General features: G+C 71.5%; 51 protein-coding genes and 1 pseudogene (2 of these 52 running past the window's edge). 18 read left to right on the top strand and 34 right to left on the bottom strand.

Annotation, left to right across the window (positions count from 1 at the left end; all coding sequences use genetic code 11):
• From ABZ939_RS14470 to ABZ939_RS14485, 4 genes are all read left to right on the top strand, one after another.
• On the top strand, positions 1-281 hold the end of the coding sequence (locus ABZ939_RS14470; protein ID WP_361853506.1) for a 50S ribosomal protein L25/general stress protein Ctc. 316 nt of this gene lie to the left of the window's left edge; the window shows 281 of its 597 coding nt (coding positions 317-597); the start codon falls outside the window, past its left edge; its stop codon occupies positions 279-281.
• Between the two features lie 102 nt (positions 282-383).
• Positions 384-980, top strand: a complete 597-nt coding sequence (pth, locus tag ABZ939_RS14475; RefSeq protein ID WP_361853509.1) for an aminoacyl-tRNA hydrolase — start codon at positions 384-386, stop codon at positions 978-980.
• 39 nt (positions 981-1,019) lie between these two features.
• Entirely contained in the window at positions 1,020-1,463 is a 444-nt protein-coding gene (locus tag ABZ939_RS14480) for a hypothetical protein (RefSeq protein ID WP_361853512.1), read from the top strand.
• Between the two features lie 139 nt (positions 1,464-1,602).
• A complete protein-coding gene (locus tag ABZ939_RS14485; RefSeq protein WP_361853515.1) occupies positions 1,603-2,298 on the top strand; it encodes an LPXTG cell wall anchor domain-containing protein in 696 nt (231 codons plus the stop codon).
• A 76-nt stretch (positions 2,299-2,374) separates the two neighbouring features.
• Here ABZ939_RS14485 and ppc read toward each other — a convergent pair whose 3' ends face one another.
• Entirely contained in the window at positions 2,375-5,104 is a 2,730-nt protein-coding gene (gene ppc / locus ABZ939_RS14490) for a phosphoenolpyruvate carboxylase (RefSeq protein WP_361853518.1), read from the bottom strand.
• Positions 5,105-5,366: 262 nt separating this feature from the next.
• On the opposite strand from ppc, the gene ABZ939_RS14495 reads away from it, so the two are divergent.
• Positions 5,367-6,335, top strand: coding sequence for a fatty acid desaturase (locus ABZ939_RS14495; RefSeq protein WP_361853521.1), 969 nt, complete (start codon positions 5,367-5,369; stop codon positions 6,333-6,335).
• A complete protein-coding gene (locus ABZ939_RS14500; RefSeq protein ID WP_260230209.1) occupies positions 6,335-7,009 on the top strand; it encodes a TetR/AcrR family transcriptional regulator in 675 nt (224 codons plus the stop codon). The genes ABZ939_RS14495 and ABZ939_RS14500 overlap by 1 nt, the downstream gene beginning before the upstream one ends.
• 76 nt (positions 7,010-7,085) lie before the next feature.
• Here the strand turns inward: ABZ939_RS14500 and ABZ939_RS14505 are convergent, their stop codons facing one another.
• Entirely contained in the window at positions 7,086-7,928 is an 843-nt protein-coding gene (locus ABZ939_RS14505; protein WP_361853524.1) for a trans-aconitate 2-methyltransferase, read from the bottom strand.
• 131 nt (positions 7,929-8,059) lie between these two features.
• Between ABZ939_RS14505 and ABZ939_RS14510 the strand changes: the two genes are divergently transcribed.
• Positions 8,060-8,557, top strand: a complete 498-nt coding sequence (locus tag ABZ939_RS14510; RefSeq protein WP_361853527.1) for a MarR family transcriptional regulator — start codon at positions 8,060-8,062, stop codon at positions 8,555-8,557.
• Here ABZ939_RS14510 and ABZ939_RS14515 read toward each other — a convergent pair.
• The 5 genes from ABZ939_RS14515 to ABZ939_RS14535 form a co-directional block, all read right to left on the bottom strand.
• On the bottom strand, positions 8,516-9,301 hold the full coding sequence (locus tag ABZ939_RS14515; protein ID WP_361853530.1) for a response regulator transcription factor: 786 nt from the start codon (positions 9,299-9,301) through the stop codon (positions 8,516-8,518). The two genes, ABZ939_RS14510 and ABZ939_RS14515, sit on opposite strands and share 42 nt — an antisense overlap.
• A 303-nt stretch (positions 9,302-9,604) precedes the next feature.
• Entirely contained in the window at positions 9,605-10,744 is a 1,140-nt protein-coding gene (gene galK, locus ABZ939_RS14520; protein WP_361853533.1) for a galactokinase, read from the bottom strand.
• Complete coding sequence (galE, locus tag ABZ939_RS14525; RefSeq protein WP_361853536.1) at positions 10,741-11,721, bottom strand: UDP-glucose 4-epimerase GalE; 981 nt, start codon at positions 11,719-11,721, stop codon at positions 10,741-10,743. The genes galK and galE overlap by 4 nt, the downstream gene beginning before the upstream one ends.
• Positions 11,718-12,761, bottom strand: a complete 1,044-nt coding sequence (gene galT / locus ABZ939_RS14530) for a galactose-1-phosphate uridylyltransferase (protein WP_361853539.1) — start codon at positions 12,759-12,761, stop codon at positions 11,718-11,720. The genes galE and galT overlap by 4 nt, the downstream gene beginning before the upstream one ends.
• Before the next feature lie 240 nt (positions 12,762-13,001).
• Positions 13,002-13,691, bottom strand: a complete 690-nt coding sequence (locus ABZ939_RS14535; RefSeq protein ID WP_361853541.1) for a LuxR C-terminal-related transcriptional regulator — start codon at positions 13,689-13,691, stop codon at positions 13,002-13,004.
• Positions 13,692-13,911: 220 nt separating this feature from the next.
• Here ABZ939_RS14535 and ABZ939_RS14540 point away from each other — a divergent pair, with 220 nt between their 5' ends.
• Entirely contained in the window at positions 13,912-14,358 is a 447-nt protein-coding gene (locus tag ABZ939_RS14540) for a hypothetical protein (protein WP_361853544.1), read from the top strand.
• Between the two features lie 92 nt (positions 14,359-14,450).
• On the opposite strand, the gene ABZ939_RS14545 is transcribed toward ABZ939_RS14540, so the two are convergent.
• The 6 genes from ABZ939_RS14545 to ABZ939_RS14570 all read right to left on the bottom strand — a co-directional run bounded on the left by ABZ939_RS14545 (position 14,451) and on the right by ABZ939_RS14570 (position 24,998).
• Positions 14,451-16,235, bottom strand: a complete 1,785-nt coding sequence (locus ABZ939_RS14545) for a PQQ-binding-like beta-propeller repeat protein (RefSeq protein ID WP_361853547.1) — start codon at positions 16,233-16,235, stop codon at positions 14,451-14,453.
• Positions 16,236-16,280: 45 nt separating this feature from the next.
• A complete protein-coding gene (locus tag ABZ939_RS14550; protein WP_361853550.1) occupies positions 16,281-17,861 on the bottom strand; it encodes a PQQ-binding-like beta-propeller repeat protein in 1,581 nt (526 codons plus the stop codon).
• Between the two features lie 16 nt (positions 17,862-17,877).
• A complete protein-coding gene (locus ABZ939_RS14555) occupies positions 17,878-19,680 on the bottom strand; it encodes a PQQ-binding-like beta-propeller repeat protein (protein ID WP_361853553.1) in 1,803 nt (600 codons plus the stop codon).
• Between the two features lie 135 nt (positions 19,681-19,815).
• Complete coding sequence (locus ABZ939_RS14560) at positions 19,816-21,624, bottom strand: ABC-F family ATP-binding cassette domain-containing protein (protein ID WP_361853555.1); 1,809 nt, start codon at positions 21,622-21,624, stop codon at positions 19,816-19,818.
• Between the two features lie 105 nt (positions 21,625-21,729).
• The gene (locus ABZ939_RS14565) at positions 21,730-23,490 is read right to left on the bottom strand and encodes a protein kinase (protein WP_361853558.1); all 1,761 of its coding nucleotides are present in this window, start codon (positions 23,488-23,490) and stop codon (positions 21,730-21,732) included.
• 185 nt (positions 23,491-23,675) lie between these two features.
• Entirely contained in the window at positions 23,676-24,998 is a 1,323-nt protein-coding gene (locus tag ABZ939_RS14570) for an acyltransferase (protein WP_361853561.1), read from the bottom strand.
• 228 nt (positions 24,999-25,226) lie between these two features.
• Here ABZ939_RS14570 and ABZ939_RS14575 point away from each other — a divergent pair, with 228 nt between their 5' ends.
• Positions 25,227-26,243 (top strand): hypothetical protein, encoded by a 1,017-nt coding sequence (locus tag ABZ939_RS14575; protein ID WP_361853564.1) that lies wholly within the window; start codon positions 25,227-25,229, stop codon positions 26,241-26,243.
• A gap of 64 nt (positions 26,244-26,307) precedes the next feature.
• Here the strand turns inward: ABZ939_RS14575 and ABZ939_RS14580 are convergent, their stop codons facing one another.
• The 6 genes from ABZ939_RS14580 to rsmI form a co-directional block, all read right to left on the bottom strand.
• On the bottom strand, positions 26,308-27,216 hold the full coding sequence (locus tag ABZ939_RS14580) for a 4-(cytidine 5'-diphospho)-2-C-methyl-D-erythritol kinase (RefSeq protein WP_361853567.1): 909 nt from the start codon (positions 27,214-27,216) through the stop codon (positions 26,308-26,310).
• Positions 27,213-28,085, bottom strand: a complete 873-nt coding sequence (gene rsmA, locus ABZ939_RS14585; protein WP_361853569.1) for a 16S rRNA (adenine(1518)-N(6)/adenine(1519)-N(6))-dimethyltransferase RsmA — start codon at positions 28,083-28,085, stop codon at positions 27,213-27,215. The genes ABZ939_RS14580 and rsmA overlap by 4 nt, the downstream gene beginning before the upstream one ends.
• 16 nt (positions 28,086-28,101) lie before the next feature.
• Complete coding sequence (locus ABZ939_RS14590) at positions 28,102-29,358, bottom strand: ubiquitin-like domain-containing protein (protein WP_361853572.1); 1,257 nt, start codon at positions 29,356-29,358, stop codon at positions 28,102-28,104.
• A gap of 80 nt (positions 29,359-29,438) precedes the next feature.
• Positions 29,439-30,308, bottom strand: a complete 870-nt coding sequence (locus ABZ939_RS14595) for a TatD family hydrolase (protein WP_361853575.1) — start codon at positions 30,306-30,308, stop codon at positions 29,439-29,441.
• 98 nt (positions 30,309-30,406) lie between these two features.
• A complete protein-coding gene (locus tag ABZ939_RS14600) occupies positions 30,407-30,868 on the bottom strand; it encodes a hypothetical protein (protein ID WP_361853578.1) in 462 nt (153 codons plus the stop codon).
• A 138-nt stretch (positions 30,869-31,006) separates the two neighbouring features.
• On the bottom strand, positions 31,007-31,894 hold the full coding sequence (rsmI, locus tag ABZ939_RS14605; RefSeq protein WP_361853581.1) for a 16S rRNA (cytidine(1402)-2'-O)-methyltransferase: 888 nt from the start codon (positions 31,892-31,894) through the stop codon (positions 31,007-31,009).
• Between the two features lie 52 nt (positions 31,895-31,946).
• Here rsmI and ABZ939_RS14610 point away from each other — a divergent pair, with 52 nt between their 5' ends.
• From ABZ939_RS14610 to ABZ939_RS14635, 6 genes are all read left to right on the top strand, one after another.
• Complete coding sequence (locus ABZ939_RS14610) at positions 31,947-33,689, top strand: phospholipid carrier-dependent glycosyltransferase (protein ID WP_361853584.1); 1,743 nt, start codon at positions 31,947-31,949, stop codon at positions 33,687-33,689.
• Positions 33,690-33,801: 112 nt separating this feature from the next.
• A complete protein-coding gene (locus ABZ939_RS14615; protein WP_361853587.1) occupies positions 33,802-34,287 on the top strand; it encodes an SLATT domain-containing protein in 486 nt (161 codons plus the stop codon).
• A gap of 82 nt (positions 34,288-34,369) precedes the next feature.
• Positions 34,370-35,122 carry a hypothetical protein gene (locus ABZ939_RS14620; RefSeq protein ID WP_361853590.1) on the top strand — a complete coding sequence of 251 codons (753 nt, stop codon included), beginning with the start codon at positions 34,370-34,372 and terminating at the stop codon, positions 35,120-35,122.
• A 103-nt stretch (positions 35,123-35,225) separates the two neighbouring features.
• Positions 35,226-36,860 (top strand): penicillin-binding transpeptidase domain-containing protein, encoded by a 1,635-nt coding sequence (locus tag ABZ939_RS14625; RefSeq protein WP_361853592.1) that lies wholly within the window; start codon positions 35,226-35,228, stop codon positions 36,858-36,860.
• A gap of 101 nt (positions 36,861-36,961) precedes the next feature.
• Positions 36,962-37,444, top strand: coding sequence for a YbaK/EbsC family protein (locus tag ABZ939_RS14630; RefSeq protein ID WP_361853595.1), 483 nt, complete (start codon positions 36,962-36,964; stop codon positions 37,442-37,444).
• Positions 37,441-38,292 carry a DMT family transporter gene (locus ABZ939_RS14635; protein WP_361853598.1) on the top strand — a complete coding sequence of 284 codons (852 nt, stop codon included), beginning with the start codon at positions 37,441-37,443 and terminating at the stop codon, positions 38,290-38,292. Before ABZ939_RS14630 ends, ABZ939_RS14635 begins: the two co-directional genes overlap by 4 nt.
• A 42-nt stretch (positions 38,293-38,334) precedes the next feature.
• Here the strand turns inward: ABZ939_RS14635 and ABZ939_RS14640 are convergent.
• The 5 genes and pseudogenes from ABZ939_RS14640 to ABZ939_RS14660 form a co-directional block, all read right to left on the bottom strand.
• A pseudogene (locus tag ABZ939_RS14640) lies at positions 38,335-38,481 on the bottom strand (SDR family oxidoreductase); the annotation flags it as partial.
• A gap of 3 nt (positions 38,482-38,484) precedes the next feature.
• On the bottom strand, positions 38,485-39,648 hold the full coding sequence (locus tag ABZ939_RS14645; RefSeq protein WP_361853601.1) for a serine hydrolase domain-containing protein: 1,164 nt from the start codon (positions 39,646-39,648) through the stop codon (positions 38,485-38,487).
• A gap of 90 nt (positions 39,649-39,738) precedes the next feature.
• Positions 39,739-40,500, bottom strand: a complete 762-nt coding sequence (locus tag ABZ939_RS14650) for an ABC transporter ATP-binding protein (RefSeq protein WP_361853604.1) — start codon at positions 40,498-40,500, stop codon at positions 39,739-39,741.
• Positions 40,497-41,258: a cobalt ECF transporter T component CbiQ gene (cbiQ, locus tag ABZ939_RS14655; RefSeq protein WP_361853607.1), complete on the bottom strand. Its 762-nt coding sequence runs from the start codon at positions 41,256-41,258 to the stop codon at positions 40,497-40,499. Before cbiQ ends, ABZ939_RS14650 begins: the two co-directional genes overlap by 4 nt.
• Position 41,259: 1 nt before the next feature.
• Positions 41,260-42,303, bottom strand: coding sequence for an energy-coupling factor ABC transporter permease (locus ABZ939_RS14660; RefSeq protein WP_361853610.1), 1,044 nt, complete (start codon positions 42,301-42,303; stop codon positions 41,260-41,262).
• A gap of 133 nt (positions 42,304-42,436) precedes the next feature.
• On the opposite strand from ABZ939_RS14660, the gene ABZ939_RS14665 reads away from it, so the two are divergent.
• Positions 42,437-42,811: an SsgA family sporulation/cell division regulator gene (locus ABZ939_RS14665; protein ID WP_361853613.1), complete on the top strand. Its 375-nt coding sequence runs from the start codon at positions 42,437-42,439 to the stop codon at positions 42,809-42,811.
• Between the two features lie 99 nt (positions 42,812-42,910).
• Here the strand turns inward: ABZ939_RS14665 and ABZ939_RS14670 are convergent, their stop codons facing one another.
• The gene (locus tag ABZ939_RS14670) at positions 42,911-45,070 is read right to left on the bottom strand and encodes an MMPL family transporter (RefSeq protein ID WP_361853616.1); all 2,160 of its coding nucleotides are present in this window, start codon (positions 45,068-45,070) and stop codon (positions 42,911-42,913) included.
• 111 nt (positions 45,071-45,181) lie between these two features.
• Entirely contained in the window at positions 45,182-45,754 is a 573-nt protein-coding gene (locus ABZ939_RS14675) for a TetR/AcrR family transcriptional regulator (RefSeq protein ID WP_361853619.1), read from the bottom strand.
• 149 nt (positions 45,755-45,903) lie between these two features.
• Between ABZ939_RS14675 and ABZ939_RS14680 the strand changes: the two genes are divergently transcribed.
• A complete protein-coding gene (locus tag ABZ939_RS14680; RefSeq protein WP_361853622.1) occupies positions 45,904-49,176 on the top strand; it encodes a S41 family peptidase in 3,273 nt (1,090 codons plus the stop codon).
• Here ABZ939_RS14680 and ABZ939_RS14685 read toward each other — a convergent pair.
• From ABZ939_RS14685 to ABZ939_RS14705, 5 genes are all read right to left on the bottom strand, one after another.
• Positions 49,119-49,637, bottom strand: coding sequence for a GNAT family N-acetyltransferase (locus ABZ939_RS14685; RefSeq protein ID WP_361853625.1), 519 nt, complete (start codon positions 49,635-49,637; stop codon positions 49,119-49,121). The two genes, ABZ939_RS14680 and ABZ939_RS14685, sit on opposite strands and share 58 nt — an antisense overlap.
• Before the next feature lie 101 nt (positions 49,638-49,738).
• Positions 49,739-49,927: a hypothetical protein gene (locus tag ABZ939_RS14690; protein WP_361853628.1), complete on the bottom strand. Its 189-nt coding sequence runs from the start codon at positions 49,925-49,927 to the stop codon at positions 49,739-49,741.
• Positions 49,928-50,036: 109 nt separating this feature from the next.
• Positions 50,037-50,927 carry an SDR family oxidoreductase gene (locus tag ABZ939_RS14695; RefSeq protein WP_361853631.1) on the bottom strand — a complete coding sequence of 297 codons (891 nt, stop codon included), beginning with the start codon at positions 50,925-50,927 and terminating at the stop codon, positions 50,037-50,039.
• Positions 50,924-51,790 (bottom strand): alpha/beta hydrolase, encoded by an 867-nt coding sequence (locus ABZ939_RS14700; protein WP_361853912.1) that lies wholly within the window; start codon positions 51,788-51,790, stop codon positions 50,924-50,926. The genes ABZ939_RS14695 and ABZ939_RS14700 overlap by 4 nt, the downstream gene beginning before the upstream one ends.
• Before the next feature lie 89 nt (positions 51,791-51,879).
• Positions 51,880-53,409, bottom strand: coding sequence for an NAD(P)/FAD-dependent oxidoreductase (locus ABZ939_RS14705; RefSeq protein ID WP_361853633.1), 1,530 nt, complete (start codon positions 53,407-53,409; stop codon positions 51,880-51,882).
• A 178-nt stretch (positions 53,410-53,587) separates the two neighbouring features.
• Between ABZ939_RS14705 and ABZ939_RS14710 the strand changes: the two genes are divergently transcribed.
• On the top strand, positions 53,588-54,208 hold the full coding sequence (locus tag ABZ939_RS14710; RefSeq protein WP_361853915.1) for a MerR family transcriptional regulator: 621 nt from the start codon (positions 53,588-53,590) through the stop codon (positions 54,206-54,208).
• A 99-nt stretch (positions 54,209-54,307) separates the two neighbouring features.
• Here the strand turns inward: ABZ939_RS14710 and ABZ939_RS14715 are convergent, their stop codons facing one another.
• The 3 genes from ABZ939_RS14715 to ABZ939_RS14725 form a co-directional block, all read right to left on the bottom strand.
• The gene (locus ABZ939_RS14715; RefSeq protein WP_361853636.1) at positions 54,308-55,105 is read right to left on the bottom strand and encodes an exodeoxyribonuclease III; all 798 of its coding nucleotides are present in this window, start codon (positions 55,103-55,105) and stop codon (positions 54,308-54,310) included.
• Positions 55,106-55,135: 30 nt separating this feature from the next.
• Entirely contained in the window at positions 55,136-56,728 is a 1,593-nt protein-coding gene (locus ABZ939_RS14720) for a recombinase family protein (RefSeq protein ID WP_361853639.1), read from the bottom strand.
• 127 nt (positions 56,729-56,855) lie between these two features.
• A protein-coding gene (locus tag ABZ939_RS14725; protein ID WP_361853641.1) for an RNA polymerase subunit sigma-70 crosses the window boundary here: on the bottom strand, positions 56,856-56,943 show its end. 182 nt of this gene lie beyond the right edge of the window; the window shows 88 of its 270 coding nt (coding positions 183-270); the start codon falls outside the window, past its right edge; it ends in the stop codon at positions 56,856-56,858.

A 56,943-nucleotide genomic window follows, 5' to 3' on the forward strand; every position in this document is an offset into this window, starting at 1 on the left:
AGACCGAGGGTGAGCTGGCCCCGGGCAGCTTCCTGGTGGAGCACGTGCTGAACACGCTCTCCGTCGAGGCCGAGGCCACCCACATCCCCGAGTCCGTCACGGTCTCCATCGAGGGCCTGGAGGCCGGTGCCTCCATCCTCGCCAAGGACATCGCGCTGCCCAAGGGCACGACCCTGGTGACCGACGAGGACGCCGTCGCCATCCAGATCCTGGCCGCGCAGGCCGAGGAGCCGGCCGCCGAGGGCGCCGAGGGCGAGGCCGCCGAGGGCGCCGAGGCCTGAGCCGTAGGCTCTGCCTGACGTGACGGGGTGACGGGCCGTGCGGCCCGTCACCCCGTTTCTTCTGTACACATGCCGGTACGCACACGAGGAGACGAGACCCCCATGACGGACGACGCCAACGCCCCCTGGCTGATCGTCGGCCTCGGCAACCCCGGGCCGGAGTACGCGGCCAACCGCCACAACGTGGGCTTCATGGTCGTGGACCTGCTCGCGGAGCGCATCGGCGGGAAGTTCAAGCGGGCGCAGAAGGCGCAGGCGCAGGTCGTCGAGGGCCGGATGGGTCCGCCCGGGCCCGCCAACCGCCGGGTGATCCTCGCGAAGCCGATGTCGTACATGAACCTTTCGGGCGGCCCGGTCACGGCGCTGCGCGACTTCTACAAGGTGCCCACGGCGCATGTCGTGGCGATCCACGACGAACTGGACATCGACTACGGCGTGTTGCGGCTGAAGATCGGCGGCGGCGACAACGGCCACAACGGTCTGAAGTCGATGACGAAGGCGATGGGCGCCGACTACCACCGGGTGCGGTTCGGCATCGGCCGTCCGCCGGGCCGGATGCAGGTCGCCGACTTCGTCCTGAAGGACTTCTCCTCGACGGAGCGCAAGGAGCTCGACTACTTCGTGGACCGGGCGGCGGACTCCGTCGAATGCCTGGTGGCGGAGGGTCTGGAGCGCGCGCAGTCGGCGTACAACTCCTGACCGACTCGCCGAGACAGTACGACTGTACGATCGCGGACCATGACGCACGCCCGTAACGCCGCCATGGTCCTGGTCGCCCTGCTGCTCGTCGTCGCGGGCGTCTGGTCGTCCTGGGGCACGGCGCAGCACGTCCTGCTGCCCAAGGGCCGTGAGCACGGCACGCTGACGGTGACCGGCTGCAACGAGGAGACGTGCAGCGGCCGTTACGTCCCGGACGGTCCGCCTTCGCCGCACACCACCCTGACCATCGACCGCTCGGTGGCGGCCGCCAAGGGCCAGACCCTGCCGGTGGTCGTGAAGCCGGGCACGACGGAGGCCGTACGGACGGGATGGGGCGGCGGCCTGCACGCCTGGCTGCCGCTGGGCGGGGCCCTGCTGCTCGCGGCGCCGCTCGTCGGGGGCGGGCTGCGACTGACGAGGACGGCGTGGTCGCTGGCGGGGGTGGGCGGCGCGCTGCTGCTGGCGGCGTTCTTCGCGCTCTGACGAATGTTTCCGGACGCCGTGGCGCGAACGGGCGGGATTGTTATGAACCCTTGGGTTAAGGGTGGCTTAAAGGTGCGGATAGGCTGCCCCCCGCCACCTCCCACGGCAACCCTCTCATCTCTCAGATGGACGACTGCACATGCGACGATCCCTCATCCCCGCCGGCGCGCTGGTCGCGGCCATGGCGGGTTCCCTGGTGCTGGCCCCCGCCGCTTCCGCCACGGGCACGAACGGTGACAACGGCACCGTGAAGATTCACGACTCCAAGACCGGTGAGGAGCTCCGTAAGAACGAGCCCAAGGTCTGCAGCTTCTACCTCGACGCCTTCGGCTTCGACGCCGGCCAGAAGGTCAACTGGCACATCGAGGCCTGGGCGAACAACGACCAGGACAAGGGCACCACCGTCAAGTCCGGTCTCATCACGCTCGACGCCGACGGCCACGAGCGCACCGAGGACATGACCCTCCCGGACGGCCAGTACAAGCTGTTCTGGAACTGGGAGGGCGAGAACGGCCGCGCCAAGCACAAGGTCTTCAAGTCCAAGTGCAAGCCGAGCGAGACCCCTTCGGGCACCCCGTCGACCACGCCGTCCGAGACCCCCTCCGGCACCCCGAGCGAGTCGGCGTCGCCGACCACGCCGGGCGCCACGCCCTCCGCCACCGACTCCGCGTCGGCCGGTGCGACGCCGTCCGCCTCCGGCAGCAGCAACACCGGTGGTGACCTGGCCGAGACCGGCTCCAGCGCCCCCGTCGGCATCATCGCCGCCGCCGCCGTCGCCCTCGCGGGTGCGGGTGCGTTCCTGGTGACGCGCCGCCGCAAGGCCCAGCAGCACTGAGGGCCGTAGCGACAACGACCGTGCCCCCGTCGGAAGATGCTTCCGACGGGGGCACGGTCGTCCCGTGTGGCGGGTGTCAGCCGGTGTTGCGCAGGCCCGCCGCCACACCGTTCACCGTGAGCAGCAGCGCCCGTGCGAGCAGCGGGTCCGCGTCCTCGCCGCGCTCGGCGGCCGCGCGCTGGCGGGCCAGCAGGGCCACCTGGAGGTAGGAGATCGGGTCCAGGTAGGCGTCGCGGATCGCGAAGGTCTGCTGGAGCACCGGGTTGGAGTCGAGCAGCTTCTCGCCGCCCGTGATCTTCAGGACCTCCGCGACGGTGAGCGCGTGCTCCGCCTCGATGGTCTCGAAGACGTGCTTCAGCTCGTCCGGGACGAGCGTGTCGACGTAGTGGCGGGCGATCCGCAGGTCCGTCTTCGCCAGCGTCATCTCGACGTTGGAGAGGAAGTTGCGGAAGAAGTGCCAGCGCTCGTACATCTCGCCGAGGACCTCGTCGAGGCCGGCCTCGCGCAGCGCCTTGAGGCCGGAGCCGACGCCGAACCAGCCGGGGACGATCTGCCGGGACTGCGTCCAGCCGAACACCCACGGGATGGCGCGGAGTCCGTCGAGGGAGACGCCGGAGCCGGGGCGGCGCGAGGGCCGTGAGCCCAGGTGCAGGTCGGCGAGCTGGTCGACGGGGGTGGAGGCGAGGAAGTACGCCGGCAGGCCGGGGTCCTCGACGAGCTTGCGGTAGGCGGTGTGGGCGGCCTCCGAGACCGTGTCCATGGCCGCGTCCCAGCGGGCCAGGGACTCGTCGGACTGGCGCGGCGCGGTGTGCAGGGCGGATGCCTGCAGCGTGGCCGCGACGGTCAGTTCGAGGTTCTCCCGGGCGAGGGACGGGATCAGGTACTTGTCGGAGATGACCTCGCCCTGCTCGGTCACCTTGATCTCGCCCTCCAGGGTGCCCCAGGGCTGGGCGAGGATCGCGTCGTGCGAGGGGCCGCCACCGCGGCCGACGGTGCCGCCGCGGCCGTGGAAGAGGCGCAGGCGGACGCCGTAGCGGTGGGCGACGTCGCGGAGCCGGCGCTGGGCGCGGTGGATCTCCCACTGCGAGGTGGTGATGCCGCCGAACTTGGACGAGTCGGAGTAGCCGAGCATGACCTCCTGCACGTCGCCGCGGAGCGAGACGAGACGGCGGTAGGAGGGGTCGGCGAGCATGCCGTCGAGGATGACGTCGGCGGCCTTCAGCTCGTCGGTGGTCTCCAGGAGCGGCACGATGCCGATCTTGGCCCAGCCGCCGTGCAGGTCGATCAGACCGGCCTCACGGGCCAGGACGGCGGCGGCGAACACGTCGTCGGCGCCCTGGCACATCGAGATGATGTACGACTCGATGACCTCGGGGCCGAAGCGCTCGAAGGACTCCTTGATCGTATGGAACACGCCGAGGGTCTTCTGTCCGGCCGCGTCCAGCGGGGCCGGCGTGGGCGCGAGGGGGCGGCGGGAGCGCAGCTCCTTGGCGAGCAGCTTCTGCCGGTAGTCGCGCGGCATGTCGGCGTACCGCCAGGACTCCTCGCCGAGCCGGTCGAAGAGCTGGCCGAGCGCGTGGTGGTGGGCGTCGGCGTGCTCGCGGACGTCCATGGTGGCGAGCTGGAGGCCGAACGCGGACAGGGTGCGGATGGTGCGGTCCATCCGGCCGTCGGCGAACAGCGCGCCGCGGTGCTCTCGCAGCGAGGTCTGGATCAGCGCGAGGTCGTGGACCAGCTCGGAGGTGCCGAGGTAGTCGCGCCCCTCCTGGTGCTGCGTGCCCTTCGCGAGGCGCTCGCGGGTGTTGACGAGCTTCTGGCGGATGCAGGTGGCCTTGAGCCGGTACGGCTCCTCGGCGTTGAGCCGCTTGTAGCGGGGGCTGATCTCCGGCAGGTTCTCCAGGTCGCGCTGGAGAGAGGTGAGGAGTTCCTCGGTCGCTCCCGCGTAGCGGATGGAGTTGGAGAGGAAGCCGCGCAGCTCGTCGACGAGTTCGAGGGCGTCGGTGATGCCGTGCTCGTGCTGGAGGATCAGCACGTCCCAGGTGACCTGCGGGGTCACGTTGGGGTTGCCGTCGCGGTCGCCGCCGATCCAGGTGCCGAAGGTCAGCGGGCGGGTCCCGGAGGGCAGCTCGACGCCGACGCGCTCCAGCTCGGCGGCGAGGTCCTCCAGGACGTCGCCGACGGCGCCGGCGTGCAGCTCGTCGAGGTAGTAGATGGCGTTGCGGGCCTCGTCGGCGGGCTCGGGGCGGACGACCCGGAGCTCGTCGGTCTGCCAGATGAGGTCGATGTTCTCGGCGAGCCGCAGGTCGTGGCGGCGCCGGTCGGCCTCGATGACCGGCGTCTCCAGGAGGGCGGCGATCCGGCGCAGCTTGTTGAGGACCGAGCGGCGGGCGGCCTCGGTGGGGTGTGCGGTGAAGACCGGCCGTACGTTGAGGTTCCGTACCGTCTCGCGGACGTGCTGCGGGTCGCCGTCCTTGAGCATGTCGGCGGTGCGGGCGAGCAGCCCGCCCTCGGCGGCGCGCTTCTCGCGCATCTCGCGGCCGCGGTGGACCTGCTCGGTGACGTTCGCCAGATGGAAGTACGTGGAGAAGGCGCGCACCAGCTTGGTGGCGGTCTCCAGATCGGTCTCGCCCAGCAGCTCGGCGGCTGCCTCGCCGTTCTCGCGGGTGAGGCTGCGGACCTTCTCGACGAGGTCGAGAAGCTCGTGTCCCTCCTGGCGGACGAGGGTCTCGCCCAGGAGGTCGCCCAGTCGGCGGATGTCGGAACGCAGCTCGGCGCTGGCGGTGGGGGTCTGGTCGGCACTGCTCACAGGTGCGGCTCCTTGCAGTGTTTGAGCACGTCTGGAGGGGTACTGGAGGCTTGCGGACCGCGCTGTCCGACGCACACAGGATAGGTGTCCACTCCCTGGACTCCGCCTTAGCCCCTCTTGCGCCCTCTTGCCGCGCGCCACCGCGCTGCCATACTTACGTCGCCGTAGGTTACGGAACCGTAGCCACGCGCTCCTTTCGTCCCATTCCGCTCACTTTCATCCTCGCCTTCATCCCTCATCCCTTCATCCCCAGGGGACAGCCATGACCACAAGCACCGAGATGCTCGAAACCGAACAGGACCTACCCTCCGGCACGCTCGGCGGGGACAAAAAGCGATCGATCGAGCAGATCACGCTGCTGCTGTTCATCACGGTGCCCTTCATCGCCTTGGTCGCGGCCGTGCCGCTGGCCTGGAGCTGGGGCGGCGTGTCCTGGCTCGATCTGGGCCTGCTGGTCGCGATGTACTACATCGGCTGCCACGGCATCACGATCGGCTTCCACCGCTACTTCACGCACGGCTCGTTCAAGGCCAAGCGTCCGCTGCGGATCGCCCTGGCGATCATGGGCTCGCTCGCGGTGGAGGGTCCGCTGGTGCGCTGGGTGGCGGACCACCGCAAGCACCACAAGTTCTCCGACGCCGAGGGAGACCCGCACTCGCCGTGGCGCTTCGGCGAGACCGTGCCGGCCCTGATGAAGGGGCTGTGGTGGGCGCACATCGGCTGGATGTTCGACGAGGAGCGCACGCCGCAGGCCAAGTACGCGCCCGATCTGATCAAGGACCCGGCGATCCGCCGGATCTCCCGCGACTTCATCTTCTGGACGATTCTGTCCCTGATGATCCCGCCGCTGATCGGCGGTCTGGTGACGATGTCCTGGTGGGGCGCGTTCACCGCGTTCTTCTGGGGTTCGCTGGTCCGGGTCGCGCTGCTGCACCACGTCACGTGGTCGATCAACTCGATCTGTCACGCGGTCGGCAAGCGCCCCTTCAAGTCCCGTGACCGCTCGGGCAACGTGTGGTGGCTGGCCGTGCTGTCCTGCGGCGAGTCCTGGCACAACCTGCACCACGCGGACCCGACCTCGGCCCGGCACGGGGTGCTGCGCGGCCAGATCGACTCCAGCGCGCGACTGATCCGCTGGTTCGAGCAGCTGGGCTGGGCGTACGACGTGCGCTGGCCGAACGCCACCCGGATCGAAGCCCGGCGCCGGGGCGAGCCCGCCGACGCGGCATGATGGAGAACGTGGCGATCGACGGCAGTACCAGCAGCAGCGAGAACAAGCCCCGGCGTGGCCGCCGGGTGCGGATGACGGGCGCGGAGCGCCGGGAGCAGCTGCTGGACATCGGCCGGACACTCTTCGCCGCGAAGGGCTTCGAGGGCACGTCGGTGGAGGAGATCGCGGCGAAGGCCGGGGTCTCCAAGCCGGTGGTGTACGAGCACTTCGGCGGCAAGGAGGGGCTGTACGCGGTCGTGGTCGACCGGGAGATGCGCCAACTGCTCGACATGGTGACCGGGGCGCTGACGGCGGGCCATCCGCGCGAGCTCCTGGAGCAGGCGGCCTTCGCGCTGCTCGACTACATCGAGCGGTACACCGACGGTTTCCGGATCCTGGTCCGCGACTCCCCGGTGGCCCAGTCGACCGGCACGTTCGCCTCGCTCATCAGCGACATCGCCACACAGGTCGAGGACATCCTGGGTCTGGAGTTCAAGGCCCGCGGCTTCGACCCGAAGCTGGCCCCGCTGTACGCGCAGGCGCTGGTGGGCAGCGTGGCGCTGACGGGCCAGTGGTGGCTGGACGTCCGCAAGCCGAAGAAGGCGGAGGTCGCGGCGCATCTGGTGAATCTGGCGTGGCACGGCCTGGACGGTCTCGAGCAGAAGCCGCGGCTGATAGGGCACCGCAAGAGCTGACGGTCCGATCCCGCACCACCCCCGCTCCCCGCACGGGCGCCCCGCCCCGGATCTCCGGGTGCGGGGCGCCCGTGCGTCACATCGGCTTCGTCGCGACGGCGAAGATGCGGCGGAAGGGGAAGACCGTGCCGTGCGGCCCCGGCGGGTACGCCTCGCGCAGCAGGTCGCGGTACTGGGCGAGGAAGGCGTCCGTCGCCTCCTGGTCACCCTCCAGTGCGGTCAGTACGGGGCGCAGGGCCGTGCCCTTGACCCAGTCGAGGACCGGGTCCTCACCCGGCAGGAGTTGTGAGTAGGTGGTCTCCCAGGTGTCGGTCCGGCAGCCGAGGTCGGCAAGGCGGTTCAGATAGTCGGCCGCGTCGAGGACATGGACGAATCGGCGCCCCTCGCCGTCGAGGCGGTCGCGCCATTGCGGGGTGTCGCAGAGCTCGCCGAGCAGGGCGTGACTGGGCGAGGTGAAATTGCCGGGGACCTGGAAAGCGAGGGTTCCGCCCGGCTTGAGACCGGCGATCCAGGCGGCGAAGGACTCGGGGTGGTTGGGGACCCACTGGAGGGCGGCGTTGGAGACGATCAGGTCGTAGGGCTCTTCGGGGACCCAGTGGGCGGCGTCCGCGCGCCGGAAGTCGAGCCAGCCGCCGCCGGCCGTCGTGCCGGCCCAGTCCTTCTCGGCCCGTTCCAGCATGTCGGGCGAGAGGTCGAAGCCGGTGATGTGGGCATCTGGCCAGCGGTCGGCGAGGAGGACGGTCACATTGCCGGGGCCGCAGCCGAGGTCGGCGATCCTGGCCGGGCGGCCGCTGGTGGGGAGAAGCGGTATTCGGGCGAGCAGGTCGAGGAACGGGCGGGTGCGGTGGCCGGAGTGTCGGAGGTACTGCTGCGGGTCCCACGTCGGTGCGGCAGATGCAGAAGATGGTGCGGAATGCATGTTCGAGCCCCCTTGCTGGAACGAGTTGCCGAAGCGGAACAGGGTTCCGGCCCGGTCCTTCCCCATAGTCCAGCGGAATATATCTTGACGTCAAGAGACTTTATGTCAACAGACCCTCTACACTGATCGACATGGAGGACGAGGTCGACCGGCTGGTCGCTGCATGGCGCCGCGAGCGCCCGGACCTCGACGTGGAACCGCTCGAGGTCCTGAGCCGCGTCTCACGGCTCGCCCGCCACCTCGACCGCGCCCGTCGGCTCGCGTTCTCCGAGCACCAGCTGGAGCCCTGGGAGTTCGACGTCCTGACGTCGCTGCGCCGCGCCGGCGCCCCGTACCAGCTCTCCCCCGGCCAGCTCCTCACCCAGACGCTGGTCACCTCGGGCACCATGACCAACCGCATCGACCGGCTCACCAAGAAGGGCCTCGTCGAGCGACTGCCCGACCCCAGCGACCGGCGCGGGGTCCTGGTCCGCCTCACCCCCGAGGGCCGCGACCGGGCCGACCAGGCGCTCGCCGGGCTGCTCGCCCAGGAGCGGGCCATCCTGGCCCAGCTCTCCCGCGCCCAGCGGGGTGAACTGGCCGGGCTGCTACGCCAGCTGACCGCCCCGTTCGACAACATCCCCGGCTAGGGCGCCCTCCAGCTCGGCGGGTCCGACACCGGCCCGGCGTGCCAGCGCGACCGCGGCCAGCGTGGAGTGCACGCCCAGCTTCCCGAGCACGTTCTGCATATGCGTACGGACAGTGTGCGGGGAGAGGAAGAGCCGCTCGGCGACGGCCTTGCGCCCCAGGCCCGCGACCATGCAGCGCAGCACCTCCCGCTCGCGCGGGGTCAGCGACTCCACGAGCTGTTCGCTCTCGGTGCGGTGCTTGCGGGCGGCCGTCAGCTCGCGCAGAACGCCGGTGAGGAGCGCGGGCGGCAGATGCGTCTCGTCGCGCAGGACACCGCGGATCACGGCGAGCAGCCGCTGCAGCGAGCAGTCCTTGGCCACCCAGCCCGAGGCTCCGGCCTGCAGCGCGAGCGCGGCCCGGTGGGCGTCGTCCTTCTCCGCGAGCACGACCGTACGGACGGCGGGCTGGGCCGAACGGACCCCGGCGACCAGTGAGATGCCGTCGACCACACCCTCCCCGTGGTCGGGTACGACCCGGGCCACCGCGACCGACGCCGTCGGCCCGGCCACCGTGCCCAGGTCGGCGTCGACCAGCATCACGTCGTACCGGCGCCCCTCGGCGACCGCGCGGTCCAGACAGCGCAGCGCGGCGGGACCGCTGCCCGCGGCGGAGACGTCGACGTCGGGCTCGGCCGCGAGGGCGGCTGCCAGCGACTCGGCGAAGATGCGGTGGTCGTCCACCACCAGAACCCGGATACGACCCACGGACACCCCCAAGTGTCGAGGAACGGACCGGCGCGGGTACGGCGCCGGGACGAGGGTCCGTCGTTCGCACGGCCGCCGCCGTGCAGTGACTGTTACCCCGTCCCGGGCGCCGTACCCGACTGGTCTCGCCCCCTGATCAGCACCGGCCCCCACCGGCGCTGTGCATCAGAGTACGGGCGGGGCGCCGCCACGGGAGGCGATTCGCAGAACTGGCCGAACGTCTCGGGTACGCCTGTGCCGCATGTGTCCGATCGCGACAGAAGTCGACAATTCCGGGGCTTTTCCTGTGCTTCTCCAGGTGCTTCAGAGCCGTCGCGCCCCCTCCGACGGCACCGCGGGGAAGATCCTCGGAGCGGCGAACCCGGCCTCGGCGAAGGCCTTCTCCACCGCGGCGGACACGGCCGCCGCCGCCCGCTCCTCGACCAGCACGATCGCCGAACCGCCGAAGCCACCGCCCGTCATCCGCGCCCCGAGCGCGCCCGCCGCGTTCGCCGCCTCGACGGCGAGGTCCAACTCGGGGCAGGAGACCCGCAGATCGTCCCGGAGCGAGGCATGGCCCTCCGTGAGGACGGGGCCGACGGCCCGCGCGTCACCGGCGTCGAGGAGCGCGATCGTCCGTTCGACCCGGTGGTTGTCCGAAACTACGTGGGTGACATAGCGGCGAACCGATTCGTCGCTCAAACGCGCGAGGGCGTCGGGCAGATGCACGTACGGGACTTCGCGCAGCGCGCGCACGCCGAGCGCCCGCGCACCCGCTTCACACCCGGCGCGGCGCGCCGCGTACGCGCCGTCCCCGAGCGCGTGCTTCACCCGGGTGTCCACGACGAGGAGCCGCAGCCCTTGCGCGGCCAGGTCGAAGGGCACCTGGCGGTACGAGAGGTCGCGGGTGTCCAGGAAGAGCGCGTGACCCTCGGCGGCGCACGCGGACGCCATCTGGTCCATCACCCCGCAGGGGACGCCGACGAAGGCGTTCTCCGCGCGCTGGGCGACAACAGCGAGTTCGGGACGGCTCAGACCGAGCCCGAACAGGTCGTTCAGGGCGAGCGCGGTGACGACCTCCAGGGCGGCGGAGGACGAGAGCCCGGCGCCGGTCGGGACGGTGGAGGCGAGGTGGATGTCCGCCCCGGTGACCGGGTGGCCCGCCTCGCGCAGCGCCCAGACGACACCGGCCGGGTACGCGGCCCAGTCGGTGCTCGCGAGCGGTTCGAGCGCGGAGACGTCGAGTTGGACGATGCCGCCCTCGATGTCGGCGGAGTGGACCCGCAGGGTGCCGTCCGTCCGCCGGGCGACGGCCGCCACCGCCGTGTGCGGCAGGGCCAGCGGCATGACGAAGCCGTCGTTGAAATCGGTGTACTCACCGATCAGGTTGACGCGCCCGGGGGCGGCCCAGATGCCCTCCGGCTCCACCCCGTACAGCGCCTCGAACTCCGCCAGTACGCTCATGCGCTTCCCTGCTCCCTCTCTCGCGCGAACGCCCAGGCGTCGCGCACGATGTCCGCCAGGTCCGGGCGGGACGGAATCCAGCCGAGCCGCTCGCGCGCGGCCTCCGCCGAGGCGACGAGCACCGCCGGGTCGCCGGGCCGGCGCGCGGCCGTCACCTCGGGAACCGGATGCCCGGTCACCTTACGGACGGTCTCGACGACCTCGCGCACGGAGAAGCCGTTGCCGTTGCCGAGGTTGCAGATCAGATGCTCGCCGGGCGTCATGGCGCCGAGCGCGAGCAGATGGGCCTCGGCGAGGTCGGCGACGTGGATGTAGTCGCGTACGCAGGTGCCGTCCGGGGTCGGGTAGTCGTCGCCGTAGACGCTGATCGCCTCGCGCCGGCCGAGGGCGACGTCGAGGACGAGCGGGATGAGGTGCGACTCGGGCTCGTGGCGCTCGCCGCAGCCGCTGTACGCGCCCGCCACGTTGAAGTAGCGCAGCGAGACCGCGGCGAGGCCGTGGGCGGCGCACTCGCCGCCGATCATGTGGTCGACGGCCAGCTTGGACGCGCCGTAGGGGCTCGTCGGAGCGGTCGCCGCGGACTCCGTGATCGGCACGGACTCCGGCTCGCCGTAGGTGGCGGCCGTGGAGGAGAAGACCAGCCTGCGGACGCCCGCCCCGCGCATGGCGGCGAGCAGGGCCGTCGTCCCGCCGACGTTGTTCTCCCAGTACTTCTCGGGCTTGGCGACCGACTCGCCGACCTGGGAGAACGCGGCGAAGTGCAGGACGCCGTCGTACGAGCCGTCCAGCCACTTCGCGGCGTCCTGGATGCGGCCCTCGATGAACTCGGCGCCGGCCGGGACGCCTTCGGCGAAGCCGGTGGAGAGGTCGTCGAGGACGGTGACCTCGTGCCCGGCCTCCAGCAGATGCTGGGCGACCGTGCTCCCGACGTAGCCCGCGCCGCCTGTCACCAGGTATTTGAATGTCGCAGCCCTCATGGGGTCGCCACCTCTCGGAGTCGCTCGGCCGCCGCCTCCGGCGGCACGTCGTTCATGAACGCGCCCATGCCGGACTCGGTGCCCGCGAGGTACTTCAGTCTGCCGGGCGCCCGCCGGACGGTGAAAAGCTCCAGGTGCAGCCCGAACTCCTCCCGGTCCTCGCCGGTGAACGGCGCCTGGTGCCAGGCGGCGATGTAGGGCGTGGGCGGCTCCCCCGGACCGAAGATCCGGTCGAAGCGCCTCAAGAGTTCCAGATAGATCTGTGGGAAGGCTGTGCGCGCCGCGTCGTCGAGCGCCCGGAGATCGGGCACGCGGCGGGTCGGGTGGAGGTGGATCTCGTACGGCCAGTGCGCGGCGTAGGGCACGAAGGCGATCCAGTGCTCGGTCTCCAGGACCACGCGGACGCCGTCGGCCCGCTCGCGGGCGACGAGGTCGTCGAAGAGATTGCGTCCGGTACGGGCCCGGTGCTCGGCGGCGTTGCGCCGCATGAGAGCCGTACGGGGAGTGGTGTACGGGAACGCGTAGATCTGGCCGTGGGGGTGGCCGAGGGTGACGCCGATCTCGGCGCCCCGGTTCTCGAAGCAGTACACCTGCTCGACGCCGGGCCGCTCGGCGAGTTCGGCGGTCCGGTCGGTCCAGGCGTCGAGGACGAGCGCCGCCCGCTCGGGGGTGAGGTCGGCGAAGGACGCGTCGTGGTCGGAGGTGAAGCAGACGACCTCGCACCGCCCGGCGTCGCCGGCGAGCGAGGGGAAGCGGTTCTCGAAGACGGCGACCTCGTAGTCCGGGGACGGGATCTCGCTCAGCCGCCCGTCCCGGGAGGGGCAGAGCGGGCACTCGTCGGCGGGCGGGTGGTAGGTCCGTGCCTGCCGGTGCGAGGCGATGGCGACCGAGTCCCCGAGCAGCGCGTCGTACCGGATCTCCGAACGGGAGGAGACGGGGTCGAGAGGCCGTGCGTCGGCGGCGTCACGGACGGCGTCGTCGCGCCGGTCGTAGTAGATGAGCTCGCGCCCGTCGGCGAGTGTGGTGACGGTCTTCTTCACGGGGTGTCCTCACCGGGGAACCAAACAGAACCACGCACAAGGAACCACAATCAAACATCCGCGTCAACGCCAAGGGTCGGGATGTGGGCATACGTTCCGCTGGGCGGATCCCGGGACGGGGTGGGGGCGCCGGCACGGAGGCCGGCGCCTCGTCGCGAGTGCTGCCGTGAGACCCCTAGGGCGTGTCCGGCGGGTCCGCGGCGCGGGCCGCGGACCCGGCCATGAGCCGCCGGACAGGGCCTAGGGCCGCTCGCTCCGGGCCCCCGGCACATGGGCCCGATCCAGCAACCCGGTCCGCGCGGCAAGCGCCGCCGCCTCCAGGCGCGACCCCACCCCCAGCTTCATCAGCACCCGCTGCACATGCGTCCGCGCCGTGCTCGGCGCGATCCCCATGCCCGCGGCGATCAGCCGGGTGTCCTCCCCCTCCGCCACCCGGACGAGGACCTCGACCTCCCGCGGCGTGAGCATTCCGAGGAGACGCTGCCCTTCGTCGTCCGGCTGCACCGCCGGATTGAGCAGCTCGGCGAAGGCCCCCTGGAGGAGTTGCGGCGCCACCGCCGCCTCCCCCGCCCGCGCCTTGATCAGCGCCCGCTCGACGCCCTCGATGCGCTCGTCGTGCCGTACGTACCCCGAGGCGCCGGCCGCGAAGGCCGCCGCGATCCCGCGCGGCGAGGGCACCGGACCGAGCACGACCACGGCCACCTGCGGCCGCTCGCGCTTGATCCGCACGATCGGGTCGAAGACGCCCGGCTCGGCCGGCGCGGCCGTGCCGAGCAGACACACCTCCGGGGCCCGGCTCACCACCAGCTCCGCGGCGCCCGCCACCGGGGCGGCCGCCGCGAGCACGCGGTGCCCGCGCAGTTTCAGTGCCGAGGCGAGCGCCTCGGCGAGAAGTCGGTGGTCGTCGACCACCATGAGCCGCACGCCCATCGAGGTACCCCTTAGATCCCCCCTGAAGCCGTCCCCCGGCCCCAGCCACTCCGATGACCCGGCAAACTACACGCTCCTGGGGGCATACGTTCCCGAACTCCGACGGAATGCCACCCACGGGCCGAAATCACCTTGATTGGCCGCCCCCTGGCGGAACGTCAGCTTCCGTCCCACGGCGCATTAGCATGATCACAACCCACAGGAAGAGAGAAACGAACCCATGCGCATGCGTGGCATCTCCGTCGCCCTCGCCGCCGTCGCGGCCGCCCTGGCCGTGCCGGCCACCGCGACCCCCTCGCAGGCCGCCGCCCCGGTCAGCAAGGTGTACCTGACGACGCCGTACGCGAAGATCGTCGCCTACTGGACGTGGAAGGCGGACCGGCTGGACCCCGTCGGCATGTCCGTCCAGGACACCGCATCGGACGGTTACGCGGTCAGCATCCGGCTCGTCACCGAGTCGAACGCGCAGGGCAGGCGCTACTGGCCCATCCACACGGTGACCACCGGCGCCGGCACGGGCCTGAACCGGACGACCTACGCGATCACCGGCCACTCGCCGCAGAGGGCATGGGTCGAGACGTGCAAGTGGAAGGGCGGCAACCGGTACGACTGCCGTATCTCGGAGATCACGCACAACCCGATCGACGACTCCAGCGTGTCGGGCTGATCCACCGCACCACACCGGGCACCCCGGACACACCGACGGCCCGGCGCATCGACATCGTCGACGCGCCGGGCCGTCCCGGTCTCCGGCGGGGCTCAGTTCGTGCTGAACCCCAGCGCCAGGTACTTCTTGTCGTTCGTCGAGGACGACTCACGCGGCTTGCTGATCATCAGCGCGGAGATGAACATCCGGCCGTTCCCGAAGAGGATCTCGGAGTAGTCCTCGCTGAAGGTGTCCTCCGCGTCGCGCACCGTCTTGTCCGACGGGTTCTCCATCAGCACCGTCGACTTCATCGTGCCGCCGTCGATGGAGACGATCTGCCCGCCCTTGTCGTACGGCGGAACCTTGTACGCGATGAGGTTGCCGCCGTCCATCCGCAGCGGGACCAGCGTGTAGCGGTCGCCTGCGTCCGCCTTCTCGGGGGTCGGCTTCCCGGTGGCCAGGTCGAACGAGACGATCTCGTTGGTCTCGTCGCCGTACTCCCCGGTGGAGCCCTCGTGCTCCTCGGTCGGCACGTAGAGCCGGTTGTTGCCGACGAGCACCTTGGTGCACTCCTCGACCGTGGTCGAGCGGCAGCGGCCCGCGAAACGGTCCGCGTTGGCGGCGATCTTCGCCTTCAGCTTGCCGGTCTTCTCGTCGATCGAGAAGAAGTCCGAGATGCCGCTGCCGTCACCGGCGGTGTCGCCGACGTCGGCGGCCACGACCAGGGGCTTGGTCGAGATGATCGACGCGTACTCCACACCCGTGGGCATCTTGTACTGCGAGATCGGCGCGCCCGTCGTCGGGTTGAGGTTCTGGATGATGACGTACCGGGCGTCGTACGAACCGCACTTGCGTGCCGCGACGAGACCCTCGCCGCCGCCGTATCCCATGTCGAAGCAGTTCTGGGCATCCGTCTGCGGCTTCCAGCGCGGGTTGCCGTTGGCCAGGTCGAAGGCGGCGCCGCCGTCCGTGCCGCCGGCCGCGACGGTCGTGCCGCTCAGCGTGACCTCGCTGAACCGCACCTTCTGGTCGCCGGCCGTACCCCCGGTGACCGACGTCGACCACACCAGCTTGCCGGCGGCCAGGTCGACCACGCCGACCTCGGTGCACTGCTGGTAGTACTTCGGCGGGACACGCTTGGTCGCCTCGAAGAGGATCGGCACCTTGTAGTCCGCCGTGACATGGCGGGAGGTGGCACAGACCTGGCCCGGCAGGGGCAGCGTCCACAGCACGCTGCCCTTGTCGAGGTCGTACGCGACGATCGAGTTGACGCCCGTCTTCACGAACGCCTTGTCCGTAATCCAGGAGCCGCCCACGTCCGTGAGGTCCGCGACCTTCGGCTCGGGCAGCTGGAAGGACAGCTTGGCCTGGGTGTCGGCGGGGACCTTCTCCTTGCCTTTGCCGCCGAGCCCGTTGCCCTTGTCCTGGCCCTGGCCCTGGGTCGAACCGGAGCCGCCCTTGGCGTTGTTGTTCTCCTCACCGCCACCGGAGTTGGCGTACCAGATGCCGCCGCCGACGATCAGCGCGACGGCGACCACGGCGGCGATGACGATCTGCATCTGCGCGGACAGCTTCTTGCCGCCGGCGGCCGGCACGGGCGCCTGCGGGTACTGCGGCTGGGTCGGGTAGCCGTACGGCGGCTGCTGGGGCTGCGGCTGCTGCGGGTATCCGTACTGCTGGGTCGGCGGCTGCTGGGGGTATCCGTACTGCGGCTGCGTGGGCGGCTGCTGCGGATAGCCGTACCCGGGGCCGGGCTGCTCGGGCGGCGGAGTCGGCGCGCCGAACCCACCCGGCGGGGGGTCCTGGGGCGCGCCGAAGCCCCCCTGGGGCGGGCCGGGCGGCTGGTTCGGCGGGGGGCCCGGGGGCTGGTTCGGCGGGGGCGGCGGTGGCTGCGTCATGGCGTGGGTACCTCTGAAGTGTCGGAAGGCGGGCGGGAATCGGTGCTACTTGCCGAAGGCCATCAGCGTCTCCTTCTCCCGCTCCTCGTCGTCGGTCGTGCCCACGATGAGACTCTGCACAAGGATGTACCGGCCGTCGACGTACAGTGCCGGGGAGGCGTAGTAGCGCGACTCGGCGCGCCCCGCGGCGCGCGGAACACGGAGCAGCTCGACGGCCTTGGTCGCGCCCGGCGCGACGGTGGCCAGCGAGCCGGGCTCGTCGAGCAGCGCCGCCATCCGGACGACCAGAGAGCCGCCCTCCATCCGCAGCGGCCAGGCCGTGCGTCCCGGCATCCCGGGAATGCGCCGGACCACCTTGCCGGTGCCGAGGTCGAAGGCGACGATCTCGTTGGCCTTGTCCTTGGACGCCCCGGCGGTGGCCATGTAGACGGTGGTGCCGTCCGCGACGACCTGACAGCGTTGCAGGTTGCCGTCGTGGGTGGACTCGTCCGCGCACCCTTCGGCGTACTGGCCGTCCCCCTTGAGCGACGTGCGCTTCGTTCCGTCCTCGTTGAGGACGACGATGCCGTGGCCGCCCTGGGCACGGTAGGTGGCCGAGACGACGAGCGGCCGTACGGAGAGGACGTGGTCCACCCGGTAGCCGACCGGGAGCCGGTACTTCCAGCGGGACTTGCCCGTCACCGGGTCCACCTCGTGGATCTCCTCCTGCGGCTTCTCCGCGTCGGAGGTCGGGCAGGAGACCGCGGCGACGAGCTTGGGGCCGCCCGCGTACGCGTACGGCTGGCACTCGCTCTTGTCCCACCGGCCGAACAGCTGCTTGCCGTCGCTGAGGCGGTAACCGGTGGAGTATCCGTGCCGGCCGAAGGTGACCGTGCCGCCGCTCATCGCGATCGAGTAGTCGCTCATGAAGTCGAAGTCACCCTCCTTCGCGACCTTCTGCTGCCAGCCGACCTTGCCGGCGCGCAGGTCGACCATCTGGAGCCGGCGGCACTCGTCCGTCTCCGCGTGGAGGCGGTCCTTGAGGGCGAGGGCGATCTTCCCGTCCTCGGAAGGCAGATGCGGCGCCTTGCAGACCTCGGTGTCCAGGGTCAGTCGCCACTTCACCGTGCCGTCCTTCACCGAATGAGCGGTGACCGTGCGGTACATGGCGGTGACGACGACGTCCCCGACGTGCCAGGGGCCGAAGACGAAGCCACCGAGCTGGGGCACGTCGATGTCGTTCTTGCGGACCCAGAGCACGGAGGCGTCACCGGGTGCGCGGCCCGCGTTGTAGCGGGCCGCGGCGGCGGCGTCCGGGGCGGGCGGACCCGAGGGCTTCGCCGTGGACTTCGTCGGGGCGGGACTCCCGCTCGGGGACGCCTTCTTGTCGTCCTTACGCCCGTCGCTGCCGCCGAGGGCGTACCAGGTCACGCCGCCGACGGCGAGCAGCGCCGCCACGACGGCCGCGATCACGGCGGTCGTGCGGCGCCCGCGGCCGCCGGGCGGCTGCGGCTGCGTCGGCGGTTGCTCCTGCGTCGGCGACGGGGGCGGTCCGTAGGGGCCAGGCTGCCCGCCGCCGTACGGGTTGAGTCGTCCGTACGGCCCGTGGGTCGGCGGGGGCGGGCCCGGCTGTTGCGGTGTCGTCATCGGATTCGGACAGCCCTCACTTGCTGAAGGCCATCATCGTCTTCGTTTCCTTCTCTTCCTTGTCGTTCGAGGCGCTCACCCGTCCGGCGGACACCACGAACGTGCCGTTGCCGTAGGCGTAGCCCGCGTCGTAGAAGGTGTTCTCGATCTGGGCCGTCGCCGCCGGGTGCTGGAGCAGGATCTTCGGCGTGCCGCCGGTCGGGGCGAGCGTGGCGACCGCGCCGCCGGTGTCGTACGAGGCGTCCATGTAGAGCAGGACGTCCGCACCCTCCATGCGCAGCGGGGTCATGGTCCGCTCGGCCGGGGCCGAGGCGCGCCACTTGGACTTGCCGGTGTTCAGGTCGAAGGCGACGACCGCGTTGGCGGTGCCGTAGGCGGCCTCGGTGGCCATGTAGAACGTGTTGGCGTCGGCGGCGACGCCGGTGCAACCCTGGAGGTTGCGGCCGAAGATGACGAGTCCGCCGCCGCACTTGGGCGCGTACTTGTCCTTGCCGCCCTCGATCTGGGAGCGGAGCTTGCCGTCCGGCGTGACGGCGAACACGGTCCACTTCTTCTCGTCACGCTGCTGGGCGGAGACGACCAGCGGGTTCACCGAGTAGATCTTGTCGACTTCCCAGTTGGGCTGGAGCTTGAAGGTCCACCGGGGCTTTCCGGTGTTCGGGTCGACCTCGCTGATCTGCTCCTGCTTGTTCTTGTAGTCGCTGGTGGGGCAGCTGGCGGCGGCGATCAGCTTCTGCCCGCCCGCGAAGGCGTACGGCTTGCAGCCGCTGGTCGGACCTGTGAAGAGGTCGCGCCCGTCGGCGAGGGAGTAGCCGTGCGAGTTGCCGGTGCCGGCCGCGGTCACCGTGTTGCCGCTGATGGCGATGGTGGTGTCGGACAGCGCGCTGAAGCCGGTGCCCTTGGGGACGGACTTCTTCCAGCCGACCTTGCCGGTCTTCAGATCGACCTTCTGCAGCTCGGTGCACTTGGCGCGGTCGCCCGCGCTGTCGTTGACTCCGATGACGAGGCTGCCGTCGGTGGCCGGCTCGGGCGCGGTCGTGCACAGCTCGAAGGGCAGGTCCAGGTGCCACTTCGCGGAGCCGTCGCTGAGGCTGTAGCCGTCGAGGCTCTTGTACATGCCCTTGACGACGACGTCGCCGACGATCCACGGGCCGAAGACGTCGGCGCCGTTGCGGGGCAGGTCGACGTTGTTCTTCAGCAGCCAGTTGATCTTCGCTTCGCCGGGCTTGCGGCCGGCGTTGAGGTCGTCCTCGGCGTTGCGGCCGTCGCCGCTGCCGTCGCCCTGGTCCACGGACTCGGTCGGCTTCGGGGCGCCGCTGGTCGCCGTCGGCTTGGCGACCGGCTCCTTCTCGTCGTCACCGCTGAGGGCGAACCAGGTGCCTCCGCCGATGACGAGGAGCGCCGCCGCGGCCGCGGCGATGATGACGCCGGGCTTGCCCTTGAAGGGGCCGCCCCCGGAGGGGGTGGGAGCGGCGGGGTACTGGGGCTGGGTCGGGTAACCGCCGTAGGGACCCGGCTGTTGGCCGTAGGGCCCCGGCTGTTGGGCGTACGGGCCGGGCTGCGGCTGCTCGCCGTACGGCCCCGGCTGCGGCTGCTGCGGGTAGCCGTAGCCGGGCTGCGGAGCCTGCTGCGGATAGCCGTAACCGGGCTGCGGCGGCTGGTTGTACGGACCGGGCGCGGCGGGCGGCGGCGTCTGCGGAGCCGGCGGCGTCTGCGGCGTCTGCGGCGGGGCCGGAGGCATCGGCGGGACGCCCTGGCTGCCCTGGTTCGGGTCCGGAGCGCCGAAGCCCGGCGGCTGGTTGCTGGGCGGCTGGGTCATCAGCGCGTTCCCCCTTGATGTGAGCGGGTTTTCTTTCTACCACTCAGGGGATGGCGCAAAAGCGACCGGTCCGCCCCTTGTTCCCAAGGGAGGACCGGTCCGTGATGCCGCCGTTACGCGTTCTGCACGGCTTCTCTACGCGTCCTCGGCCAGTTCCAGCCAGCGCATCTCCAACTCCTCGCGCTCCCCCGCCAGTTCCCGCAGCTCCGCGTCCAGCTTCGCGACCTTCTCGAAGTCCGTGGCGTTTTCGGCGATTTGTGCGTGCAGCTTGGCCTCCTTCTCGGAGACCTTGTCGAGCTGCCGCTCGACCTTCTGCAGCTCCTTCTTGGCGGCGCGCGCGTCGGCGGCGGAGACACCGGGCTTCTGCTGCGCGGTCTGCGCGGCGGCCGGAGCCGGTACTGACGCCTCGATCATCCTCTGGCGCCGCTCCAGGTACTCGTCGATGCCGCGCGGCAGCATCCGCAGCGTCTGGTCGCCGAGCAGCGCGAACGTCCGGTCCGTGGTGCGCTCGATGAAGAACCGGTCGTGGGAGATGACGACCATCGAGCCCGGCCAGCCGTCGAGGAGGTCCTCCAGCTGGGTCAGGGTCTCGATGTCCAGGTCGTTGGTGGGCTCGTCGAGGAAGAGCACGTTCGGCTCGTCCATCAGGAGGCGCAGCAGCTGGAGCCGGCGCCGCTCGCCACCGGAGAGGTCGCCGACCGGCGTCCACTGCTTCTCCTTGGAGAAGCCGAACTGCTCGCACAGCTGACCGGCCGTCATCTCCCGGCCCTTGCCGAGGTCGACCCGGTCCCGGATCTGCTGGACGGCCTCGAGGACCCGCAGCGTCCCGGGCAGCTCGGTGACGTCCTGGGAGAGGTAGGCGAGCCGTACGGTCTTGCCGACGACGACCTTCCCGTCGGCGGGCTGGATGTCGCCCTGGGTCACGGCCGCGTCTGCGAGTGCCCGCAGCAGGGAGGTCTTGCCGGCACCGTTGACACCGACCAGGCCGATGCGGTCGCCGGGCCCGAGCTGCCAGGTGAGGTGCTTGAGCAGCGTCTTGGGGCCGGCGGTGACGGTGACGTTCTCCAGGTCGAAGACCGTCTTGCCGAGGCGGGCGTTGGCGAACTTCATCAGCTCGGAGGTGTCGCGCGGCGGCGGCACGTCGGCGATCAGCTCGTTGGCGGCCTCGATGCGGTAGCGGGGCTTGGAGGTGCGGGCGGGGGCGCCGCGCCGCAGCCAGGCGAGCTCCTTGCGCATCAGGTTCTGCCGCTTGGTCTCCTCCGTGGCCGCGATGCGCTCGCGCTCGGCGCGGGCGAAGACGTAGTCGGAGTAGCCGCCCTCGTACTCGTGCACGTCACCGCGCTGCACGTCCCACATACGGGTGCAGACCTGGTCGAGGAACCAGCGGTCGTGGGTGACGCAGACGAGCGCGGAGCGCCGCTCCTGGAGGTGCTTGGCGAGCCAGGCGATGCCCTCGACGTCGAGGTGGTTGGTGGGCTCGTCCAGGACGATCAGGTCCTGGTCCTCGATGAGGAGCTTGGCGAGCGCGATCCGGCGCCGCTCGCCACCGGAGAGCGGCCCGATGATCGTGTCGAGGCCCTTCTCGAAGCCGGGCAGGTCGAGCCCGCCGAAGAGCCCGGTGAGCACATCGCGGATCTTGGCACTGCCGGCCCACTCGTGATCGGCCATGACGCCGATGACCTCGTGCCGGATGGTGGCCTTCGGGTCGAGCGAGTCGTGCTGCGTGAGCACCCCGAGCCGCAACCCGCCACTGTGCGTGACGCGGCCGGTGTCGGCCTCCTCCAGCTTGGCGAGCATCCGGATGAGGGTGGTCTTGCCGTCGCCGTTGCGGCCCACGACGCCGATCCGATCGCCCTCGGAGACGCCGAGCGAGACACCGTCGAGCAGGGCACGGGTGCCGTACACCTTGCTGACAGCCTCGACATTGACCAGATTGACGGCCACTTTGACTCCTGTACGGGGGGATGGATCGACGTCCAAGGGTAGACGCCGGGCCGGTGGGACGGCGTGCGGCGTTCCTCCGGGCTCCGTCCCCGCCCCGGGCACCCGCTAGCAGCGGGCGAGGCTGCCGCTCCCCCCGGTGGTCTTGTCGGCGAACACCCAGCCCTCGGTCTCCGTGCCCTGGATGCGGGCGTAGATCCACTTGTTGCCGTAGGCGTTGGTGACGTAGCAGTGGTAGTAGATCTTCACGCCGTCCTTGACCGCGGTCACCCAGCCGCACTCCGCGTACGGCCCGGTGTAGAGGTGGGAGTTCTGGGACAGGTAGCCGTAGCCGTCGCTGCGGTTCGAGTGGGCCCAGCCGGTGCAGGCCGTCGACACCGGGGCGGGCTCCTTCACCGTGGGGCTGGGCGTGGTCCCGGAGGTGCCGGACGGGGCCGCGGTCGGTGTTTCACCGCCGTTGCCGGGCGTCGGCGTGGGGCTTGCCTCGCTGCCCTCGTCCCCGCGACCGTCCGTCCCCTTCGACGGGGTGCCGGTCTGCGTCTCGCCGGGTGCCATGGACGTCAGGTCCCCCGGGGAGGTCGGGCCGTCGGCCGTGCCGCCCGTACCGGACATGTCGCCGTCGGCCGGGGCGCTCGCCGTGGGGCGCGCCGCGTTCGAGCCGCCGCCGCCCGTGTCTTGCCGCGTGTCCATCAGGGCGTAGGCGACCCCGCCTCCGGTGAGCACGGCGGCGGCCGCCACGGCGGCGACGGTGCGGGTGCGGCGGCGCGCGCGGACGGTCGCCGTACGGGTCTCGGAGCGGCTGCCGCCCCCGGCGGGTACGCCCGGCTGCATGCCCGGCTGCATGCCCGGCTGCATGCCCGGCTGCGGAAGGCCGGCGTGGGGGTGGGTCGGCGTGTAGGCGGCGCCCGCCGGCTGAGGGGCGGGGTGGGGGAACGGCGCGGCGGCAGGGCCGGGGAACGGCGGGGTGACGGGCAGCGGGGTCGGTGCCGGTACGGGGCCCGGCGCGAGGTTCATCGTCCCGCCGGCGGCGACGGCCTCCAGCATCTCGCGCGCCTGGGCGGCGTCCGGCCGGTGCTGCGGGTCCTTGGCCATCAGCGCCTGGAGCACCGGCGTGAGCGGTCCCGCTCGCCGCGGCTCCGGCAGCGATTCGCCGACGATCGCGGCCAGCGTGGACCACACCGATGTACGGCGGAAGGGCGAAGCGCCCTCCACGGCCGCGTACAGCGTCATGCCGAGCGACCAGATGTCCGACGCGGAACCCGGTTCCTGGCCCTGCGCGCGCTCCGGCGGCAGATAGTCGAGGGAGCCGACGATCTGACCGCTCTGGGTCAGCTTGGCCATGGCGTCGTCGCCGGAGGTCTCCATGGTGGCGATGCCGAAGTCGGTGAGCACGACACGGCCCCCACGCTCGAGCAGTACGTTGCCGGGCTTGACGTCCCGGTGCAGCACCCCGGCCCGGTGCGCCGCGTCGAGCGCGTCCATCAGCTTGGCGCCGATCGCGGCCGCTTCGCGCGGGTCCAGCGGGCCGCGCTCCGTCAGCACGTCGTCGAGGGAGGGCCCGTCGACCAGCTCCATGACGATGACCGGCAGCCCCCGCTCCTCGACCACGTCGTGCACGGTGACCACACCGCTGTGCCGGATACGGGCGGCGGCCTGCGCCTCCCGCTGCATACGGACCCGCAGATCGGCCAGTTCGGCCGGGGAGGCGTCGGTGTAGGCCCGCAGGACCTTGACGGCGACCTCGCGGTTCAGCAACTGGTCCACCGCCCGGGCGACCACACCCATGCCACCGCGACCGATCGTCGCGGTCACGCGGTATCGCCCGCCCAGAACCTCGCCGACCAGATCCGCGCCGTTCGCCCCCGTCACCTGTCACACCCCGTCCGTCGCACCGCTCAGATCCACCGCTTGGCTCACACCAGCCTAGGGGTACACGCTCGAACGGGTTCGCACGGCCCGCCCTCGGCGCGCAGGTGAGCCCCGGCGCGGGCCGCACCTCGACCGGTCGCCATACCGCCCCAACAGGCGTGACTGACAATGCATCTGATGTGAAGTCAGGATGTTTGTGCGTTCCGCCCACGACCCGCCCGTTCGACCAGGAGCCAGCCCGCCAGGGCCATCGCCACCGCCGCGGGGGCGGTGACCTCGACCGCGATCAGCGTCGCCGAGTGACCCTCCAGCAGGCCGCCGAAACCGACCATGGACAGGCCCAGGACGCCGAAGAGGGCCAGGGTGATGCCGAGGGCGGCGAGAAGGCCGCCCGAGCCCGTGGCGGGCGCCGTCGCGACGGGCCGTTCGAAGCGGCGGAAGGCGGCGACGAGCAGGGTCGTGAGGACGGCCGCGGCGGCGATACGGAGAGGGACCTGGGCCCACCAGGCGGCGCTCCCGGGCTCGGGGAGCCGCACGCCGACCGCCAGGAGCGTGCCGTACACCCCGAGCATCGCGGTCAGGTGCCAGAGGAACGCGGTCATCGCGATCCCGTTCGCGGCGACGACCTTGTGCCAGACGCCCGCCCGCGCGGCGAACCGGGCCCCGGGGCCTCGCAGCAGCTCCACCGCGCCGACGAGCCAGAGGCCGTGGCAGAGGAGGGCCAGGGTCGGCGGGGCCATGTTGGAGACCTTCTCGCCCGGCATCCCGACCATGGAGAGCGGGTACGGCCCGAGGGCGACGAGGAGGCCCGCGCCGAGCAGGCCGCCCGCGGCGAGGACGCCGGGCAGGCGGATCATCCCGTCGGCCCGGAGGAAGCCGAGCTGGTGGATCGCGAGCCAGACGAAGGCGAAGTTCAGGAACTCGACGAAGGGCACGTCGAGCGCGAACCGCAGGACGTCCACGGCGACCGCGCCGCCCGCGAGCGCGGCGAAGGCGCCCCAGCCCCACCGCTCGTGGAGCTTCAGGAGCGGCGGGGTGAACGCCACCATGGCGAGGTAGATGCCGATGAACCACAGCGGCTGGGTGACGAGCCGCAGCGCGACCCCGGTCAGCCCGTCGTCGTCGACGCCGAGGAGTTGGACCACCAGCGCGACGGCCCCCCACACCCCGACGAAGACCATCGTCGGCCGCAGCAGCCGCTGGAGCCGGGCGCGCAGGAAGGCGGCGTACTGGGGACGGGAGCGGTGGGCGAGGGCGTGCGAGAAGCCGCCGACGAAGAAGAACACCGGCATGACCTGGAACACCCAGGTCACCACCTGGAGCTCCGGCACGACGGCGAGCAGATTCCCCACGGACCCGTCGGCGGTCACCGCGGCCATCAGCCAGTGGCCGAGGACCACGACCCCGAGCGAGGCGACCCGCAGCAGGTCGACGTACCGGTCCCGCGTCGCGGGTGTGGCGGCGGCGAGCTCCCGCGCGCTGACTCCGCTGATTCCGCTGTTTCCCATACGCGTACGGTCCCGCGGACACCCCACGGGCCGTCAGGGCGCGGATACTCAACCGGCACCTGAGTACGGGCGCCCCCGACGCGGCAGTGCCAACTGGCCCCAAGCCGTCGGCCACGCGGGCGATCCCTCGGCCATGCCTCCCACCGACCTGGACTGACGCGTCGTCATCTTTCTTCTGGTGCCGGGCACCCGGCGCCTCGTGCCCGCCCCCCCCAAGGAGAGGCCCCCATGTCCCGACTCCCCCGCCTGGCCGCCGTCGCCACGGCCACCCTCGCGCTCACCGTCCTCGTGTCAGTCCCCACCTCGGCAAGCGAAGCGAGATGGGGGTCCTCCCGGCCATCGGTCGGGGGAGAGCCGACCGTGTCGGACCCACGCGTCGTCGCCCACTTCGACTTCGCCCAGGGGCAGACCGCGGAGAACATCGTCCTCGAACCCGACGGCTCCGCCATCGTGTCCTTCTCCAACGCCCGCCAGGTGGCCCGCGTCGACAAGCAGGGGACGGTCACGATCCTCGCGACCTTGCCCCCGGTGGCGAACCCGAACACCCCCGTCATCGGCGTGGCCGCGACCACGGGGGTCACGCGAGCCCACGACGGCACCATCTACGTCGTCTACGCCACCGGGACGAGCGAGACCGGCGTCTGGCGCATCGGGCCCGACGGCAGCGGCCCCGAACAGATCGCGGAGCTGCCGACCAACGGGTTCCCCAACGCCATCGACATCGACGAGGAGTGCGGCACGCTCTACGTCGCCGACTCGGTGCTCGGGACCGTGTGGAGCGTTCCGCAGGACGGCGGGCCGCGTACAGCCTGGGCGACGGGGACCGAACTCCAGCCGCTCCCCGCCCCCGACGGCCTCGTCGGCGCCAACGGCCTCAAGGTCCACAACGGCGCCGTGTGGGTGTCCAACACCGACCGGCAGACCCTGCTGCGCATCCCGATCCGCCACGACAAGACCGCCGGCGCGATCGAGACCAGGGCGACCGGGCTCAGCTGGATCGACGACTTCGACTTCACCGGTCGCGGAGACACGGTCCTCGCCGCGCTGATCATGGACAACCAGGTCGCCCTGGTGCGCCCCGACGGCACTCACAAGGTCGTCCTGACGGAACAGGACGGGCTCGACAACCCGACCGCGGTGGCGGTCGGCCACAAGAAGGTCTACGTGACCAGCGCGGCCTTCTTCAACCCGGTGAACCCGGACCCGAACCTCCTCCTGGCCCGCCTCAGCAAGGGCCACAAGTGACGTCCGACCCCCACAGGCCGGAGTCCGTGGAGGTCACGGCCTGGCGTTGACGGACGTGCGGTGGTCAGGTGAGGACGGTCGCGCCCGCCGCCGGAGAGGTGGCCGTCCGGGCCGTCCGGCAGGTGCCGGAGGCGATCAGGGCGGCCGCCACCGACTCCGCCGACTCCGCGTCCTTCACCAGGAAGGCCGTCGTCGGGCCCGAGCCCGAGACCAGGGCGGACAGGGCGCCGGCCGCGAGGCCCGCCTCCAGCGTCGCCGTCAGGGACGGGCGCAGGGAGACGGCGGCCGGCTGGAGGTCGTTGGCCAGCGCGCCGGCCAGGGCGCTCGCGTCGCCGGTGCGCAGGGCCTCCAGGAGGTCCGCGGAGGCGACCGGTTCGGGGACGGCGACGCCCTCGGTGAGCCGGTCGAACTCGCCGTACACCGCCGGGGTCGAGAGCCCGCCGTCGGCGACGGCGAACACCCAGTGGAACGCACCGCCGACCGGCAGCTCCGTCAGCTTCTCGCCGCGTCCGACGCCGAGCGCCGCCCCGCCGACCAGGCTGAACGGAACGTCGCTGCCGAGCTCGGCGCAGATCTCGAGGAGTTCGGCGCGCGAGGAGTTCAGACCCCACAGCGCGTCGCAGGCGAGCAGCGCGCCCGCGCCGTCCGCGCTGCCGCCCGCCATGCCGCCGGCGACCGGGATGTCCTTGGCGATGTGGAGGTGCACGTCCGGGGAGATGCCGTGCCGTGCGGCGAGCAGCTCCGCCGCGCGCGCGGCGAGGTTCGTCCGGTCCAGCGGAACCTTGTCCGCGTCCGGGCCCTCGCACGTGATCGTCAGCTCGTCGGCGGGCTCCGCCGTGACCTCGTCGTACAGGGACACGGCGAGGAAGACGTTCGCCAGGTCGTGGAAGCCGTCGGGGCGCGCCCCGCCGACCGCCAGCTGCACGTTGACCTTGGCGGGCACCCGCACGACGACACGCGTACCGGCGCTCACGCCTTCGCCTCCGCGATCCGCGCGAACTCCTCCACCGTCAGCGCCTCGCCCCGCGCCTGCGGCGAGATCCCGGCCTTCACCAGGGCCTCCTCCGCCGCCGCGGGCGAGCCCGCCCAGCCGGCGAGCGCGGCCCGCAGGGTCTTGCGGCGCTGCGCGAACGCCGCGTCGACCACCGCGAAGACCTCCGCCTTGGACGCGGTGGTCGCCACCGGCTCCGTACGGCGGACGAGAGAGACGAGACCCGAGTCGACGTTCGGCGCCGGCCAGAAGACGTTGCGGCCGATCGCGCCCGCCCGCTTCACCTCGGCGTACCAGTTCGCCTTCACCGACGGCACGCCGTACACCTTGTTCCCGGGCTGCGCCGCAAGCCGGTCGGCGACCTCCGCCTGGACCATGACCAGGGTGCGCTCGATCGTCGGGAAACGGTCCAGCATGTGCAGCAGCACGGGCACGGCCACGTTGTACGGGAGGTTCGCGACGAGCGCCGTGGGCGGCGGGCCCGGCAGCTCCTCGACGTGCATCGCGTCGGAGTGGACCAGCGCGAAGTGGTCCTTCTTCCGCGGCAGGCGGGCCGCGATCGTCGACGGCAGCGCGCCGGCCAGGACGTCGTCGATCTCGACGGCCGTCACCCGGTCCGCGGCCTCCAGGAGCGCCAGGGTCAGCGAGCCGAGCCCGGGGCCCACCTCCACGACCACGTCGTCGGGGCGCACCCCGGCCGTGCGGACGATCCGCCGGACCGTGTTGGCGTCGATGACGAAGTTCTGGCCCTTCTGCTTCGTGGGGCGCACGCCGAGGGCGGCGGCCAGTTCACGGATGTCGGCGGGGCCGAGGAGGGCGTCGGGGCCTTCGGGGCCGGTGGTGGTGCTCACCGGTACAGCCTACGGCTCACCGGTACAGCCTTCGGCCGCAGTGCGGCCACGGACTCGCTCCGCGCTGCACGTAGAGCTTCTTCGCCCGGTACGTCTGCTCCGCGGCGGGCGCGTTCTGGGCGACTCCGCTGCCGCCGAGGGAGCGCCAGGTGCCGGGGTCGAACTGGTAGAGCCCGCCGTACGTCCCCGAGGGGTCGACCGCGTTCGCCCGGCCGCCGGACTCGCAGGCCGCGAGCGCGCCCCAGTCGAGACCGTCCGCGCCGTCCACCGACGAGGGCAGCGGCTGGGTGCCGACCTTCACCTTCCGGCTGACGGGCTCCCGCACGATCTCCTCGCCGATCTTCTTCGGCTTCTGCCGGACGCCGTTGACGGTCCGCAGGGCGTAGGTGACGCGGCGCACGCCCTGCACCCCCTGGCGTTCGACGACCTCCATGCCCGCGAAGAGTTCGGGGTCACGCGTCTTCTCGACGGCGTACGCGATCGGCTCCTCCCGGATCTCCTTGGTGCCGGTGATCCGCATGACGGTGATCGTCTGGCCGTCGCGCGGGAAGGAGCTCGGCGGTACGGAGGTGGTGTCCTGGCCGGAGAGGGTGATCCCGGCCTCCTCGACGGCCTCGCGGACCGTGGCGGCGTTGGTGCGCAGGGTCCGTTCGCGGCCGTCGGCGAGGAGGGTGACGGTCCGCTCGGTGCGGACGTCCAGGGCGAGGCCCTGGCGGGAGATGGGGGCCGAGCGGGAGACCGAGAGATACGCGCCCTCTGCCCGGACCCCGAGCTGGCGCAGGGCTCCGTCGACGGTACGGGCCGTGGTCCACACCTGGCGGCGCTGCCCGTCGAGGGTGAGGGCGACGGGCCGGCCGTAGCGGACCACGACCGCGTCGCCGCTGGCCAGGTCCGCGTCGGGGGCGGGGGCGACGATGTCGTGGGAACCGACGGCGAGGCCCTCGTCGGCGAGGAGTTCGCCGACGTCGTCGGCGAAGGTGTGCAGGGTGCGCGGCACGCCGTCGACGGAGAGCCGGATCGCCTTGTCGTTGGCGACGAAGGCGCTGGTGCCGCCCGCGAGGAAGGCGACGACGAGGGCCTGCGGGACGATGCGCCGCAGCCCCTCGGCCGCGCCGGGGGACGCCTTGCGGCGGCGGGCGGCGCGCCGGGCCTCGGCACGGGTGCCCTGGCCGGGGACGACGAGGGGGGCCGCCTGGGTCGGCTGCTCATGGACGGAGACGTCCGACCGACGCCCGCCCCGCGCGGCGCGGTGACTTCCCTGCGAGTTGCTCACGAGGCCCGGACCCTAGCGGAGCCCCGGTCACTCTCCAAAGCGACCCGACTACTGCCCGTAACTGTTATTGATCAGTGATCTCAGTAGTCGAAGGCGCTGGCGGTGTTCACGGCGATCGCCTCGCAGAGCTCCTCCTCCGCGATCCCGCGCACGGCCGCCATCGCGCGCACGGTGACCGGGATCAGGTACGGGGCGTTCGGCCGTCCGCGATACGGCGCCGGGGTCAGGAACGGGGCGTCCGTCTCGACCAGGACGAGCTCCAGCGGGGCGACGGCGAGGGCGTCGCGCAGCGGCTGCGCGTTCTTGAAGGTCATGTTGCCGGCGAAGGACATGTAGTAGCCGTTCCTGGCGCAGATCGCGGCCATCTCGGCGTCGCCGGAGTAGCAGTGGAACACGGTCCGCTCCGGCGCGCCCTCCTCCTCCAGGACGCGGAGCACGTCGGCGTGGGCCTCGCGGTCGTGGATCACGAGCGCCTTGCCGTGCCGCTTGGCGATCTCGATGTGGGCGCGGAAGGAGCGCTCCTGGGCGGCCATGCCCTCGGGGCCGGTACGGAAGTAGTCCAAACCCGTCTCGCCGACGGCCCGTACGTACGGCAGGGCGGCCAGCCGGTCGATCTCGGCGAGCGCCTCGTCGAGCGCGGCGTCCCCGCCCGCCTCGCGGGCGCCCTGGCGGGACCAGCCGTCCGGGTCGCCGAGCACGATCCGGGGAGCCTCGTTGGGGTGCAGGGCGACGGCGGCGTGCACGTTCTCGTGCGCGGCGGCGGTCTCGGCGGCCCACTGGGAGCCCTTGAGGTCACAGCCCACCTGGACGACGGTGGTGACGCCGACGGCAGCGGCCTTGGTGAGGGCCTCCTCGACGGTGCCGGACTGCATGTCCAGGTGGGTGTGGGAGTCCGCCACGGGCACCAGGAGGGGCTCGGGCAGCGGCGGCGGGGCGTCCTTGGAACTCATGGCTCCGATCGTACGAGGGGCCATGAGTTCACTTGCGGTGGCCTACGGGCCGGGGCCGTGAAGGCTCGGCCACGAGGCCGGGGGCTGCGAAGCCTCGGCTACGGGGCCGGGGGCTTGCGGTGGAACAGATCCGCCAGACGCCGGCGGCGGGGCTCCTCGATGTGCACCGGACCGGGGACGTCCCGCTCCGGGCGCTCCTCGCGCTCCAGGTCCTGGCCGATCGGACCCGCCAGGCCGATCGGACCCGCCGGGGTGACCGGCCGACGCGGCGTCCCCGCCACGTTCGGATGATGGGTCTGTTCCCACGAGTCGAGGACCGAGGAAACCTGACCCGCGCGCATGATGCGGACGACATGGCCGCCGCAGTTCATGCAGGTCGGGCTGGACAGCGGCGAGGGGACCCGTTCGCCGCCGGCCTTGTAGACGATGAATTCCTGGCCGGCCGCGTCGACGTGGTGCTCGATGTCGTACGCCTGCTCCCAGCCGTACCCGCACCTCATGCAGGCGAAGGCGTACGCCTCGTGGGCGACGGGTATGCCGGTGCCGGTGATCTCGCTCATGCCAGCTCCTCTCCACCGACCAGTGGACGCCTTTTCGGGCCGGAGCGCATCAGCGCCGGTCGAACAATGGAATGCCCTTGGACCTTCCCTTGCTCTCAGGCCCTCGGAAGGCCCGCCGCACGGGTTTCGCTTTGCTTTTTACGATAGCTCTTTACCCTTTCCAGGGCCCTGCGCAGCCGCGTTCTTTGCCGCGACGACGGCATCGAAGACCTCGCGCTTGGGTAGGCCCGCCTCGGCGGCGACCGCCGCGATGGCCTCCTTGCGCCGCTCCCCCGCCTCCTCGCGCACCCGCACCCTGCGCACCAGCTCCTCGGCGTCCAGCTCGGCCGGCGCGGCCTCCGGGGCGCCCTCGACGACAACGGTGATCTCGCCCCGTACGCCCTCGGCGGCCCAGGCGGCCAGTTCGCCGAGGCCGCCGCGCTTGACCTCCTCGTACGTCTTGGTGAGTTCGCGGCAGACGGCGGCCCGGCGCTCGGCGCCGAAGACCTCGGCCATCGCGGCGAGGGTGTCGTCGAGGCGGTGCGGGGCCTCGAAGTAGACGAGGGTCCTGCGCTCCTTCTCGACCTCACGGAGCCGGCCGAGCCGCTCGCCGGCCTTGCGGGGCAGGAAGCCCTCGAAGCAGAAGCGGTCCACGGGCAGCCCGGACAGGGCGAGCGCGGTCAGCACGGCGGAGGGGCCGGGGACGGCGGTGACCTTGATGTCCTGTTCGACGGCGGCCGCGACGAGCCGGTAGCCGGGGTCGGAGACGGACGGCATGCCGGCGTCGGTGACGAGCAGCACCCGCGCGCCGCCGACGAGCGCCTCGACCAGCTCGGGCGTACGGGCGGACTCGTTGCCCTCGAAGTAGGAGACGACCCGCCCCGAGGTGTGCACACCGAGGGCGCGGGTCAGGCCGCGCAGCCGCCGGGTGTCCTCCGCCGCGACGATGTCGGCGGTCTCCAGCTCGGCCGCGAGCCGCGGCGGAGCGTCCGCGATGTCCCCGATGGGAGTCCCTGCAAGTACCAGCGTTCCTGTCACATGGGTCATCCTCGCAGCCCGGACAGGCGACTCGCACAGGCGCGTTCCCTACGATGGCGCGGTGACCAGTACCGCACCCGAGGCCCTGCAGGGTCAGCACGTCGTGGAAGAGCCCCCGTCGTGGCAGCAGCGTCTGCGGCGCTTCGGCTACGCACCGCCCGCCGGAAAGGCGGCGGGGCCGGGGCTGCGCGAGCGTCTCGTACCGCCGTACACGCGTCCGTCGGAGCGGCTGTGGTCGCTGCTCGGCGTCTCCGCCGGGGCCGCGGACCGCATCTGGCGGCTCGCCGCCTGGGGCGGGCCGCTGCTCGTGGCGCTGCTGGCCGGGCTGCTGCGGTTCTGGAACCTGGGCAAGCCGAACGCGGTGATATTCGATGAGACGTACTACGCGAAGGACTCCTGGGCGCTGATCAACCAGGGGTACGAGGGGGCGTGGCCGAAGGACATCGACAAGACGATCCTCAGCGACCCCGACTCGGTCCTGATCCCCACCGAACCGGGCTATGTGGTCCATCCGCCGATGGGCAAGTGGGTCATCGGCCTGGGCGAGAAGATCTTCGACTTCACGCCGTTCGGCTGGCGGTTCATGGTGGCGCTGCTCGGCACGCTGTCGGTGCTGATGCTCTGCCGGATCGGGCGGCGGCTGTTCCGCTCCACGTTTCTGGGGTGTCTGGCCGGTCTGCTGCTCGCGGTGGACGGCCTGCACTTCGTGATGAGCCGGACGGCGCTGCTCGACCAGGTGCTGATGTTCTTCGTGCTGGCCGCCTTCGGCTGTCTGGTGGTCGACCGGGACTGGGCACGCCGGAAGCTGGCGGGGGCCCTTCCTGAGGACGAGGAAGGGGTCCTGCGGCCGGACGCGGACATCGCGGAGACCCTGCGGCTCGGCTGGCGGCCGTGGCGGCTCGCGGCCGGGGTGTCGCTGGGGCTCGCGGCGGCGACCAAGTGGAACGGTCTGTACGTCATGGCCGCGTTCGGTCTGATGGCGGTGCTGTGGGACGTGGGCGGCCGCCGCACGGCCGGCGCGGTCCGGCCGTACGCCGCGGTGCTGCGGCGCGACCTGGTGCCGGCGTTCGTCTCGGTGGTGCCGGTCGCGATCGTCACGTACCTGGTCTCGTGGACGGGCTGGATCGTCACGGACAAGGGGTACTTCCGCAATTGGGCGGCCGAGCAGGACAAGGTGAACGGCGGCGGGACCTGGGCCTTCCTGCCGGACTGGCTGCGCAGCCTGTGGCACTACGAGACGGAGGTCTACAAGTTCCACGTGGGCCTGAACTCGCCGCACACGTACGAGTCGAACCCGTGGAGCTGGATCGTCCTGGGCCGCCCCGTCTCGTACTTCTACGAGTCCCCGGCGCCGGGAACGGCGGGCTGTCCGGCGAACGCGACGGAGAAGTGCGCCCAGGAGGTCCTGGCGCTCGGCACCCCGCTGCTGTGGTGGGCGGCCTGCTTCGCGATCCTGTACATCCTGTGGCGCTGGTTCTTCCGCCGGGACTGGCGGGCGGGCGCGATCGCGTGCGGCATCGCGGCGGGCTGGCTGCCGTGGATGCTCTATCAGGAACGCACCATCTTCCTTTTCTACGCGGTGGTGTTCGTGCCGTTCCTGTGCCTGGCGGTGACGATGATGATCGGCGCGATCATCGGCCCCCCGGGCTCCTCGGAAAGGCGTCGCACATTCGGGGCGGTGGGGGCGGGAGTTCTCGTTCTCCTCATCGTCTGGAATTTCATCTACTTCTGGCCGATCTACACGGGCACGTCGATTCCGATGGACCAGTGGCGGAACCGGATGTGGCTCGACACCTGGGTCTAGCGGGGCAGGAACACCGAGAGGGCACGGCCGACGGTCGCGCCCTCTCGGCGATTGTCGTTCGATAACCTTCCGCGGTTGGGCTATCGAGCGGCGACAGAGCTTTGGGGGCGGAGTGCAGCCGGACAGTGGACCAGGGGGCGGTCTCAGCCCGAGGGAGGCGGCGACTCTCCTGCTGGACAAGATCGGTCAGGGCACCGGCTACGCCCGCGGCAAGAAGAAGCGGTTCGGTCGGAGCGCCTCCGCCACCAAGGTGGCGACGCTCGGACTGTCCGCCGCGTCCACCGTCATCCTGGGTCTGCAGAATCTCGACGCGTGGGCCGGTCTCGCCCTGGCCTGTGTGGCGCTGGTGACGCTGCTGGGGGCCATCGAACCGTTCTTCAACTGGCGCTCCCGGTGGGTTCTGATGGAGGAAGCGCAGTACCGGTTCCAGCGGCTTGCCGATGACCTCGAATACCTCGTGGCATCCACGCCGGCCGAGCAGCTCACGTTCGATCAGCTGAACGAGATCTTCGGTCGGTACCAGGCGATCTGGGACGACCTGAGCCGCAACTGGCTGGAGCATCGTCGGGCGCCCGCGCCGTCGAACCGCGCCCAGTAGACCGGAGCCGTGAGTCGGCTCCGGGTGAAGGTGAGTACGGGTACTCATGTGCGCGGTGCCCGGCAGCCCGGATCGTGCCTGCATGCGATCAACTCCCTTGCTGAAGTCCGTGTTGGCGGCCGCGCTCGGCTGCATGGCGCTGTCCGGCTGCGGCACGCAGAACGCCGCCGACCAGGTCCCCGCGGGCACCACCGTGTCGGCCACGACTCCGGCCGCGACTCCGCCGGGCGGCGACGATCCGGAGATGCGGTTCCTCGCGTTGCTGGGCCGCGTCATGCAGGACTGCGCTCCGGAGGCCCCCAAGGACAAGGGCGGCGACGGCGTGCCCGCGCCCGAGGATCTGCCGGGTTTCGAGAGTGCGCCCACACCGAGGTACGGGCCGGGCGAGACGCCGCCCGGTGTGCCGAACGCCGACGGGGACATACCGGTTCCCCTGCCTTCGGACGCGGCCGCGCCGCCGGAGTCGGCCCCGTCCCCCGCCAAGCCCGCGTCGCTCGAGGAAGTGCCGCTGAACCCTGCCGAGAAGTGCAGCGGCGACAAGCACGCACAGCGCGTCGGCGAGGCGTTCAAGAACACGGGGACCACCGGCTACGAGGCGATGCACAAGAAGCTGACCGGCCTGGACTACCCGGCGGCACGGATCCACCGGATGCCGGACCGGGCGGGCGCGCCCCGGGCACGGGTCGACCTGCGCATGATGGGCGGCCACCAGGTGTTGGAGGTCACCGGCACCGCCGGCGGGGTGACCGTCGAGGTGTTCGGTGCTCCGGAGACGGAGGACGTGAACGTGGCCGCGGTGAAGCGGAGTTCGACCCCGGACGCGCCCACGTCCTGACCGGCCCAAACAGGTCGGGTGTGATCAATGTTGCTCGACACCTGCGTGTGACGCTGGTTGACTATGCAAACTTTTGGGGCTTCTGGGGAGGGGACCAACTGAGATGCGCAGTGGAGCGAAGGTCGCGATAGTCGGAGGAGTCTTCGTCGTCGTCGCGAGCGGCGTCGGGTACGGGGGCTACAACCTCTGGCAGGGGATCAACGGGGGCTCGGACATCGGCACCCGGTCCGGCGGAACCGAGGAGAAACGGTCCGGGCCCGTCACGGAGGACGAGGTCGAGAACGCGGCCAAGGAGTTCCTGGCCGCCTGGGCGGCGGGTGAGTCCGACCGGGCCGCGCAACTGACCAACAACCCCGTCGAGGCCGGGCCGGCCGTGCTGAACTACCGCGAGGGCGCGAAGATCTCCGGGGCGCAGATCACCCCGGGGAAGGCAGCCGGCGCGAAGGTGCCGTTCACGGTGGTCGCCACGGTGACGTACGAGGGGCAGACGAAGCTCTGGACGTACACCTCGGAACTGACCGTCGTACGCGGGCTGACCACCGGGCGGGCGCTGGTCGACTGGACGCCGGCCGTCATCCACCCGAAGCTCACCAAGAACACGACCCTGCGCACCGGCGCGGCGAAGACCGGCGGCATCAAGGCCGTCGACCGCAAGGGCGTCGAGCTGACGAAGGAGAAGTACCCCTCGCTCGGCCCGATCCTGGACCAGCTGCGCGAGAAGTACGGGAGGAAGGTCGGCGGCGAGCCGGGTATCGAGACCGTCGTCCAGTCCGGCACGGAAGGCGTCCCCGACACCACCCTCATCACACACGTCCCAGGGAAGCCCGGTCGTCTGCAGACGACCATCGACGCGACCGTCCAGGCGGCGGCCGAGCGGGCCGTGAAGCAGTACGGTCAGGCGTCGGTCGTGGCGGTCAAGCCGTCCACGGGCGAGGTGCGGGCGGTCGCCAACAGCCCGGCGGCGGGCTTCAACACGGCGTTCGAGGGCAAGCAGGCGCCCGGCTCGACCCTGAAGATCGCCACGGCGGCGCTGCTCCTGGAGAAGGGGCTCGTCAAGGCCGACCAGGCCACCGAGTGCCCCAAGAACGCCATGTACTACGGACGGACCTTCCAGAACCTCGAAGGCTTCGCACTCGGCGACGTCTCCTTCTCACGGAGCTTCGCCCGGTCCTGCAACACCGCCTTCATCAAGAAGATCGACGACGTGGGTGACGACTCCGCGCTCGGCAAGGAGGCCCGGGACGTCTTCGGGATCGGTCTCGACTGGAAGACGGGCATCACGTCCTTCGACGGCTCCATTCCCGAGGAGAAGGGCGGCGAGGCAGCGGCGCAGTACATCGGCCAGGGCACGGTGCAGATGAACGTGCTCAACATCGCCTCGATCACCGCCACCGCGAAGTACGGGACGTTCAAGCAGCCGTTCCTCGTGTCCCAGGAGCTGGACGGCCGGACGTTCGCCGAGGCCTCGCGCTCGCTGCCCGGCTCGGTGGCCCGCCAGCTGCGCGCGATGATGCGGGCCACGGCGACCGGCGAGGGAACCGGCGCGAAGGCGATGGCGTCGGTCGGCGGGGACAAGGGCGCGAAGACGGGTTCGGCGGAGGTCGGCGGTCAGGAGACCTCCAACAGCTGGTTCGCCGGCTACTCCGACGACCTGGCGGCCGCGGCCGTCGTGCAGGAGGGCGGGCACGGCGGGGACGCGGCGGGCCCGGTGGTCGCGAGCGTGCTGAAGGCCGGCTAGCGGGTGTCCGGCGGACCAGGGTCGGCCATGGTCCGCCGGCCAGGCCGAGCGGCGGGAAACGTGCTCGCGTGGCCCGTACACGTACCGCTAGCGTGCGGGCCATGACCGAATCGCTCGCGCACCCCCAGTTCGCCGAGGCCCTGCAGGAGCTGGGCCTCGACGTCGAGATCCGCCGCTTCCCGGACGAGACCCGCACCGCCGCCCAGGCCGCCGATGCCATCGGCTGCGAGGTCTCCGAGATCGTCAAGTCCCTGATCTTCGCGGCGGACGGGGTCCCGGTCCTGGTCCTGATGGACGGCTCCTCGCGGGTCGACGTGGAGCGGGTGCGCGAGGAGCTGGGCGCCGAGGCCGTGACCCGGGCCGACGCGAAGGTCGTACGGGAGACCACGGGGTACGCGATCGGGGGTGTCCCGCCGTTCGGGCACCGCACCCGGACCCGGGTCCTGGCCGACCGGGGGCTGCTCGACCACGACGTGGTGTGGGCGGCGGCCGGCACCCCGCACACGGTGTTCGCGCTGGACCCGAAGTCCCTCGTCGCCCACGCGGGCGGCGCGCTGGTGGACGTCCGCGAGCGGACTCAGTGACCCCCCTGGTCGCGGCGGCGGTGCTGATCGCCGCCGTGACACACGCCAGTTGGAACGCCATCGCCCACACGATCCGCGACCAGCTGCTCTCCTTCACGCTGATCGCCGGCGGCGGGGCGCTGATCGGGGCCGTGGCGGCCTTCTTCGTACCGCTGCCCGCGGCCGGGGCGTGGCCGTACCTGATCGCGTCGGCGGTTCTGCACGTGGGCTACATGGCCCTGCTCATGCGGTCGTTCACGCTCGGCGACTTCGGCCAGATGTACCCGATCGCGCGGGGTACGGCCCCGCTGGCCGTCACATTCCTCGCGGCCGCCTTCGTCGACGAGGTCCCGGACGGCTGGCAGCTCACCGGGGTCGCGTTCGCCTGCGCGGGCCTGACGGGTCTGGCCCTGTGGGGAATACGGGGCTCCGGCCGCCGCCCCGACTGGCCGGCGCTGCTCGCGGCCGGGGCGACGGGCCTGGCCATCGCCGGCTACACCGTCGTCGACGGCGTCGGCGTCCGCGCCTCGGGCACCCCGCTCGGCTACATCGCCTGGCTGATGCTCCTGCAGGGCACGGCCATCCCGGCGTACGCCCTGTGGACCCGCCGGTCCGCACTCCTCCCCCAACTCCGGCCGCACGCCGCCCGGGGACTGCTCGGGGCGGCGCTGTCGACCGCCGCCTACGCCCTGGTCCTCTGGGCCCAGACGAAGGCGGCCCTGGCCCCGATCGCGGCCCTGCGGGAATCCTCGATCATCGTGGGCGCGGCCATCGGTGCACTGTTCTTCAAGGAGCGCTTCGGGGGGCCGAGGGTGGCCGCGGCCGGGCTGATGGTGGTGGGCATCGGGCTGATGCTGCACACGAGTTGACCCCGGGGGACCGCTGCGCGTGCGGGGCGGGGGCCGCCCGAGCTACTCCCCCAGCACCTCGGCGAAGTGGGTGTTCACAGCGAGCAGCCCGCCGTCCACCCGGAGCGTCGTCCCGGTGATCCAGGCCGCGTCCGCGGAGGCGAGGAAGGCGACCGCGGCGGCCACGTCCTCGGGGGTGCCGACGCGGCCCGATCACAGCACCGACCGCACCGCCCGCACCAGCGCCTGGGCGCGCGGGTCGGCCGTGACCGTCTTGCGCATGCCGTTCGTCACGTAGCCGAGGGCGATGCCCGATTCGGGGTCGGCGAAGCCCAGGGAGCCGCCGCGGCCGGGGTGGCCGAAGGAGGTGGGGCCGAGGAGGGGGGAGGCCGGGCCGTGGAGCATGTGGCCGAGGCCGAAGCGGGTGCCGACCATCAGGACGCGGTCGGGGCCCGCCGACTCCTCGGTGCGGGCGAGCGTCAGGGTCGCCGGGGCGAAGAGGCGGGCGCCGCCGTCGACCGGGCCGAGGGTGGCGGCGTAGAAGCGGGCCAGCGCGCGGGCGGTGGAGACACCGGCCGAGCCGGGCAGTTCGGCCGCCCGGTACAGCGGGTCGTTCTCGTCGGGCTTGGGGTCGATCGCCCCGAAGGCGCGCCGCGTGAGCGACTCGGAGTCGCGGTAGGCCTCGGTCACCGAGCGCTTGGGGCGCAGCTTCAGGGCCCCGCTGTCGGGCGGCTCGATCTCCTCGACCGGGCCGAGGCGGCCGGCCCGGTGGGCCTCCTCGGGCGGCAGACCTATCCAGAGGTCGAGGCCGAGCGGGCGGGCGATCTCCTCGGCGACCCAGCGGCCGATGGTGCGGCCGGTGACCCGGTGGACGAGGCCGCCGAGCAGCCAGCTGAAGGTGTGGGCGTGGTAGCCGTGCGCGGTGCCGGGCTCCCAGACGGGCGCCTGGGCGGCGATCGCCCGCTGCGCGGTCTCCGGGTCGAGGGCCTCCGCGAGGGTCAGCGGACGGTCCAGGACCGGCACGCCGGCCCGGTGCGCGAGCAACTGCCGTACGCTCACCCGGTCCTTGCCGGCCGCCTTGAACTCCGGCCAGTACGTGCCGACCGGGGCGTCCAGGTCGAGCTGCCCGCGCTGGTGCAGGAGCAGCGGTACGGCCGCCGCGACCCCCTTGGTGGCCGAGCGGACGACCTGGGCGGTGTCGATGGCCCAGGGGACCTCGCCGTCGACATCGCGGGTCCCGGCCCACAGGTCGACGACCTTCACGCCGTCGCGGTAGACGGCGACCGCCGCGCCCCGCTCGCCGCGGTGCTCGAAGTTGCGCAGGAACGCGTCCCTGACCGGCTCGAATCCAGCCGCCACCGTGCCCCGGACGTCCACGTCCCACACTCCTTCTCGCTCGTACGGACCCGTCGCGCCCCCATGGTGCAACGTCGATCCGGGACCACCGATTCCGGGGGTCGGGAACGGTCAGGCGACCGGGCGGGGCACGAAGCCGTACGGCAGTTCCAGGCGGTTCCTGGCCATCAGCTCCTCGTCGGCGAGGACGTCCGCCGTGGGCCCGTCGCCGGCGATCACGCCCTCGCTCAGGATCACCGAGCGCGGGCAGAGTTCCAGCGCGTACGGCAGGTCGTGCGTGACCATCAGGACGGTGACGTCCAGGGACCGCAGGACGTCCGCGAGCTCACGGCGCGAGGCCGGGTCGAGGTTGGAGGAGGGCTCGTCCAGGACGAGGATCTCCGGCTCCATCGCGAGGACGGTCGCCACGGCCACGCGCCGTCGCTGCCCGAACGACAGGTGGTGCGGCGGCCGGTCCGCGTACTCCGCCATGCCGACACGGGCGAGGGCCTTCTCCACCACCGCCTCCAGCTCCGCGCCGCGCAGCCCGGCCGCCGCCGGGCCGAAGGCGACGTCCTCCCGGACGGTCGGCATGAACAGCTGGTCGTCCGGGTCCTGGAAGACGATGCCGACCCGGCGCCGGATCTCGGCCAGGTTCCGCTTCTCGACGGGCAGCCCGGCGACGGAGACCGTGCCGGCGCCGCCGGTGAGGATGCCGTTGAGGTGGAGGACGAGCGTGGTCTTGCCGGCGCCGTTGGGGCCGAGCAGCGCGACGCGCTCGCCGCGCTCGACGGTGAGGTCGACGCCGAAGAGGGCCTGGTGGCCGTCAGGGTAGGCGTAGGCGAGGCCGCGCACGTCGAGCGAGGGGACGAAGGCAGGGGTCGGAGCGGTCATGACGTCCATCCGAGGAGGCAGATCAGGAGGGCGGTGAGCGGCAGGGCGCCGGCCTTGAGCCACTGGGCACGGGTGGCGGTCACCTCGTCGATGACCGGCATCGAGCCCGTGTAGCCCCGGCTGACCATCGCGAGATGGACGCGCTCACCACGCTCGTACGAGCGGATGAAGAGCGCGCCCGCGGACTTGGCGAGGACGCCCCAGTGGCGGATCCCCTTCGCCTCGAAGCCGCGTGAGCGGCGGGCGATGGACATCCGGCGCATCTCGTCGGTGATCACATCGCCGTACCGGATCATGAAGGAGGCGATCTGGACGAGGAGGGGCGGGAGCTTCAGCCGCTGGAGGCCGAGGAGCAGCTCGCGCAGCTCGGTGGTGGAGGCGAGCAGCACGGAGGCGGCGACGCCGAGGGTGCCCTTGGCGAGGACGTTCCAGGCGCCCCACAGGCCGGGGACGGAGACGGAGATCCCGAGGACGTCCGTCTGCTCGCCCGGCACCACGAACGGCATCAGGAACGCGAAGGCCACGAACGGGATCTCGATCAGCAGCCGCCGCAGCAGGAACCCGGCCGGGACGCGGGCGAGCGCCGCCACGACACCGAGCAGGACGGCGTACAGGGCGAAGGCCCAGACCGCCTCGCGGGGCGTGGAGACCACGACCACGACGAAGGCGAGCACGGCGGCGAGCTTGGTGTGCGGGGGCAGCGCGTGGACCGGCGAGTCCCCCCGCCGGTACAGCTTGTGGGCATGCCCCGCTCCCATGTCAGACCTGCGCCGCGGTCGGGGCCGTGGCCGAGGCCGCACGGCGGCGGCGGATCACCCAGAAGGCGCCGGTGCCGACGGCGAGGGTCGCGCCCACGCCGATCACGCCCGCCAGGCCACCGGAGAGCCGGGCCGTCTCGACGCCCTTGACGCCGTAGTCGGCGAGCGGGGAATCGGCGGCGGCGTGCTCCTCGACGTTCTTGTCGATGCCCTTGTCGGCGGCGACCTTCTCCAGGCCGTCCGGGCTTGCGGAGGCGTAGAAGGAGACGAAGCCGGCCAGGACCAGGGCGGCGACCACGCCGCCGATCCACACCTTCTTCGGGGAGCCGGCAGGGGTGACCTCGGCAGCCGGAGCCGCGTCGACCAGTTCACCGTTCACCCGCAGCTTGAGCGGGGCGCTCAGGCCCCGGGCGCCGTACACGAGGTCGGGGCGTACGGCGACGACGGCGCCGACGGTCAGCATGGTGATGGCGGCCTCGCCGATGCCGATGAGCGTGTGGACGCCGACCATCGCGGTGAGCACCTTGCCGAGCGGTACGTCGGTGGTGCCGCCGACGGCGTAGACGAGGGTGAAGGCGGCGGCCGCGGCGGGCACGGAGACGAGCGCGGCGACGAAGGAGGCGACCGTCACCGAGCGGCGGGTGCGCGGCAGCACGAGGACGAGACCGCGGAAGAGCGCGTACGCGACGACGACCGTGACGACGCCCATGACGGTGATGTTCACGCCGAGCGCGGTGAGTCCGCCGTCCGCGAAGAGGATGCCCTGCATGAGCAGGACGACGGCGATACAGAGCACGCCCGTGTACGGCCCGACGAGGATCGCGGCGAGCGCACCGCCGAGCAGATGACCGCTGGTCCCGGCCGCGACCGGGAAGTTGAGCATCTGTACGGCGAAGATGAAGGCCGCGACGAGCCCGGCCAGCGGCGCCGCCCTCTCGTCGAGCTCGCGTCGGGCACCGCGCAGGCTGACGGCGAGTGCGCCGACGGCGACGACACCGGCGGCGGCGGACACGGGGGCGTTGATGAATCCGTCAGGTACATGCACGTCCCGAATGATGAGTGTTTCTGCAAAGCACTTGCAAGAGCGCACAGATCACAGAAAGGATGCGCTCGCCACGCGCGCGCCGGGAAATATGCGACATTAGGGGATAAGTGAGACGAGTGTGAGGAGTGGCTCGATGTCCCCCACCACGGATGACCATGCAGTCGAGGATCACGCCGTCGAGGATCACGCCAAGGGGCGGATCATCACCGACGCCCCGCTCTCCCGCCCCGTCCCCGTCGCCCTGCGCTACGACCCCGAGGCCCCCGCCACGGTGCGCTTCGTCTTCCCCGGCAATATCGAGTGGTCGTTCCCGCGGGCCCTCCTCGAGACCGGGATGCGCGGCCCGACCCGGCGCGGCGACATAGGCGTCTGGCCCTGCGGGCGGGTACAGACGGTGGTCGAGTTCCATACGGCGGACGGCGTGGCGGTCGTCCAGTTCGACACCACGGCCCTGCTCCGGTTCCTGAAACACACCTACGCCGTCACCGCGTCGACCACGACACGATGACGGCGCAGGGCCGCGTCGGCTCCCCGTCCCCACAGGTTCCGGCGCGATCCGGGACGTAACCCTCCTCCGCTCAAGGAGGCGCCCCGGGGTTCATGGGGCTCAGACCTTCACGAGCTCACGCTCCGGGTCCTGGGGCCCGGCGTCCTTCGCGGCCAGGCCCTCGCCTTCCACGTCCACGTTCGGCAGCGCCTTGTCCAGCCACTTCGGCAGCCACCACGCCTTGTGACCGAGCAGGGCGAGGACCGCCGGGACGATCGCCATCCGGACCACGAAGGCGTCGAAGAGGACGGCGACGGCGAGACCGAAGCCGATCATCTTGATCATCTGGTCGTCCATGCCGATGAACCCGGAGAAGACCGCGATCATGATCACCGCGGCGGCGGTGACCACCCGGGCGCTGTGCCGGAAGCCCGTCACGATCGTCTCGCCGGGCCGCTCGCCGTGGACGTACGCCTCGCGCATCCGGGTGACGAGGAAGACCTCGTAGTCCATCGCGAGTCCGAAGACCACACCCACCATGAAGATCGGCATCATCGACATGATCGGGCCGGTCTGCTCGACGCCGAAGAGGGAGCCGAGCCAGCCCCACTGGAAGACCGCGACGACCGCTCCGAGGGCCGCGACCACCGAGAGCAGGAAGCCGAGGGCCGCCTTCAGCGGGACCAGGATCGAGCGGAAGACCACCATGAGGAGCAGGAAGGCGAGTCCGACGACCAGGGCCAGATAGGGCACGAGCGCGTCGTTCATCTTCTGCGAGAAGTCGACGTTCATCGCGGTGGCGCCGGTGACCAGGACGTTGCCGCCGGTCGCGTCCCGGATGTCGTGGACCAGGTTCTCGGTCTCCACCGAGGAGGGGCGGTCCTTCGGGATCACCGTGATCATCGCGGTGTCGCCGGCCTTGTTGGGCGTCGGCGGGGTGACCGCCACGACCCCGTCCAGGCCCTCGATCTCCTTCACGGTGGACTCGGCGGCGGCCTTGTCGCCGTCGACGACCACCATCAGGGGGCCGTTGAACCCGGGGCCGAATCCGTCCGACAGCAGGTCGTAGGCGCGACGCTCGGTGGCGGAGGTGGGCTTGACGCCGTCGTCCGGCAGACCCATCTCCAGGGAGGAGGCGGGCAGGGCGATCGCACCGAGGCCGAGGACGCCGACGAGCAGGACCATGACCGGGCGGCGGATGACGAACCGGGCCCAGCGGGTGCCCATGTTGGGCTTGCCGTCGGACTTCTTCAGCCCCTTGCGCTCCTTGCGGCCCACGACCTTGGCGCCGGCGAAGCCGAGCAGGGCCGGGATCAGGGTGAGCGCGATGAGGACGGCGATCACGACCGTGCCGGCGGCGGCGAAGCCCATCTTCGTGAGCATCGGGATGTTGACGACGGCCAGGCCGACCAGGGCGATGACCACGGTCAGACCGGCGAAGACGACGGCCGAGCCGGCCGTGCCGACCGCGCGGCCCGCGGCCTCCTCGTGCTCCCGTCCCTCGGCGAGCTCCGCGCGGTAGCGGGAGACGATGAAGAGGGCGTAGTCGATGCCGACCGCGAGGCCGATCATCATCGCGAGGGTGGAGGTGGTGGAGCCGAGGTCGAGGACGTTCGCGAGCGCCGTGATCGAGGAGACGCCGATACCGACGCCGATGATCGCGGTGAGCAGCGGAAGCCCCGCGGCGACCAGCGAACCGAAGGTGATGACGAGCACGATGCCGGCGATGATCACACCGATGATCTCGCCCGCGCCGGTCTCGGGCATGGTCTGCAGCGCGTCGCCGCCGATCTCGACGGTCAGGCCCTGCCCCTGCGCGTCGTGCCCGGTCTTCTTCAGGGCCTCCCGCGTCGCGTCGGTCAGCTCCATGCCGGAGACCTTGTAGCTGACGGAGACGTAGGCGGTCGAGCCGTCCTTCGACACCGCCTGGGCGGTGTACGGGTCGGTGACCGAGGCGACCTCGTCGGAGCCGGCCTTCAGCTCGGCGACGACGTCCTGCACCTTGGCCTTGTTGGCCGGGTCGGTCATCTTCTGGCCCTCGGGGGCCTTGAAGACGACCCGGGCGGTGGCCCCGTCGGCGTTGCCGCCGGGGAAGCGCTGCTCAAGGAGGTCGAAGGCCTTCTGGGCCTCGGTGCCGGGGATCGAGAAGGAGCTGGAGGTCGCGGCGGGCGCGGTGGCGGCGCCGACCCCGGCGAGCGCGAGGAGCGCCACCCAGAGGAGGGCGACGAGCCGTCGGCGCCGGAAGGCGGAGCGACCCAACTTGTAGAGGAACGTGGCCACGGGGGCGTACTCCCAATTTCGTGGTGGGACAGGGCATGGGGAGCCGGCCCGACGGCGTGAGCGGTGCGACGTCAGGTGGTGCGGGCGGTGCGGGTGGTGCTGCGGGGAGTGTCAGACGCCGAGTGAGGGGAGCACGACGGCGTTGACGTAGTCGGTGATGAAGGCGCGGTCGATCGGCTGGTCCTCGATCAGCGGACGGGCGACGAACGCCCCGATGATCATGTGCGGGACGAACTTCAGTGCCGGGTTGTCGGCGCTGATCTCGCCCCGTGCCACCGCTCGCTCCAGAGTGACGCGCAGGTTGCTCATCTCGGGTTCGATGAGCAGTTCGCGCAGCGCCTGGTGCAGGTCGGGGTTGGCATGGACCGCCTGGGCGAGGCCGCGCATCAGCGCGGTGTCCTTCTCCATCTGGCAGTCGTCGGTCAGCTCCATGATCGCCTGGAAGTCGCCGCGCAAGGTGCCCGTGTCGATCTCGGCGAGCTTGATGGGCTTGTTGTCGCGCAGTGCCGTGGCGACCAGTTCGGGCTTGCTCCCCCACTGGCGGTAGAGGGTGGCCTTGCTGGAGCGGGTGCGGGCGGCGACGGCGTCCATGGTGAGGGCGTCGTAGCCGACCTCGCGCAGGAGCTCGAGCACGGCTCCGTACAGCTCGGACTCACGCTCTGGGGTGAGCCTGCTGCGGGCCATGACCGGCCTCCCATCCGAACGAAACGGTTTCGTACACCTCGAAGGTACCCGAGCGCCTAGCGAAACGAAACCGTTTCGTACGTGTCGTGGACCACACGCGCACGTCCGTACGAGTTGCCGCACCCCATCAGGGTGGAAAGCATTGGGGGGTGAGTGACGACGTCGCGTATCTCCGCTTCCCGCACCTCCACGACGACCTGCTGTGCTTCGTGGCCGAGGACGATCTCTGGGTCGCGCCCCTCGTGCCCGAGGGGCAACGGCCCGGCCGGGCCTGGCGGGTCACCGTCGACCGGACCCGGGTCGGCCACCCGCGCTTCTCGCCCGACGGCCGCCACCTCGCCTACACGAGCTGGCGCAGCCTCGACCCCGAGATCCATCTCGCGCCGGTCGAGGGCGGTCCCGCCCGGCGGCTGACCTACTGGGGCTCGACGGACACCCGGGTCTGTTCCTGGTCCCCGGACGGCGACATCCTCGCCGTCTCCTCGCACGGCCAGCCCTTCTCGTACTTCTCCTGGGCGTACACCGTCCCCACCGACGGCTCCCCCGGCGGCCGCATGCCCTGGGGCCCGGTCTCCGACATCGCCGTGGCCGATCTCGACGGAGAGCGCCGCACCCTCCTCCTCACCGGAAAGCCGCCGCACGAGGCGGCGGCCTGGAAGCGGTACCGGGGCGGCGCCACCGGGCGGCTGTGGCTGCACGGCGAGCAGCTGCTGCCGGATCTCGAGGGCCAGCTCGACACCCCGATGTTCGTCTCCGGCCGGATCGCCTTCCTCTCCGACCACGAAGGCATCGGGAACCTCTACTCCTGCCTGCCCGACGGCACCGATCTGCGCCGCCACACCGACCACGACGCCTTCTACGCCCGGCACGCGTCGAGCGACGGGCGACGAGTGGTCTACCAGTGCGCCGGCGACCTGTGGATCGTCGACGACCTGACCGTCCCCGACGCCGTGCCGCGCAAGCTGGACGTACGACTCGGCGGCCCACGCGCGGGCCGGCGCCACTACCAGGTCCCGGCCGCCAACCACGTGGACGCGATCTCGGTCGACGAGACCGGGCGGGCCAGCGCCGTATCGGTGCGCGGCAGCCTCTACTGGCTCACCCACCGCGACGGACCGGCCCGCACGATCACGGACACCCCGGGCGTCCGGGTCCGGCTGCCCGAGATGCTGGGCAGCGGCGGCCAGATCGCGTACGTCACGGACGCCGAGGGCGAGGACGCGATCGAGGTCGCCTACCTGCCGCGGGCCAGCGGGGACCGGGAGCCGCGCAGGATGGCCTCCGGCGAACTCGGCCGGGTCGAGGAGATGGTCGCCGACCCCGAGGGCGAACGCCTCGCGATCGCCTCCAACGACGGCCGGCTGCTCCTCATCGACGCGACCGAGGAGTCCAACGGCGAGGTGAGCGAGGTGATCCGGTCGGACAACGGGCCCGTCCGCGATCTCGCCTTCTCCCCCGACGGCGCCTGGCTGACCTGGTCTCACCCCGGCATCGGGCGCTCGCTGCGCCACATCAAGATGGCCCGGATCTCCGGGCCGGGCACCCGGACGATCGTCGACGTCACCAACGGCCGCTTCGAGGACGAGAATCCGGTCTTCACCAGCGACGGCCGCTATCTCGCCTTCCTCTCCTGGCGGGGCTTCGACCCGGTGTACGACGTGCACACCGGCGACCTGTCGTTCCCGCTGGGCTGCCGCCCCTATCTCGTACCCCTGTCGTCCGCCACCCCGTCGCCGTTCGCGCTGCTGCCGGACGGGCGCCCGGCGGCGGGTGGCCTGGACCCGACCGAGACGGAGACCGAGGGCGGGGAGGGCACCACGATCGTGGAGGTGGAGGGGCTCCCGGACCGGGTCACCCCCTTCCCGGTCTCCGCCTCCAAGTACTCGGCGCTGTACCCGGTCAGCGGCGGCGGGCTCGTCTGGCTGCGCTGGCCCATCTCGGGCGCGCTCGGCGAGACCTTCGCCAACCCGGCGGACACCACGGGCCGCCCCACCCTTGAGCACTTCAACATCACCAAGGCCCGCAAGACCGAACTCGTCGGCCACCTCGACTGGTTCGCGGTCAGCGGCGACGGATCACGGCTCGTCGTGGTCGACGAGGGCGATCTGCGGGCGGTGCCGGCGACCGAGCCCGGGGACGGCGACTCGACCGTCTACATGGACCTGCGGCGGATCCTGCACGAGGTCGACCCCGAGGCGGAGTGGCGCGGGGCCTACGACGAGGCGGGGCGGATCGTCCGCGCCTACTTCTGGGATCCGAACATGTGCGGAGTGGACTGGCCGGCCGTCCTCGACCAGTACCGACCGCTGGTCGAACGGGTGGCCTCCCCCGACGAGTTCGCCGATCTGCTGCGCGAGGTCATGGGCGAGCTGGGCACCTCGCACGCCTATGTCTCGCCCGCCCGCCGCAACGAGGGCCCGCCGCACTACCAGCGGCCGATGGGCCTCCTCGGCGCCAACCTGGTCCCCCGGGACGGCGGCTGGATGGTCAAGCGGATCCTGCCCGGCGACTCCTCCGACTCCAAGGCACGCTCACCGCTCGCGGGCACCGGCATCCGCGAGGGCGCGATCCTCACCCACGTGGACGGCCGGCCGGTGGACCCGGTGGCCGGCCCGTACCCGCTGCTGTCCTCCTCCGGCGGTACGACGGTCGAGCTGACCTTCCAGCCGGCGGAGGGCGAGGGCCGCGCGCGCCGGGTCGCGATCGTGCCGCTGATCGACGAGCGGCCGCTGCGCTACCAGGACTGGGTGACCAAGCGGCGCGCGGTGGTCCGGGAGGTCAGCGGCGGCAAGTGCGGCTATCTGCACATCCCGGACATGGGCGGCTCGGGCTGGGCCCAGTTCAACCGCGACCTGCGGATGGAGGTCTCCCGGCCGGCCCTGATCGTGGACGTGCGCGGCAACGCGGGCGGCCACATCAGCGAGCTGGTCGTGGAGAAGCTCACCCGCAAGATCCTGGGCTGGGACCTGACCCGTAACGCCCAGCCCGTCTCGTACGCCTCGAACGCCCCGCGCGGGCCGGTCGTCGCCCTCGCCGACGAGGCGACCTCCTCGGACGGCGACATGATCACAGCCGCGTTCAAGCTGCTCGGCCTCGGCCCGGTGGTGGGCCAGCGGACCTGGGGCGGGGTCGTCGGGATGACCGGCCGTCACCGACTCGGCGACGGCACACAGATCACGGTCCCGATGAACGCGGCATGGTTCCCCGAGTACGGCTGGTCCGTCGAGAACCACGGCGTGGAACCCGACCTGGCGATCATGCGCACCCCGCTGGACTGGGCCGAGGGCCGCCACGCCCAGCTCGACGACGCGGTCGAAGTGGCCCTCTCGCTGCTCGGGGAGACCCCGGCGGCGACCCCGCCCGGCTACGAGGACGTGCCCGACAACTCCCGCCCGAAGCTCCCGCCGAGGTCCACCACGTAGGACGTCCCGGGCTGCCCGTCGAGGACGCAGTCCCCGACGGGCACGAACCCCACCCGCGCGAGCACGCCCCTCGACCCGGCGTTCGCGAGGGCCGCGGCGGCCGTGAGCCGCACCAGCCCGTACTCCACCACGGCGAGCCGGCACACCTCCCGCACCCCGCCGGTGGCCACACCCCGCCCGGCGGCCTTCTCGGCGACCCGGAACCCGAGATCGGCGGACCCGTCGGCCACGTCGACGAGATTGAACCGCCCGAGAACCTCCCCACCGCCCCCGACCAGCACATGGAACAGAATCGCCCCGGTCTCCTGCTCGTCGAGCAGAGCCTGATGCCGCGCCTCGAACTCGCGGAAGTACGCATCCCCCCGATCGGGCACGGAGGCAGCGAAATACCCCCGGTTCTCCCGCTCGAACGCGAGCAGGGCGGGGGCGTGTTCGGGTCGCAGCAGCTGCAGTTCGGGCATGGGCGGCACGGTACGTGGCCCTGCGTGCGGACCGCACGGGAAATAAGGCGACGCGGAAGGCGCACCCGGCGTCCCGGGTGCGCCTTCTCGGGGGACAGACGTCAGGCGTCGTAGTCCTGGTCGAAGCGGTCCTGGGCCTCCTGGTGGGCCCGGCGCTGCTCCTCGTCGGAGGGGCGGCCCTTGGCCTGGGAGGCGCGCTCGGACGCTTCTTGGCGTGCGTTGCCCATCTTCTGCTTCGCCTGCTCGGCGGCCTGCTTCGCCTTGTCCTTGAACTGGTCTTGCATGCCCATGAAGGTTCACTCCTTGACGGGTGTGAGGGGAACGGGGCGGCTCGCCCCTTGGGCCTCGACCAGCGTGGCATGGCGGAACATTCCGCGCATTTCGATCAAATACTCTCAGCTACCGCTGGGAGTTGGCCCCCGTACGCGCCTGCTCGTCGGCCACCCCTCCGGCCCCGACAAGGCCCTTGGAGACACCCGAGAGACGCGGCTCGAAGCGCTGCATCTCGCGCTGACCCACCGTCGCGATGACCCCCGGCAGATAGCCGCGGACCGACTGCATCCCGCGCAGCCACCATTGGGCGTACACATGCGCCGAGCGCCGCTCGATGCCCGCCACGATCCGGTCCACGGCCGGGCCCAGCGGGTACGTGCGGTTGGACGGCCAGGGCAGCCGCTGACGCAGCTCCTTCATCACGTCGTCCTGGTCGGCGCCCCGGACCATGTCGGTGTCGGTCCACGACAGGTAGCCGACGCCGACCTTCACCCCCTTGTAGCCGACCTCGGCGCGCAGGCTGTGCGCGAAGGCCTCGACGCCCGACTTCGAGGCGCAGTACGCCGTCATCATCGGCGCCGGCGTGATGGCCGCGAGCGAGGCGATCTGCAGGAAGTAGCCGCGGGACTCCATCAGGACGGGCAGGAAGGCCCGTCCGGTCACCGCTCCGCCGATCAGGTTGACCTCGATGACCCGCCGCCAGGCGACCGGGTCGGAGTCCACGAACGGACCACCCGCCGCGACCCCCGCGTTGGCGACCACGATGTCGACCTTGCCGAAGCGCTCCTTGACCTCGGACGCCACCCGGGCCATCGCCTCGTGGTCGGTGACGTCCGCGTGCCACCAGTCGGCCTCGGTGTGCAGCCGGGCGGCGACCTGCTTCAGCTCGTCCGGCTCCAGGCCGACCAGCGCGATCTTCGCGCCGCGCGCGGAGAGCTTGCGGGCGAGGAGTTCACCGACACCGCGGGCCGCTCCGGTGACGACCGCGACCTGGCCTTCCAGACTCACCCTGCTCATGCGTCCTCCCTCAGACATACGTACGTGGTCACGAGTTCCCTGATCCGCGCGGTGACGGCCTCCGGGGCCTCGACCGGTGTCATATGGCCCATCCCCGCCAACTCGTCGAGCCCCACGCACTGCGGCAGGGCCTCGGCCATGGCGCGGGAGTGGACGGGCGGGGTGAGCCGGTCCGCCGCGCCGACGAGCACCGCCACTGGCAGCTCCAACTCCCGTACGCCCGCTTCGAGATCGAGCTCCGCGAGCACGTGCGACCAGGCCACCCGCGAGACGCGCGGGCAGGCGTGCACGATCCGGGCACAGGCGTCGACCCGTTCGGGCGCCGAACCCGGGCCCATCGTCGCGTACCTCAGGATCCTCTTCGACACGGGCGTGACCGGTCCGAGCGGCGCCCTCGCTCCCAGGATCGCCCTGGTCAGCCGGGTCCGCAGGCCGCCTGGCCGCATCGGTACGACGAGGGATTCGGCCGTGAGCCGGGACGGGCCGGTGGAGCAGAGCAGCACGGCGGCGGCGTGCTCCCGGAAGCCGGGGCGCGCGGCGGCCGCCATAAGCGTCATGCCGCCCATGGAGTGCCCGGCGAGGACCGTCTTCTCGCCGGGGGCGAGCGTGGCGGCGAGGACCGCTTCGAGGTCGTCGGCGAGCGCCCGCGTGGAGTGACCGGAGGCGCCGGCCGGGGCGGGTGTGCGGCCGTGGCCGCGCTGGTCGTAGGCGATGACCCGGTGGTCGCGGGCGAGGTCGCGGATCTGCTCGGCCCAGAAGGCGATGGAGCAGGTCCATCCGTGGGCCAGGACCACGGTCGGGGCGCCCTCGGGCCCGTACACCTCGGCATGGATGCGGGCGCCGTCCGCGGAGACGGCGATCACCTCGCGCGGGTGCGGGAGCGGGACACGCGGGGCCGTACGGGACGACTTCGCACGGGACGCGGTCGTACGGGGCCCGGCGGAGAGGCGGCTCACTTCACGGCCTCCCTCTTGCGGGCCGTGCGCTTCGGCTGCGCGGACGCGGCCTCGGCGCCCGGGCGCAGCACCTCGTACTCCGCGAGGTCCACCTGGCGCGTCTCGCGCCGGAACTCGCCCGTCGTGCCCGGCCACAGCGTGGTGTTGCGGCCGTTGGCGTCCAGGTACCAGCTGTCGCAGCCGCCCGCCTTCCACACGGTCCGCTCCATCCGGGCCTGCACCTTCCGGTTCCAGGCGCCGACGGCGGACGGGCGGGCGGCGAGGGCGGCACGCCCTCCGAGAACGTTCAACTGGCGCAGGTAGTCGGCCATGTAGTTCAGCTGGGACTCGATCATGAGGATCATGGAGGAGTTCCCGAGACCGGTGTTGGGCCCGATGATCGTCATCCAGTTGGGGAAGCCGTCGACGGTGGCGCCGCGCAGCGACTGCACCCCGCCCTTCCACGCCTCGGCGAGCGAGACGCCGTCCGCGCCGACGACCCGCTCGGCGATCGGCATGTCGGTCACGTGGAATCCCGTACCGAAGACGATCGCGTCGACCTCGGTCTCGGTGCCGTCCGCCGCGACGACGGTCGAGCCCCGGACCTCGCGCAGTCCGGAGGCGACGACATCGACATTGGGCCGGGCGAGCGCCGGATAGTACGTGTTGGACAGCAGGATGCGCTTGCAGCCGATGCGGTACGAGGGGGTCAGCTTGGCCCGCAGCGCCGGGTCCTTGATCGCCTTGGCCATGTTGGCCTTGGCGAGCGACTCGACGAGACCCAGCTCGCCGGGGCGCTTGGTGAACGCGCTGACCTGGAGTTCGCGGATGCCCCAGAGCAGCCCGCGGCGCGCGGTCCCGGTGAAGGGGATCGTGCGGTGGAGCCAGCGCTCGGCGCCGGTGATGGCGCGGTCCATGCGCGGCATGACCCACGGCGGGGTGCGCTGGAAGAGGGTGAGCTTCCCGACCTGCGGCTGGATCGCGGGCACGATCTGGATCGCGGACGCGCCGGTGCCGACCATGGCGACGCGCTTGCCGGTGAGGTCGTAGTCGTGGTCCCACTGCGCCGAGTGGAAGACCTTCCCGGGGAAGTCGGCCAGGCCCGGGATGTCGGGGATCTTCGGGTCGGAGAGCGGCCCCGTCGCGGAGACGATCACATCGGCGGTGAAGGAGCCCTGGTTGGTCTCGATGTGCCAGCGCAGCTCCTCGGCCTCCCAGCGCATCAGCTTCACCTCGTGGTTCAGCCGCAGGTGCGGGCGGAGCCGGAAGGTGTCGGTGACGTGCTCCAGGTAGGCACGGATGTGGCGCTGCCCGGAGAAGGTGCGGGGCCAGTCGGGGTTGGGCGCGAAGGAGAAGGAGTAGAGGTGGGACGGGACGTCGCAGGCGCATCCCGGATAGCTGTTGTCGCGCCATGTGCCGCCCACGGAGTCGGCCCGCTCCAGGACGACGAAGTCGGTGATCCCCTCGCGGCGCAGCCGGACGGCGGCCCCGAGTCCACCGAACCCCGATCCGATCACCGCCACCCGTACGTGCTCGTGCTTCGCCATGCCGCCTCCCGTGCGCCCGGCCAAGATTCCGCCAGCAATCACTGGCACAGTCGGGACTGTAGAGCAGCGGCATACCGAGCGGTAGGGGTCGGGCAAGGGAAAGTTACCGGCGGTACAACATAGGCTTGCGGGCGTGGCAGAACGATCGGAAGACGTGACAGGTGTACGCGAGTACCGCATGGACGAACTCGCCGCGGCGGCCGGCATCACCGTGCGCACCCTGCGCTTCTACCGCGAGCGCGGCCTGATCGCACCGCCCCGCCGCGAGGGCCGCATCGCCTGGTACGACGACCACCACCTGGCCAAACTCCGCACCATCGCGGCCCTGCTCGAACGCGGCCACACCCTCAACGGCATCGCCGACCTCAACACCGCCTTCGAGAGCGGCAAGGACGTCAGCGAGGTCCTCGGCCTCGGCGAACCCACCGAGGAGGAGCCGGTCCGGCTCACCCCGCAGGAACTGGCCGACTACTTCGCGGGCGAGGTCACCCCGGAGAACCTGCTGGCCGCCCTCGACCTCGGCTACCTCGCCACCGACGGCGACACGATCGTCCACATCAGCCGCCGGCTGCTCGACGTCTCCGCGGCCCTGGTGAAGGAGGGCGTCCCGCTCTCCGCCGTCCTGGAGGCCGGCCGGGCGGTCCGCGAACACGCGGACGCCCTGGCCGCGCTCTTCACCGACCTGCTGCGCGAGCACGCCGAGGAGAAGGACATCCAGCGCCTGCGGCCGCTCGCCAAGAGCGTGGTGGAGGCGGAGCTTTCGATGGCCATGGACCGCCGCATGCGGGACAGGCCCTGAGGTCCTGCGACGTTGCGACGCTGACCCTTCGAGCACCCGCATGACCGGGTGACAGAAGAATGCGCGCGCTCAACGACTCCCCCCTCCCCCTGTGTGCGGCTACAGCTCGTAGACCGCCGTCACGGGCGCGTGGTCGCTCCACCGCTCCCCGTGCGTGGCGGCCCGCTCGACGAACGCCTTGACGGCCTTGGCGGCCAGGCCCGGCGTCGCGACCTGGTAGTCGATGCGCCAGCCGCTGTCGTTGTCGAAGGCGCGCCCGCGGTACGACCACCACGAGTACGGCCCCTCCTGGTCCGGGTGGAGGGCGCGGACCACGTCGACGTACTCCGCCTCGTCGAAGACGCGGCTCAGCCAGGCGCGCTCCTCGGGGAGGAAGCCGGCGTTCTTCTGGTTGGTCTTCCAGTTCTTGAGGTCGGCCTCGCGGTGGGCGATGTTCCAGTCGCCGCAGACGACGACCTCGCGGCCGTCGGCGGCGGAGCGCTCCTTGAGCTCCTTCAGATACGGCAGGAACTCGTCCATGAAGCGGACCTTCTCGTCCTGCCGCTCGGTGCCGACCTCGCCGGAGGGCAGGTAGAGGCTGGCGACGGTGACGCCGGGCAGGTCGGCCTCGATGTACCGGCCACTGCCGTCGAACTCGCTCGACCCGAACCCGACCCGCACCTGGTCGGGCTCACGCCGGGTGTAGAGGGACACCCCCGCGCGCCCCTTGGCGGCGGCGGGCGCGTGCGCGGTGAACCATCCCTCGGGCGCCGCGACCTCGGCCGGAAGCTGGGATTCCTCGGCGCGTACCTCCTGCAGGCAGACGGCGTCGGCGGAGGTGCCGGCGAGCCACTCCACGAAGCCCTTCTTGGCGGCGGCGCGGAGACCATTGACATTGACGGACGTCACTGTGTACAAAACATGCTCCTTTTCAGGTGGGCAGCGAGGTCACGCCCAGGGGTCAGGCTCCCACACCGGATGCACCTCGACGCCGAAACCCTTCTCCTGGCGGACGAGCGCGACCCGCCGTACGAGCTGCTTGAGCAGCCCGTTCTTCGCCGCGTCGCTCAGCAGGTCCCACTCCTCAAGAAGCCCTGCGATCACCGGCTCGTAGTCCGACTGTCGCGGCGTACGGTTCTCCACCGACATCCGCTCGAGCGCGGCAGTGGTCGCCGTCTGCTGCTGCCGAATGCGGTCGAGGGCCGCCTCGTACTCCCCCGGCCTGTACCCGTCGGGATTCATGGCCCGGTCGGCGCGCAGGTTCGCCACCGCCTGCCTCTGCTTGGCCGCTTCGGCTTCGAGCCGTGCACGCTCCCTGGCGGCCGCAGTCCGCTCGCCGAGCGCCTCGTCCTGGGGCGGCGGAGCGCTCCACCCGGCGTCGAGGTCCGGTGCCGGCTCCTTGAGCCAGTCATGCACCCGCTTCTCGACATCGACCCGGGCCGCGTACACGCCTTCGCATCCGTGGGTGCCGGTGACGCTGCGACGGCCACACATGTAGTTGTGGCCTTTGATCGACCGCGGCTCGCCGTCGACCATCCTGATGGCGCTCTGCACTGGCGTGGTGCCACGGCATCCGGCGCAGCGCACCAGCCCGGTAAGCGGGTAGAGCGCGGTCGGGGCGCGGGGCGGGGTCTTCTTTGTCGCCTGCCTGCGGTCCCGGTACTGCTGCCACAGCTCCAGGTCGACGAGTTCTTCCTGCGCGCCCGGGACGAACAACACGTTCGGGCAGTTGCCGCGACCGGCCGGATGGCACACGCACTTCGGATCGTGGATGCGGAGCAGTCCGGCGCAGAACCCGCTGTCCATGTAGCGAATGAGGGTCTGGGCGGTCCACAGGCCCCCGCGTGTGGTGCGCCATCCGGCAGTGTTGAGCTCGTCGAGGAGTGCGTAGAACGGGGCGCCACCGATGTACTGCCGGTACCGGTCGGCCATGACCGGCCCGGCCTCGGGGTCGGCTACATACTTCTCCTCCTGGAGGATCCAGCCGCCTTTGCCGTCAGGCAGCCGGCGGGGTTGCCAGATGTAGCCGAAGCGGGGCCGGCCCGTGGCGGGGAGGCAGAGCTTGTAGCGTCGATGGTCATGGGTCTCGCGCCATTGTTCGCCGCGGGCGTCGGATTCGTACGCCGCGAACTCGAACAGGATGCCGCGCTGGAGGCGGCCGGTGGCGGTGCGGGCGTCGGCTTCCTCAGTGGCGGATTGCAGCTCGCCGCCGGCATCGTCGAGCCGCTTGAGGTTGACGGCGATGCCGTCGCGGGAGCGCCCGAAGCGGCTGTACTTCCAGACGACGATGCCGCGCGCTTCGCCTGCTTCGACGCGTTCGATGCACTTCATGATCTTGCGTTTGAAGTGACGGCCGGAGACGTCGAGGTCCTCGACGCAGTCGACGATGCGACGTCCTGTGCGCTTCGCCCATGCCTCGATCGCCGCCTGTTGCAGCTCAGGGCTGATCTTCTCTTCTTTCCAGGTGGAGACTCTGACGTACGCGAGCCAGGGCTCGCCCTCGTCGGGAGAGCCCTGGTTTGTGGCGGGGTTCGGTGTCACTGTGCCTGCCGTTCGTGCGGGCGTGGGAAATCGCTGCGGATCGGTACGACGGCGCCGCTTGGTCGGTGTCGGGACGGGCAGGCCGAGGGCGACGTGCTGAAGCGCTCGGCGACATCCGTCGCGGTCGTCACTTCTTCGCTGTGCGGCTGATACCGGAGGCGATCTGCGAGACACGGGGCAAGGAAATTCCGAGCGCTGCGGCCACCTCCGCAAGG

This window comes from Streptomyces sp. NPDC046712, from assembly GCF_040645695.1.
Taxonomy (GTDB): Bacteria; Actinomycetota; Actinomycetes; order Streptomycetales; family Streptomycetaceae; genus Streptomyces.

Excerpts from the sequence above, each read along its gene's own strand:
- ABZ939_RS14695 (WP_361853631.1), bottom strand. The coding sequence starts at position 50,927 with ATGAGCAGGGTGAGTCTGGAAGGCCAGGTCGCGGTCGTCACCGGAGCG.
- ABZ939_RS14685 (WP_361853625.1), bottom strand. The coding sequence starts at position 49,637 with ATGCCCGAACTGCAGCTGCTGCGACCCGAACACGCCCCCGCCCTGCTC.
- ABZ939_RS14505 (WP_361853524.1), bottom strand. The coding sequence starts at position 7,928 with ATGCATTCCGCACCATCTTCTGCATCTGCCGCACCGACGTGGGACCCG.
- ABZ939_RS14510 (WP_361853527.1), top strand. The coding sequence starts at position 8,060 with ATGGAGGACGAGGTCGACCGGCTGGTCGCTGCATGGCGCCGCGAGCGC.
- galE (WP_361853536.1), bottom strand. The coding sequence starts at position 11,721 with ATGAGGGCTGCGACATTCAAATACCTGGTGACAGGCGGCGCGGGCTAC.
- ABZ939_RS14600 (WP_361853578.1), bottom strand. The coding sequence starts at position 30,868 with ATGAGCGAGATCACCGGCACCGGCATACCCGTCGCCCACGAGGCGTAC.
- ABZ939_RS14625 (WP_361853592.1), top strand. The coding sequence starts at position 35,226 with ATGCGCAGTGGAGCGAAGGTCGCGATAGTCGGAGGAGTCTTCGTCGTC.
- ABZ939_RS14495 (WP_361853521.1), top strand. The coding sequence starts at position 5,367 with ATGACCACAAGCACCGAGATGCTCGAAACCGAACAGGACCTACCCTCC.
- ABZ939_RS14485 (WP_361853515.1), top strand. The coding sequence starts at position 1,603 with ATGCGACGATCCCTCATCCCCGCCGGCGCGCTGGTCGCGGCCATGGCG.
- ABZ939_RS14540 (WP_361853544.1), top strand. The coding sequence starts at position 13,912 with ATGCGCATGCGTGGCATCTCCGTCGCCCTCGCCGCCGTCGCGGCCGCC.
- galK (WP_361853533.1), bottom strand. The coding sequence starts at position 10,744 with ATGAGCGTACTGGCGGAGTTCGAGGCGCTGTACGGGGTGGAGCCGGAG.
- ABZ939_RS14595 (WP_361853575.1), bottom strand. The coding sequence starts at position 30,308 with ATGAGTTCCAAGGACGCCCCGCCGCCGCTGCCCGAGCCCCTCCTGGTG.
- ABZ939_RS14550 (WP_361853550.1), bottom strand. The coding sequence starts at position 17,861 with ATGACGACACCGCAACAGCCGGGCCCGCCCCCGCCGACCCACGGGCCG.
- ABZ939_RS14500 (WP_260230209.1), top strand. The coding sequence starts at position 6,335 with ATGGAGAACGTGGCGATCGACGGCAGTACCAGCAGCAGCGAGAACAAG.
- ABZ939_RS14570 (WP_361853561.1), bottom strand. The coding sequence starts at position 24,998 with ATGGGAAACAGCGGAATCAGCGGAGTCAGCGCGCGGGAGCTCGCCGCC.
- ABZ939_RS14555 (WP_361853553.1), bottom strand. The coding sequence starts at position 19,680 with ATGACCCAGCCGCCCAGCAACCAGCCGCCGGGCTTCGGCGCTCCGGAC.
- ABZ939_RS14535 (WP_361853541.1), bottom strand. The coding sequence starts at position 13,691 with ATGGGCGTGCGGCTCATGGTGGTCGACGACCACCGACTTCTCGCCGAG.
- ABZ939_RS14665 (WP_361853613.1), top strand. The coding sequence starts at position 42,437 with ATGTCCCCCACCACGGATGACCATGCAGTCGAGGATCACGCCGTCGAG.
- rsmI (WP_361853581.1), bottom strand. The coding sequence starts at position 31,894 with ATGACCCATGTGACAGGAACGCTGGTACTTGCAGGGACTCCCATCGGG.
- ABZ939_RS14690 (WP_361853628.1), bottom strand. The coding sequence starts at position 49,927 with ATGGGCATGCAAGACCAGTTCAAGGACAAGGCGAAGCAGGCCGCCGAG.
- cbiQ (WP_361853607.1), bottom strand. The coding sequence starts at position 41,258 with ATGGGAGCGGGGCATGCCCACAAGCTGTACCGGCGGGGGGACTCGCCG.
- ABZ939_RS14675 (WP_361853619.1), bottom strand. The coding sequence starts at position 45,754 with ATGGCCCGCAGCAGGCTCACCCCAGAGCGTGAGTCCGAGCTGTACGGA.
- pth (WP_361853509.1), top strand. The coding sequence starts at position 384 with ATGACGGACGACGCCAACGCCCCCTGGCTGATCGTCGGCCTCGGCAAC.
- ABZ939_RS14480 (WP_361853512.1), top strand. The coding sequence starts at position 1,020 with ATGACGCACGCCCGTAACGCCGCCATGGTCCTGGTCGCCCTGCTGCTC.
- ABZ939_RS14630 (WP_361853595.1), top strand. The coding sequence starts at position 36,962 with ATGACCGAATCGCTCGCGCACCCCCAGTTCGCCGAGGCCCTGCAGGAG.
- ABZ939_RS14575 (WP_361853564.1), top strand. The coding sequence starts at position 25,227 with ATGTCCCGACTCCCCCGCCTGGCCGCCGTCGCCACGGCCACCCTCGCG.
- ABZ939_RS14710 (WP_361853915.1), top strand. The coding sequence starts at position 53,588 with ATGGACGAACTCGCCGCGGCGGCCGGCATCACCGTGCGCACCCTGCGC.
- ABZ939_RS14545 (WP_361853547.1), bottom strand. The coding sequence starts at position 16,235 with ATGACGCAGCCACCGCCGCCCCCGCCGAACCAGCCCCCGGGCCCCCCG.
- ABZ939_RS14650 (WP_361853604.1), bottom strand. The coding sequence starts at position 40,500 with ATGACCGCTCCGACCCCTGCCTTCGTCCCCTCGCTCGACGTGCGCGGC.
- ABZ939_RS14705 (WP_361853633.1), bottom strand. The coding sequence starts at position 53,409 with ATGGCGAAGCACGAGCACGTACGGGTGGCGGTGATCGGATCGGGGTTC.
- ABZ939_RS14620 (WP_361853590.1), top strand. The coding sequence starts at position 34,370 with ATGCGATCAACTCCCTTGCTGAAGTCCGTGTTGGCGGCCGCGCTCGGC.